Source organism: Microbacterium sp. cx-59, from assembly GCF_020805625.1.
Classification (GTDB): domain Bacteria; phylum Actinomycetota; class Actinomycetes; order Actinomycetales; family Microbacteriaceae; genus Microbacterium.
Map to the genome: position 1 here is coordinate 112,944 of NZ_JAJHGO010000009.1, position 55,918 is coordinate 168,861.

Sequence of the window (55,918 nt, forward strand, 5' to 3'; positions counted from 1 at the left end):
TCCCGTTCACCCGCCTTCTCATCGGCACGAGCATCGGTCCGCAGGCCGCAATCGTGCCGCTGACCCTGGTCGCCTCCGTCGCCATCGCCCGCATCGCGGAGTCGAACCTCGTCGCGGTCGACCCGGGAGCGATCGAGGCGGGCGCGGCCATGGGCGCGCGACCGGCGCGCGTGCTGTTCACGATCGTCGTGCCGGAGTCGCTCGGGCCGCTGACCCTCGGCCTGACCTACATCCTCGTGGCGCTCGTCGATGCGACGGCGGTGGCCGGCGTGCTCGGTGGCGGCGGCCTCGGCGACCTCGCCATGAAGTACGGCTATCAGCGCTTCGACTGGCTCGTCATCGGGATCATCGTGCTGATCCTCATCGTGCTGGTGCAGTTCGCGCAGCTTCTCGGCAACTGGGTATCTCGGAAGGTGATGCACTGATGACTCTCGACGACGACTGGACGACGCTGCTGACGACCTGGCGCGCGGGCGCCTCCGAACGCGAACGCGAACGCGAGCTGCTCTTCACCCCCGTCGAACAGCTCCGGAAGCTCCGCTTCGGCGCGTTCCGCCTGCCGACGGCGCTCGGCGGGGCCGGGGCGAGTCTTCCCGCGCTGTTCGCGCGCGTCATCGCCCTCGCCGAGACGGATTCGAACCTCGCGCACATCTGGCGCGGGCACATCGCGTTCGTCGAGGGCCTGCACTGGGACGGACTGGAGACGGATGCGGCCGCGCGCTGGCTGCCCCGCCTCGCGGCCGGCGACATCGTCGGCAACGCCTTCTCCGAGCAGCGCGAGACGGCGGCGCTCACCACGCGGCTGCACCGGACGGACTCCGGGCTGACGGTGAGCGGCACCAAGCACTACACGACCGGTTCGATCTACGCGGACTGGATCCACGTCGCTGCGCTCGACGACGAGGATCGCCGCCTCTCCCTGACGGTCCCCGCGCGGGCCCCGGGCGTGCGGATCGTCGACGACTGGGACGGCTTCGGGCAGCTTCTCACCGGGTCCGGCACGACGATCTTCCAAGACGTCGCCGTCGCGCCCGACGATGTCGCCGGAGACGGCGACCCCGGAATCGACCGTCACCGCTACATCGGGTCGATCTATCAGCTGAGCCTCCTGGCCGTCATCGCCGGCATCGCCCAGCGGGCCGTCTCGGACACGGCCGACTTCGTTCGGCCGCGCCGGCGCACCTTCGGCTTCGCGGGCGAGACGCGCCCCGCGGAAGACCCGCTCGTGCAGCTGACGCTGGGCGAGGTGAGCGCCGCCGCATCCGCCGCCCGCCGCCTGGTGCTGAGCCTCGCCGCCGACCTCGAGCCCGCCGCGCAGGCGGCCCGCGCGGGCGACGGCGCCGACCTCGCCCGCCTCGAGCTCGAGGTCTACCGCGCGCAGCACACGATCCCCGAGCTCGTGCTCGCCGCGACCACACAGCTGTTCGAGGTGGGCGGCGCCAGCGCGACCGCCCGTCAACTCGGACTCGACCGGCACTGGCGGAACGTGCGCACGATCGCCTCGCACAACCCCGTCGCCCAGCGCGTGCGCGCGGTCGGGCGGTTCGAGCTCGACGGCACGGCACCCGAGTGGGCACCCCCGGCGGCGCCGGTCGCCGTCGGGACGACGGCGTGACCGGCACGCGCACCGCGGCGCTGGTCGCCCGCTACGCCCCGGTGTTCGATGAGGTCGGCGCGGATGCGGTCGCGCGCGAACGCGAGCGACGGCTGCCGTTCGCGGAGGTGGAGGCCCTGCGGGGCGCGGGCTTCACCCGGGTGACGCTGCCGACGGAACTCGGCGGCGAGGGGGCCACCGCATCCGACCTGTTCGAACTGCTCGCGGAACTCGGCCGGCGCGACCCGAATCTCGCCCAGCTCCTGCGTTCGCACTTCTCGTTCATCGACCGCGCCCTGCTCGCCCCGCCCGATCCGCGCCGCGACCGGCACCTCGCCCTCGCGGCCGAGGGGCTGATCCACGGCAACGCGACCTTCGAACGCGGCCCGGCGGCGGTCGGTCACGTCGCCACGACCCTCACCCGCGATGAGCACGGCCTGCGCCTGGACGGACGCAAGTTCTACAGCACGGGCACGCTCTTCGCCGACGTCGTCTCGGTGCTCGCCGAGCACGACGGCGGTCAGGTGGGAGTGCTCGTGCGCACGGATGCGGACGGACTCGAGCGCATCGACGACTGGGCCGGGTTCGGGCAGCGGATGACGGGCAGCGGCAGCACGGTGTTCCAGAACGTCCGCGTCGCAGGCGACGACGTCACCCCGCGCGGCGGCGACACCCTGAGCCACGCGGGCGCGTTCGTGCAGCTCGTGCTGCTCGCGGCGGCCACCGGCATCGGGCGCGCCGTGGCCGATGACGCAGCCGCGTTCGTGCGGAGCCGCACCCGCGGTTTCAGTCACGGCTCGGCGGCGCTGCCGCGCGAGGACCCGCTCGTGCAAGAGGTGATCGGCGACCTCGCAGCGGCGTCGTTCGCCGCCGACTCCGCGCTCGCGGCGGCCGCGAACGCGATCGACGCCTCCCACGCGGCACTGCGGGGCGAGGATCCGGATGCGGCGCGCTCCGCGGTCGCCGCGGCCGACCGGGCCGCCACCTCGGCGCAGCTCGTGATCCTGCCGGCAGTGCTGGACGCCGCGAGCCGCCTGTTCGAGGTCGGCGGGGCGAGCGCACTGGATGTGGACCGCGCCCTCGACCGGCACTGGCGGAACGCCCGGACGCTCGCCTCCCACAACCCGGCCCGGTACAAGGCGCGCGCCCTCGGCGAACACCTGATCGGCGGCGCACCGCTGCCATCGTGGTGGAGTGTGGGCGAAGCATGAACGAAGGAGACCGATGACCGAGCCCAAGAAGCTCATCCTGAACCTGTTCGAGATGAACACGGTCAGTCACATCACGCACGGCCTGTGGACGCTGCCCGGCAACAACCGGCACCGCTACGGCGAGCTCTCGTACTGGACCGAGCTCGCGGAGATCCTCGAGGACGGCGGTTTCGACGGCGTCTTCCTCGCCGACGTGGTCGGCGCCTACGACACGTTCCGCGGCGGTCCGGAGACGGCCGTCCGCGAGGGCCTGCAGATCCCCTCCAACGATCCGATGCTCGTCGTGCCCGCGATGGCGGCCGTGACCCGACGCCTCGGGTTCGGGATGACGTTCTCGACGAGCTACGAGCCCCCGTTCGCCTTCGCGCGCCGCATGTCGACGCTCGACCAGCTCACCGACGGCCGCATCGGGTGGAACGTCGTCACGTCGTACCTGCCGAACGCCGCCCGGAACTTCGGCCTCGCCGACCAGATCCCGCACGACCGTCGCTACGAGATCGCGGACGAGTTCCTCGACGTGGTCTACAAGCTGTGGGAGGGCTCGTGGGATGACGACGCCGTCCGGGTCGACCGTGAGGGCGCCATCTACGCGGACCCCGCAAAGGTGCGCTACATCAACCACGTCGGCGAGAACTTCCGGGTCGCCGGACCGCACCTGTGCGCGCCGAGCCCGCAGCGCACACCCGTGCTGTTCCAGGCCACGGGCTCGCCCGCCGGAACGGCGTTCGCCGGTCGGCACGCCGAGGTCGTCTTCACGGGCGGACGAACGGCCGAGGACTTCCGTCGGAACGCCGACCGGATGCGGAACGCCGCGACCGAGAACGGGCGCTCCCCCGACGACATCCGCTTCATCGTGCAGGCCGGCGTGGTCGTCGGGCGTACCGAGGCGGAGGCCGCCGAGAAGTGGCGGGTGTTCCGCGAACGCACGAGCCTCGACGGCATCCTCGCCCACGCGAGCGTGCCCCTCGACCTGCCCGCGTTCCCGGGCGAGATCACGGTCCGCGAGGCCGCGATCCGCGCCGGGCTCGATCCGGAGAAGGTCGGCCTGCCGCTGGATGCGACGGTCGCCGAAACCCTCGAGGGATTCCGGGCGAGCCGGGAGGATCGGTACTTCGTCGCGGGAACACCGACGGTCGTGGCGGATGAGATCTGCCGCTGGCTGGATGAGGACGGCATCGACGGCATCAACCTGCGCCAGTACCACTCGTTCGACACGGCCCGGGATTTCGCGGAGCTCGTCGTTCCGGAGCTGCGGCGGCGCGGCCGCATCCTGGATCCGGAACCGGCGACGCTGCGCGAGCGACTGTTCGGTCGCGGACCGACTCTGCCGGAGACCCACGTCGCCCGGCGCTACCACGACGGCGCGAACCTCGACCGCCCGCTGCCGCCGCTCCGCTTCACCGCCCCGGTCTGAGGCCGGCGCGGGCGCGCGGTGCCGCGGGCGCGGGGTGCCGGCGCCCGGCCGCGCGGGCGGCCGGCTGCGGGCTCCGCGCGGACTCAGCGGGCGAAGACCTCGCCCCAGGGCGTGGGGCCCACCGCGACCGGGCGCCCGCGCGAGCGCGACCAGCGGCTCCACGACCCGGGGAAGAGTCGGGCGTCGATGCGGGCCGACGCCAGGGCCAGCGTCGTGTGCGCCGCCGCGATGCCGGAGCTGCAGTAGACGACGACCTGCGCGTCGGGGTCGGCACCCGCATCCGTCAGCGTCCGCCGCACCTCATCCGGCGGACGCAGCCGGCCATCGGCCGCGACGTACGCGAGGGTCGGCACGTTGATCGCCCCGGGGATGTGCCCGGCGCTCGGATCGGGGGTCGGGGCGGCGCCGCGGTAATGCAGCGGAGCACGCGCGTCGATCAGCACGCCCTCCTGCGGCGCGCGCGCCGTCTGCTCGATCGTCGCGGTGCCGGGGTCATCGTCGGCCAGCACGACGTCACCCGCGGGCGGACGCACGTCACCGCCCTCGAGCAGCTGGCCGTCTTCGATCCAGGCGCGCAGCCCGCCGTCGAGGACCCGGATGTCGACACCGCGGCGCCGGAGCAGCCACCACGCGCGGGCGGCCGCGACCCCGTCGTTGTCGTCGTAGGCGACGACCACGTCGCCGCCCCGCACACCCCAGCGCCGCGCCGCCTCCTGCAGATCCGCCACGTGCGGAAGCGGATGGCGCCCCTCCTCGGGGTGCCCGGGGCGCGTGAGCTCCTGTTCGAGATCGACGTAGACCGCGCCAGGGAGGTGACCGGCGAGGTACGCGGGCCGCCCCTCGGGACGATCGAGGCGCCAGCGCACGTCGAGGATGCGGACGGGCTGCTGCTCTCGCACCCGGGCGAGATCGGCGACGCCGATCAGCGGCGTCGGGGGGAACGCGAAGGCCATGATGCGAGCCTGCCCGGGGGGCGGCATCCTCGGGAGGGCACCGTGTCACACGCCGTCACCGGCCGTCATCCTCCGACACACACAGATCTGTTGTGCACAATTGAATTGCGTGCAATGCTTCTGGCATGACCTTCGCCACGGATCATCCGGATGCGGCATCCCGCGCCCTGATCCTCGACGAGATGGTCTGCTTCTCCCTCTACAGCGCAAGCCGCGCGACGACCCAGGCGTATCGACGACTCCTGGAGCCGTGGGGCATCACCTACCCGCAGTACCTCGTGCTGGGGCAGCTGTGGACGCGGGGGCCACTGTCGGTCCGTACGCTCGGCGACGACCTCGGGCTCGACTCGGGAACCCTTTCGCCGCTGATCACCCGCCTCGAGAACGCCGGAATCGTCACGCGCTCCCGCACCGAGACCGACCGGCGCATCGTCACCGTCGCCCTCACCGACCGCGGGCAGGCGCTCCGCGGCGAGATGGCAGAGGTGCCCGCCCAGCTGATCACGTGCATGGGCCTCTCGCTCGATTCCGCCCGCATCCTCATCAATTCCCTGCACGCGCTCACCGAGAGCGTGCAGGCCACCCCCGCCGGATGAACTCGGCGCCCCCGAAGAAAGGTGAACAACACCATGGAAGCTCTCTACACCGCTGAAGCCCTCGCCACGGGCGGCGGCCGCAACGGCCACGTCGCGACCTCCGACGGGATCCTCGACCTCGACGTGCGCGTGCCGAAGGAGATGGGTGGCGCGGGCGGCGCCGCCAACCCCGAGCTGCTGTTCGCCGCGGGCTACGCCGCGTGCTTCCACAGTGCATTCCAGTCCGTCGCTCGCGCGCAGAAGGTCGAGATCCACGACACGAGCGTCGGCGCCCGCGTGCAGATCGGCCCGAACGGCGAAGGCGGATTCCAGCTGGCCGTCGAGCTCGAGGTCGTCGTCCCCGACCTCCCGCACGAGCAGGCCCAGGCCCTCGCCGACGCCGCACACCAGGTGTGCCCGTACTCGAACGCGACCCGCGGCAACATCGAGGTCACGGTGCGCGTCGTCGAGGACTGACCTCCCCGCAGGAAGCGCCCCCGGAGCCGAGCTACGGGGGCGCTTCTTCGGTTTCCGGCGTGCGCTTCAGGCGTCGGGCTCAGGCGTCGGTGACGAGCCGGTACCCCATCCCCTGTTCGGTCAACAGGTGCACAGGATGCGCCGGATCGGCCTCGAGCTTCTTCCGCAACTGCGACATGTACAGCCGCAGATAACCCGAATCCGACACCTGCTCGCTCGCCCAGATCTCCTTCAGCAGCGACTGGCGCGTGACGAGGGCGCCGGGGTGCCGCGCGAGGAACTCCAGCATCCGCCACTCCGTCGGGGTGAGGTGCACGGGAGCACCGGCGCGGGTGACGGTCTTCGCCGCCAGGTCGAGTTCCACCTCGCCGAAGCGCACCACCGCCTCCCCGGCCGCGGCGGGCACGCGCCGCCCGAGGGCGCGCAGACGGGCGAGCAGCTCGTCGATCTGGAACGGCTTGGTCACGTAGTCGTCGGCGCCCGCGTCGAGCGCGTCGACCTTGTCGGCCGAGCCGGTGCGACCCGAGACGACGATGATCGGGGCACTCGTCCACCCGCGCAGGGCCTCGATCACCTGCACGCCGTCGAGGCGGGGCATGCCGAGGTCGAGCAGCACGATGTCCGGATGCGTCTGCGCCGCGGTCGTGATCGCGCTCGGTCCGTCGACGGCCGCGACCACCTCGTAACCGTGCGCGGCGAGGGTGATGCGCAGGGCGCGGACGAGCTGCGGGTCGTCGTCGGCCACGAGGATCTTCATCCGCCCATCCTCGCGGGTGCCGGCACGGTGTCGTCGACCGGCAACGAGATCACCATCGTGAGTCCGCCGCCGGGGGTGTCCTCGGGGGTGAGCGTGCCGCCCATCCCCTCGACGAACCCGCGCGAGAGGGCGAGGCCGAGACCGAGCCCGGTCGTGTTGTCGGTGTCGCCCGTGCGCTGGAACGGGGCGAACATGTCGTCGCGCCGCTCGATCGGCACCCCCACCCCGTGATCGACGACGCGGAGTTCGGCGACGGCGCCGAGCCGGCTCGTGGCGACGCGCACCCGCTCGCCCGCCGGCGCGTACCGGTGCGCGTTGGCGAGCACGTTGACGAGTACGCGCTGCAGGAGCACGGCGTCAGCCCTCACCGCCGGAAGATCGGGGTCCAGGGCCAGCTCCACATCCGCCGGCCCCAGACGCAGCTCGTCGAGCGCCGCCAGCACGCTGTCCGCCGCGTCCACGGGGGCGAGCGACACCGCCAGCACACCCGCCTGCACGCGACTCACGTCGAGCAGGTCGGTCACGAGCGTCGTGAGGGTGCTGAGGCTCTCGTCCGCGGTGGCGAGCAGCTCGGCGCGGTCCTCGTCGCTGAGCTGCACCCCCGTCGCGCGGAGCCCGCCGACCGCGGCGACCGCCGCCGCCAGGGGGCGGCGCAGATCGTGACTCACAGCCGACAGCAGCGCGCTCCGCACCTGATCGGTCTCGGCGAGCGCCCCCGCCTCGCGGGCGGTCTCGCTCAGGTCGGTGTGCTCGATCGCCGCGGCGAGCTGCGCGACGATCACGTCGAGCAGACGCCGCGCCGCCGCATCCCGCAGCGCACCGTGCAATTCGAGCGTCGCGCGCGGCTCGGCATCCGTCCCGCCAACCGGGAGCGCCGAGAAGGCATCGCCCCGCACCGGCTCGCCGTCGGTCGCCAGCACGGCCCCGTCGTCGGCGACGAGTCGCACCCCGGCGAGTCCGAACGCCTCGCGCGTGCGGCTCACCAACGCGGGCACGGCGCTCTCGCCGCGAAGAACGGAGCCGGCGACCGTCGCGAGAAGCTCCGACTCGGCGGCCGCACGCTCCGCCCGTCGCGTGCGGCGTGCGGCCTGATCGACGATGTAGCTCACGAGGATCGCGATCACTACGTACAGCGCGAGCGCGAGGGCGTGCAGCGGATGCTGAATCGAGATCGTGAACTGCGGCGCCACGAAGAGGAAGTCGAGCGTGAAGCCCGATAAGACGGCGGCGAAGAGAGCCGGCCAGATGCCGCCGACGAGCGCCACCACCACCACGAGCAGCTGGTACGACAGCACGTCCGCGGTGATCGATTCGTCGCTGCGGAACGTGAACAGCAGCACCGACAACAGCGGGCCGAAGATGAGAGCCACCGCGAAGCCCAGGATGCGGCGCTTGACGCTCAGCGCGCCCCGCTGCATCCGGGGCAGCCGCAGCCGCCCGCCGGCGGCCGAGTGCGTGACGATGTGCACGTCGATGTCGCCCGACTCGCGGATCACGGTCGCCCCGATGCCCGGGCCGGTGAGCGCCGCGCTGAGGCGGCTGCGCCGACTGACGCCGATGACGAGCTGGCTGGCGTTCACCGAGCGCGCGAACTCGACGAGCGCCCCCGGCACGTCGTCGCCGACGACCTGGTGGTAGCTGCCGCCGAGGGTCTCCACGAGCGTCCGCTGCCCGGCGAGCGCCGCCGGGTCGGCGCGGCGGAGGCCGTCCTGACTCGACACGTGCACGGCGAGCAGTTCGCCGCCGGCCGAGCGGGCGGCGATCCGTGCACCGCGACGCAGCAGAGTCTCCCCCTCGGCGCCGCCCGTCAGCGCCACCACGACGCGCTCCCGCGCCTGCCAGCTGCCGCGGATGCCGTGCTCGGCGCGGTAGCTCTGCAGCGCACTGTCGACCTCGTCGGCCAGCCACAGCAGCGCGACCTCGCGGAGGGCCGTGAGGTTTCCGAGGCGGAAGTAGTTCGACAGCGCCGCATCCACGCGCTCCGCCGGGTAGACCTGTCCGGCCGAGAGCCGGTCGCGCAGCGACTGCGGCGCGAGGTCGACGACCTCGATCCGGTCGGCCCGGCGCACGACGGCATCCGGAACCGTCTCGCGCTGCAGGGCGCCCGTGATGCGTTCGACGACGTCGCCGAGCGACTCGATGTGCTGCACGTTCACGGTCGTGATGACGTCGATGCCGGCGTCCAGCAGCTCTTCGACGTCGGCCCATCGCTTCTCATTGCGCGATCCCGGGGCGTTCGTGTGGGCGAGCTCGTCGACGAGCGCGACGTCGGGATGCCGGGCGAGCACCGCCGCCAGATCCATCTCGGAGAGCTCGACTCCCCGGTGCTGCACCATCCGGCGGGGCACCTGCTCGAGCCCCTCGATCTGCGCCGCCGTGGCCTCGCGACCGTGCGTCTCGACGATCGCGATGACGACATCGCGGCCGTCCTGGGCGAGCCGACGGCCCTCCTGCAGCATCTCGAACGTCTTGCCGACGCCGGGGGCCGCACCCAGCAGCACCCGCAGCTTGCCGCGCTTCATCCGCGCATCCCTCGCCACACCCTCCGAGTATCCTCCGCCGCGCGCTCCGCCCGCCCCGCCTCGCGCTCCGCCCGCCCCGCGCGACCCGCCCGCTCCGCCCGGCTCGCCTCGCGCTCCTCCCCCACACGCTCACGTGGCGCAATCCGCCGCATCCGCCGACCGATCGCGACACGTGAGCCGCTTACCGTCACCCCGCGCCCCGCCGCGCACCCCTCGCGCTTCTGTTCCGCACGCCCCGCGCCGCGCTCCGCGCGCCCCGCCCCCACACGCTCACGTGGCGCAATCCGCCGCATCCGCCGACCGATCGCGACACGTGAACCCCTCGCGGTTGCGCTCACGTGGCGCAATCCGACGGGTCGGGCGACAGATCGCGACACGTGAGCCATTCGGTCGCTCAGCGCAGCGCGTCGAGCGCGAGGTTCAGCTCGAGCACGTTGACGCGCGGTTCGCCCAGGAAACCGAGGTCGCGAGACGTCGTGTGCGCGGCGACGAGAGCCTGCACGTCGGCGGCATCGAGATCGCGGGCCGCGGCGACGCGGGCGACCTGCAGGTCGGCGTACGCGACGCTGATATGCGGATCGAGCCCGGATGCGGACGTCGTTACCGCGTCGGCCGGCACGGACGCCGGGTCGACTCCCTCGAGTTCGGCGACCGCGGCACGTCGTTCGGTGATGGCCGCGATCAGGTCCTCGTTCTCGGGCCCGAGGTTTGAGCCGGACGACGCGCCCGCGTCGTAGCCGTCGCCGGCAGCCGACGGCCGCGACTGGAAGTATTCGGGGAGCGCCTGGCCGTCCGCATCCGTGAAGGACTGTCCGATCAAGGCGCTGCCGACGACCGTGCCGGCGGCATCCGTGACGGGCGAACCGTTGGCCTGCGCGGGCAGGAGGACCTGCCCGACGCCGGTGATGACGGCGGTGTAGCCGACGCCGAGCACGAGGGTGGCGACGAGCATCGCGCGAACGGCGACACCCGCCTGGCGGAGGGTGGTGCGAGTGGATGACATGGTGTTCTCTCCTGAGACCGGGTCAGAAACCCGGGATGAGGCTCACGACGAGGTCGATGAGTTTGATGCCGACGAAGGGGACCACGACGCCGCCGACGCCGTAGATCAGCAGGTTGCGACCGAGGATCTGCGCGGCCGACGCGGGCCGGTACCGGACCCCGCGGAGGGCGAGCGGGATGAGGGCCACGATGACGATCGCGTTGAAGATGATCGCGCTCGTGACGGCGGATGCGGGCGAGTGCAACTGCATGATGTTGAGCGCCGCGAGGCCCGGGAAGATCCCCATGAACATCGCCGGGATGATGGCGAAGTACTTGGCGATGTCGTTGGCGAGCGAGAAGGTCGTGAGCGCCCCGCGGGTGATGAGCAGCTGCTTACCGATCCGCACGATGTCGATCAGCTTCGTCGGGTCCGAATCGAGGTCGACCATGTTGCCGGCCTCCTTCGCCGCCGACGTGCCGGTATTCATCGCGACGCCGACGTCGGCCTGCGCGAGCGCCGGGGCGTCGTTGGTGCCGTCGCCGGTCATGGCCACGAGGTTGCCGCCCTCTTGTTCGCGACGGATGAGGGCGAGCTTGTCTTCCGGGGTGGCCTCGGCGAGGTAGTCGTCGACGCCGGCCTCCGCCGCGATGGCCTTCGCGGTGAGCGGGTTGTCGCCCGTGATCATGACAGTGCGGATGCCCATCGCGCGCAGCTCGTCGAACCGTTCGCGCAGCCCCTCCTTGACAATGTCCTTCAGGTGGATCACGCCGAGCACACGACCCGCGCCCGCCGCGTCGATCGTCGCCACGACGAGAGGGGTGCCACCGGCCTGCGCGATCGCATCGGTTTCGCCCGTGAGGGAGGCGCGGATCGAGGCGCCGACCGGGGAGCCTTCCTCCTCGAGCCAGGCCGCCACGGCCGAGCCGGCTCCCTTCCGGATGCGGCCGCCATCGGCGAGGTCGAGTCCGCTCATGCGGGTCTGCGCGGTGAACGGCACGACGACGGCGCCCGCGGGCTCTTCGACGTGGATGCCGCGGGTCGACGCGAGCTCGACGACCGAGGTGCCCTCCGGGGTCGGGTCGGCGAGGGAGGACAACGCCGCAGCGCGGGCGAGCTCGTCGTCTCCGACGCCCGCCAGCCGCACGAAGTTCGCGGCGCGACGGTTGCCGTAGGTGATCGTGCCGGTCTTGTCGAGCAGCAGGGTCGTCACGTCACCGGCGGCCTCGACCGCGCGGCCCGACATGGCGAGCACGTTCCGCTGCACGAGCCGGTCCATCCCGGCGATGCCGATGGCCGACAGCAGCGCGCCGATCGTGGTCGGGATGAGGCAGACGAGAAGCGCGACGAGCACGGGGATGCTGACCGGCGCCGCCGCGTACGAGGCGATCGGGTTGAGGGTCAGCACCACCACGACGAACACGACCGACAGGCTCGCGAGCAGGATGCCGAGGGCGATCTCGTTCGGAGTCTTCTGCCGACTGGCACCCTCGACGAGAGCGATCATCCGGTCGACGAAGGTCTCACCGGGCTTCGACGTGATGCGCACGACGACCCGGTCGCTCAGCACCCGGGTGCCACCGGTGACCGCGCTGCGGTCGCCGCCGGACTCGCGGACGACGGGAGCGGACTCGCCCGTGATCGCCGACTCGTCGACCGTGGCGATACCGTGCACGATGTCGCCGTCACCCGGGATGAGTTCTCCCGCCGACACGACGACGACGTCCCCGAGCGTCAGATCGCTCGACGCGACCTCTTCGGTCTGCGCGTGGGCGGCCGCCGCATCCGCCGCGGAGTCGTATCCGCGCACGCGACGGGCCATCGTGCTGGTGCGGGTCTGGCGAAGCGTCGCCGCCTCCGCCTTTCCGCGGCCCTCCGCCACGGATTCGGCGAGGTTCGCGAACAGCACGGTCAGCCACAGCCAGACCGCGATGCCCCAGGTGAATCCCGCGGGAACAGCCGCCCCGCCGGAGTCCTCCGCACCCCCGAGGAAGGGCTCGGCGATCGCGATGACCGTCGTGAGAGCCGCGCCCACCCACACGAGGAACATGACGGGGTTGCGCCACAGCTCCCGCGGGTCGAGCTTGCGGAGCGCTCCGGGGAGCGCCTGAGCGAGTGCCGCCGCGCTGAAGGCGCGGGAGCCCGCGCGCCCGGTCGGCGCCGCCGGCTCGGTCGCGAGTGAGGTATCGGTCGAGGTGGACATATCAGGCAAGCCCTTCCGCCAGGGGACCCAGCGCGAGAACGGGGAAGTAGGTGAGTGCGGTGATCACGACGGAAACGACCACGAGAAGTCCGACGAACTGCGGACGGTGCGTGGGCAACGTGCCCGTCGTGTTCGGCAGCCGCTGCTGGCTTGCGAGCGAACCGGCGAGCGCCAGCACGAGCGCGATCGGCACGAAGCGTCCGAGCAGCATCGCGACGCCGAGCGCCGTGTTGAGCCAGGGCGTGTTCGCGGTGAGACCGGCGAAGGCGGAGCCGTTGTTGTTCGCGGCGGAGGTGAAGGCGTACAGCACTTCGGTGAGGCCGTGGATGCCGGGGTTCCAGATCGACGTCGCCTCGATGTCGTCACGGACGGCCGGAACGGCGAAGCTCAGCGCGGTGCCCGCCAGCACGAGGGTCGGAGTGACGAGGATGTAGAGGCTCGCGAGGGTGATCTCGCGCGGCCGCATCTTCTTTCCGAGGTACTCCGGGGTGCGCCCGACCAGCAGACCGCCCACGAACACGGCGATGACGGCGAGCACGAGCAGTCCGTAGAGACCCGACCCGACGCCGCCGGGCGCGATCTCGCCGAGCATCATGTTGAGCAGCGGCATCATGCCGCCGAGCGCGGTGTACGAGTCGTGCATCGAGTTGACGGCACCGGTCGAGGTGAGCGTGGATGCGGCGCCGAACAGCGTCGATCCGAAGAGGCCGAACCGGTCCTCCTTGCCTTCCATCGCGGCGCCCGCGAGCTGCGGCGCGCTACCCAGGCCGAGCGACTCGATCCAGGTGAGCGCGGTCAGGGACGCGAGGAACAGCGTGCTCATGACCGCGAGGATCGCATAGCCCTGGCGGTTGTCGCCGACGATGCGGCCGAAGGCCCGGGGCATGGCGAACGGGATGGCGAGCATCAACACGATCTGCAGGACGCTCGTCCACGGGGTCGGGTTCTCGAACGGATGCGCGGAGTTGGCGTTGAAGAAGCCGCCGCCGTTGGTGCCGAGCTGCTTGATCGCCTCCTGCGAAGCGACCGGGCCACCGGGGATGGACTGGGCGCCGCCGACGAGGGTCGTCGTGTCGGTGAAGCCCGCGAAGTTCTGAACGACGCCGCCGACGATGAGCGCGACCGCCGCGATCGCGGCCAGCGGCAACAGCAGCCGCACGACGCCGCGGACGAGATCGACCCAGAAGTTGCCGATCGTGCCGGATCCGCGCCGCGCGAAGCCGCGGACAAGCGCGATCGCGACCGCGATGCCGACCGCCGCGGACACGAAGTTCTGCACCGCGAGACCGGCGAGCTGCACGGTGTAGCCCATGGTCAGCTCGGGCGAGTAGGACTGCCAGTTCGTGTTGGTGACGAACGAGACCGCCGTATTGAAAGCGAGCCCCTCCGGAACGGCCGGCAGGCCGAGCGAGTACGGCAGGAACTCCTGCGTGCGCTGCAGGAGGTAGACGAGGAACACGCCCACCACCGAGAACATCAGCACACCGCGCAGGTACGCCTGCCAGGTCTGCTCGGAGGCCGGATCGACGCCGATGACGCGGTAGATCCCGCGCTCGATCCGCCAGTCCCGCACCGAGGTGTAGACGTACGCGATGGCGTCGCCGAGCGGACGGTAGAGGAGCCCGAGGATCACCAGCACGGTGGCGATCTGCAGGATGCCGAACCAGATCGTGGCCGCATCCATCAGAACTTCTCCGGCTTCACGAGGGCCACCACGAGGTAGGCGATAGCGGAGACGCCGAGGACGACGGCGATCACGGACAGAACCGTCATAGCTTCTCGACCCCCTTGGCGACGAGGGCGACGAGCGCGAAGAGCGCGAGGGTCGCTGCGACGTAGATCACATCGAGCACGGAGGACTCCCGGATGCAGGGCACGTGCGCGGGCACGTGAGCGCCCGAGGTGGGCGCCGACATTGATCGAACCGCGCCGCCGGCCCGTGCCCGCGGATCCTCACGGAATCCCTACGGGTCGCGCGACGTTCCTCACAGTCCTCCTACGCCGCATCCGTCGTCACGGCGCGCGCCGCACGTCGATGTGCACTATCTGCCAAGGAGTGCAATACTGCACTTCGTGCAACAGAGTGCAGATTCACTTCGCGAGCGGCGACGAGCGGAAACCGGGCACGCGCTCATCCGCGATGCTCGGCGGCGCACCGCCGAGATGGGCCTCCATGGCTTCACCGTGGAAGAGGTCTGCGAGGCCGCGGGCGTGTCTCGCCGCACCTTCTTCAACTACTTCGCCTCGAAAGAAGACGCCGTCCTCGGGGTCACGCTGCTGCGCAACGACGAGGCGGCGGTCGCCGCATTCCTCGCCGGCGGCGACCCGGAGAGCCCCGACCTGAGCGCGACGCTCCTCGATGACCTCGCGACCCTCTCGATCGAACGCTGGTCCGTGATGGATCTCGCCCCCGACACGTTCGCCGAACTCCTCGCCGCGGTCGACCGCGAGCCGCGCCTCCTCCCCCGCCTGCTCGACCACGGCGCCGCGATCGAGCGTGCGGATGCCTCGCTCATCGAACAGCGGGAGGGGCTCCCCGAGGGCGACCTCCGCGCATCGATCGCGGCGCAGGTCGTGGGCACGATCGGCCGGTCGACCGTGCACGCGTTCCTCAACGGCGGTCACGATCGCCCCTTCGCCGACCTCTACCGCACCCACCTCGACGCCGCACGACAGCTGCTGCGTTCTCAGAATCTCCTTCCGGAAGGCCCCGCATGACCACCGCCCCCACGCGCACCGCCCCCGCGGCGAACGCGCCGATGCTGCTGACGCAACGCCGCATCTGGATCATCTTCTCCGCGCTGATCGCGGGGATGCTGCTCTCGAGCCTCGATCAGACGATCGTCTCCACCGCGATGCCGACGATCGTCGGCCAGCTGGGCGGCGTCGAGCACCAGGTCTGGATCACGACCGCCTACATCCTGGCCACGACCATCGTGATGCCGATCTACGGCAAGTTCGGTGACGTGCTCGGCCGGCGCCGGCTCTTCCTGGTCGCGATCGCGATCTTCACCCTCGCCTCCATCGGTTGCGCGTTCGCCACCGACTTCTGGATGTTCGTCGTCTTCCGCGCGATCCAGGGACTCGGCGGCGGCGGGCTGATGATCCTGTCGCAGGCCATCATCGCCGACATCGTGCCGGCCTCGGAGCGCGGCAAGTACCTCGGCCCGCTCGGCGGCGTCTTCGGCCTGTCGGCCGTCGCCGGACCGCTCCTCGGCGGATTCTTCGTCGACCACCTGACGTGGCAGTGGGCGTTCTACATCAATATCCCGGTCGGAATCGCCGCGTTCATCATCGCGCTGGTGGCCCTCAAACTGCCGAACAAACGAGCGGTGAAACGCATTGACTGGCTTGGCGTCGTGCTGCTGTCGGTCGCGACGACCTGCCTGATCATGTTCACGGACTTCGGCGGCGACAGCGAGATCGGCTGGACCTCCATGACCACCTGGACGTGGGGCCTCGGGATGGCGGTCGCCGTCGCGCTGTTCATCTTCGTGGAGTCGCGCGCCGACGACCCGATCATGCCGTTGCACCTCTTCCGAAACCCCATCTTCGTCAACGCCACGGCAATCGGTCTCGTGCTCGGAATCGGAATGTTCGCCGCCATCGGCTTCATCCCGACGTTCCTGCAGATGTCCTCGGGCACCTCGGCCGCCGAGTCCGGACTCCTCATGCTGCCGATGATGGTCGGCCTCATGGGCACGTCGATCGCCTCCGGAATAGCGATCAGCCGCACCGGCAAGTACAAGATGTTCCCGATCGTCGGCACCCTGCTGACGGGCGCCGCCATGGTCGCGATGACGTCGCTGGCCGCATCCACGCCCATCTGGCTGATCTGCGTGTACCTGTTCTTCTTCGGTGCCGGGCTCGGCCTGATCATGCAGGTCGTCGTGCTCGTCGTTCAGAACGCCGTTCCCGCCGCCGACCTCGGCACGGCGACCAGCTCGAACAACTACTTCCGCGAGGTGGGTGCGGCGCTGGGCACGGCCGTGTTCGGCGCGCTGTTCACGAGCCGCCTGACCCAGAACCTGCAGGGCGTCTTCACGGGGGCGGGGGCGTCCGCATCCGACGCCGCAGACGCCACCGCGACGATCGACCCCGCGACGCTGAGCCAGTTGCCGGACTCGGTGCGGGAGGGCGTGGTCTCGGCCTACGCCGATGCGCTGGCCCCGGTGTTCTGGTACCTGGTTCCGTTCATCGCGGTGGCGTTCCTGCTCGCCCTGTTCCTCAAGCAGATCCCGCTGTCGGACGTCGCGGGCCTGGTCGCCCGGGGCGAAGCCGTCGGCGGCGAAGAGGCCGAACGCCTCGAGGCCGCTCAGCGCGGAACCCCGCCGCGGAAGGGCGCGGGTTCTGCGGATGCGGGTTCTGCGGATGCGGGCGCGGGTTCTGCGGATGCGGGCGACAGTCGGGCGACCGACGGAGCCAGCGGGAGCAGCGCCGACGGGAGCGACGCGGCGCGGCCCTAACGCCCGCGCTCAGACGGCGGGCGCGAGATTTCCGCGAGCGGATGCGGAGCGCCGGGCACGGCTCGTGCGGGCGATCGCGACGTCGTCGGGGCGGGAGCGCGCCGGGGTGCACTCCTCGAGAGCGCCCTTGGCCGCGCCGAGCGTGACGAAGGTGCCGCGCGGGCGTCCGGCTCCGTCCATCGTGGCGAAGCCGGCGCCCGTGTCGGTCACCGTTCCGACGAAGGTGAACGATGTGTTCGCCACGTGAAGGCCCGGTTCGACCTCGACCCACACGGCGCGGGCGCGTCGAACGGCCGCGTCGTCGATGAGAGGAAGCGTGATGGGTTCGGTCGGCGGCAGCGAGTCGACATCGGGACGATTCACGATCGCGTGCATCAGGGGGTGCTCCATTCGGCGGGTCATTCGAGTCCGGGAATCAGTGTCCCCTCGACACCATCCGCCCACCCCGGACTGGCGGCGCACCGCCGGATCTGCTAAAGCTCATCCACTTCTCGCAGGGCATGCAATTTCACGGCCAACTGATTAACCCGGTTAAGCACCGATAGTTAAGGCAGCCCGGGAGTTAGGCTGCATCCGTGGGACAGTTGCTTTACGACGCCGGTGCGCAGTCGTTCGATATTGAAGACCGTGCGCTCGCGCATCTGCGAGTGATCCTGATGAACAAGTTGCGGCGTGGGGAGCCGTTCTTGCTGCACCTTCCGGATCCCCAGAACATGGGTATCCGGAGCGTGTGGATCCACCCCGCGATCTCGCTGGTGCTGTCGTTCTACGGCAGCCGGAGTCCATCGCTCAATCGGGAGTGGCTCGACGAGCTCATGACCGATGCGAACGGGCCGCACGGGCTGACGCTCGGCACGGAGCCGGCGGCCTGACGAAGCTTCTCGGGCCCTCTGGCCTCAGCGACCTCAGCGTCTCAGCGACCTCGGCGTCTCAGCGGCTTCGGCGCCTCAGCGGCACTCGAGGTCGACCGAGTCGACGATCTGCTCGAGGAACTCGGCGACAGCGGTGGCGACCTTCGGGTCGAGGTCGCTCGCCATCTCCCGCACGCGGGCGGTGAGCGGGTCGAGGTCGTCCGCATCCACCGACCGGTCGAAGGGCACGACGAGCTTGCTCCGGCGGTCTTCGGGGTTCTGCGCGAAGGAGATCATGCCGCCCGCGTGGAGCTTGTCGAGGATGCCGGTGACGGCGGCGGGCGACACCCCGAGGTGAGCGGAGATGGCGCGCGGAGTCACGCTCTCGCCCGCATCCGCTCGCTCGAGGATGAGTCGCATGGCGGCGCGCGCGTTCTCGCTCGGACCGCACTGGGTCTGTCGACGCCGAGACAGGCTGGCCTCGGCCAGCCGTAGTCGCTCCATCGCCTGGGATGCGCGCGTCCTCGCGTCGATTTCCGCCATCGTTACGTCCCTTCACCACCGCATCCCTACGGGCGTCGGGAGCGCAGTGCCATAAACGTTAGCCGGTGCACGGAGGCGATGTCTTTATGCGGCCGCCGTGGGTTTCTGCTGAGTGCCGGCGGGGTTCTGCTCGGCGGCCGCAGCCTCGTGCTCGAGCGTGAGGCTCATGCCCCCGGACGAGTTGGCCGACGCCGCAAGCGTGGTCAACAGCTCGGAGTCGAGGGACTCGGCTTCTGCGGAATCGAACACGAATCGAAGGGGGATGGAGGGCTGGATCCAGATGGTGCTGCGACCGGAGTTTCCGGATGCGTGCCGCCAGGAGAGCGTGAAGCTCTCGTTGCGGCGGAGCTTCGTCGCCACCACGACCTTCACGTGCGCGAGCAGGCGATCCTCGATCTCGATCGGATCGCGGTCGTCGCCGTAATACAAGCTCCCCATCGCACCTCCGTCTGCGCTGAAATGGTGAGTAGTTAGCTGAGCGATATATTCATAGCCCACCCCGCCCGGCCGCGCAACGCGCGCCGGAACATGCCGCCTCACGCACCGCAACCCCTCGCCGAGGAAAAATTCCGTTCGGCTATATTCGCGGCATGTACGTGCTCGATGGTGGCCCTCGCGCGGGCCAACTCGTCGACGATCTTCCCCGCGGGTACGCCCTGGATGGCTCGTCGCGACCGTCTTTCGCGCGCGTTCTCATCGCCGACATCCCTGCGGTCACCGCGGTGTGGACCGCGCCGCCGCAACTCCACGGCGCGCACCTCCATCGCGTCGAGTGACCGCGTAGCGGGGCGGGCGGGGTGACTCGCCCGCCGGCCTCGCGGCGCGGGGTCACTCGCCCGGCGTGCTCGCGGCGCGGGGTCACTCGCCCGGCGCACTCACGGCGTGGCGATCACGCGGCACCACCTCCTCAGACAACCCACGGGAATGCACGGCCTCCCCGCGGTGCTGGGTCTGGGGTGGACATTTTCGAACCCCTGACCCTCGGCCGAACCCGACTCGCGAATCGCGTTGCCATGGCTCCCCTCACGCGCCTGCGCGCCGGTGAGGACGGCGTGCCCGGCGACCTTCTCGTCGAGCACTATCAGCAGCGCGCCGGCCTTGGCCTCATCATCACCGAAGGCACCTACCCCGTGCGCGAAGGCCGCACCTGGATCGGCCAGCCCGGCATCGAAACGGACGCGCAGGTCGCGGGCTGGAAGCGCGTGACCGACGCCGTGCACGCCGCCGGCGGACGGATCGCCCTGCAGATCATGCACGGCGGACGCATCTCCCACCCCGAGATCACCGGCACCGGACGCGTCGTCTCAGCCAGCGCGCTCGCTGCGCCGGGCGAAGTCCGCATCCCGTCGGGCAAGGCCGACCACCCCGTCGCGCACGCTCTCGAGATCGACGAGATCCCCGACGTCGTGCGCGGATTCGCGGATGCCGCACGCCGCGCGATCGAGGCGGGGTTCGACGCCGTCGAGGTGCACGGTGCGAACGGGTACCTGATCCAGCAGTTCCTCGCGCCGAGCTCGAACCAGCGCGACGACGCCTACGGCCGCACTCCGGAGGGTCGCGCGCGGCTCGCGATCGAGGTCGTCACCGCGGTTGCCGAGGCCGTCGGCGCCGACCGCACCGGCATCCGCCTCTCCCCCGAGCACAACATCCAGGGCGTCGTGGACAGCGACCCCGCCGAAACGGCGGCGACGTACGCGGCGCTCGCGGCCGGAATCGCGCCGCTGGGCATCGCATTCGTCGACATCCTGCACGCCGACCTGCGCGGCGAGCTCGTGCAGGCGATCCGTCGCGATTCCGGCACTCCCGTGATCGGCAACTCGGGCTTCAGCTCGCAGACCACCCGCGACGAGGCATCCGCGCTGATCACCGAGGGCGTCGTGGATGCGGTGGCGGTCGGCCGCGCCGCGATCGCGAACCCCGACCTCATTGAGCGCTGGCGCCACGATGCCGAGGAGAACACGCCGAACCCCGGCACGTTCTACGGCCCGACCGGCGAGGGGTACATCGACTACCCGACGCTCGCGCGGGTCTGACCCCCACCCGCACCGCGAGACGGGATCTTCGCGCCGAGACGTGGGGGTTACCCCTCGGTTTCGGCGCGCAGATCCCGTTTCGCTACCTCGGCAGCACGCCCGTCGCCGCGAGCTCGCGGAACCAGAGCCCGCTGTCCTTCACCGTGCGCTCCTGCGAATCGAAGTCGACCCGCACGATTCCGAACCGCTTGGCATAGCCGTAGCCCCATTCGAAATTGTCGAGCAGCGACCACACGAAGTACCCCCGCAGATCGACACCCGCCACGAGCGCGCGGTGCGCGGCCGTCAGGTGGCGACGCAAGAAGTCGGTGCGCTCCTCGTCGCGGATGCGGCCGTCGTCCGTCACCGCGTCATCGAACGCCGCACCGTTCTCGGTGACCATCAACGGCAGCCCCGGGAACTGCTCCGCGAGCGAACCGAGCAGCTGCTCGAGCGCCTCGGGCGCGATGTTCCACCCCATCGCCGTGTGCGGACCGGGCTGCTCGAGGAACTCGACCACGTCGCTGCTACCCGGCCACGCGGTACCCTCCGGCGCACCCTTGTGCCCGTCGTGCGTTTCCCGGGGCGAGATGCCGTCCCACATCCGCACCGTGACGGTCGAGTAGTAGTTCACGCCGAGCACGTCGATCGGCTGCGCGATCGCGGTCAGGTCGCCCTCGCGGACGAAGGACCAGTCGGTCACCGCCGCCGTGTCGGCGATGAGGTCGTCCGGGTAGGCGCCCTTCAGCATCGGGCCCGTGAACGCACGGTTCGCCAGCGCGTCGACGCGGCGGACGGCCTCGGCCGCATCCGGCCCCTCGCCCCGCGGCACGTGGAAGTTGAGCGTCACCGAGTACTCCGGCGAGCCCGTGGAAGTCGCCCGCAGCGCCTGCACCGCGCGACCGTGCGCGAGGTTCAGATGGTGCACGGCGGCGAGCGCCGCGGCCGGCTCGTGCCGCCCGGGCGCATGCCCACCCTGCCCGTAGCCGAGGTAGGCGGAGCACCACGGCTCGTTCAGGGTCGTCCAGGTGTGGATGCGGTCCCCCAGCGCGGACCCGACGATCTCCGCGTAGCGCTCGAAGGCGTCGGCGGTCGCCCGCACGGGCCAGCCGCCGGCATCCTCGAGGGGCTGCGGAAGGTCCCAGTGGTAGAGCGTCGCCACGGGGCGGATGCCGCGCTCGCGCAGCCCGTCGACGAGCCGCGAGTAGAAGTCGAGTCCGGCCTGGTTCACCTCGCCGGTGCCGGTCGGCACGATGCGCGGCCAGGCGATCGAGAACCGGTAGGCGTCCAGCCCGAGCTCGGCCATGAGGTCGAGATCCGATTCCCACCGGTGGTAGTGGTCGCACGCGACATCACCCGTGTCGCCGTTCCAGACCTTGCCCGGCGTTCTGCTGAACGTGTCCCAGATCGAGGGAAGCCGACCGTCCTCGGCGGCCGCACCTTCGACCTGGTACGACGCGGTCGCCGATCCGAAGGTGAAGCCCTTCGGGAAGACGAGTCCGCTGTCGCGGTAGTCCGGGTTTCCTGCGCTCATGCCGTTCGCTCCGCTTCGCTGCTCGATCACGCGGGGAGGTCGGAGGATCGACCGTTCCGCGCCGTCATCCCACCGTAACGGATTGCCGTGGGAGCGCTTCCATCACCCTCTCGAACGGCGTCGGACCGTCACGAGACCGCATCCGCCGCCGGAGAATGGGACCATGCCGATCCTCAACAAAGACATGACCCTGTGCATCTCGCTGGCCGCACGGCCGTCGAACATCGGCACCCGTTTCCACAACTATCTGTACGACGAGCTCGGGCTGAACTTCATCTACAAGGCGTTCACCACCGACGACATCGCCGGAGCGATCGCGGGCGTACGGGCACTCGGCATCCGAGGCTGCTCGGTGTCGATGCCGTTCAAAGAAGACCTGCTCGCCCTCGTCGACGAGATCGAGCCGTCGGCCTCCGCCATCCAATCGGTCAACACGATCGTGAACGAGAACGGTCGCCTGACGGCATCCAACACCGACTACGAAGCCGTCGCCCAGCTCCTCGCCGAGCACGCCGTCGACCCCGGCGCCTCCGTCCTGGTGCGAGGTTCGGGCGGAATGGCGAAGGCGGTCGTCGCGGCCTTCGCGGGCGCCGGCTTCCGCGATCTGACCGTGCTCGCCCGCAACACTGCGGCCGGCGCCCGCCTCGCCGACCAGTATGGGTTCCGCGCCGTCACCGAGATTCCCGCGCCCGGTGCCGACGTGATCGTCAATGTCACGCCGCTCGGGATGAGCGGGGCGGATGCGGACGCCCTCGCCTTTCCCCCCTCGCACATCGCCGCTGCGCACACGGTCTTCGACGTCGTCGCGTTCCCGTCCGAGACTCCGCTCATCCGGGCAGCACGCGCGCACGGCGTCGCAGTCATCACGGGCGCCGAAGTGATCGCCCTGCAAGCGGCCCGGCAGTTCAGCCGCTACACGGGAGTGACGCCGACCCCCGAGCAGATCGCCGCCGCATCCGCCTTCTCCCGCGCGTGACGGGTGCGGCGTCGCACGCGATGCGCCTCAGGTGATGCCCCTCAGGTGATGCCCGCGGCGATGGTCGCCGCGACCGGCCGCCACCGCGGACACCAACAGCGCACCGCTGACCGGTACCGCCGGAAGTCGTCGCCGAACCGTTCCTCGAGGTCGCGTTCCTCGAGCGGGCGGATGGCGTAGTTCCACACCAGCGAGCCACACACGGCGTAGACCACCACGAGCCATGACGACAGCATGAGACCCACCCCGGTTCCCTGGACGATGCCGGCCAGAGCCATCGGGTTGCGGACGAATCGGTATGGACCACGCACGACGAGATCGCTCGCCATCGCCGCGGGCAGCGGGGTCCCCCGCCCGAGAGTCGACATGACCACCGCCGACCAGATCCCGAGCGCGCTTGCGGCGACGAAGATCCCGGCTCCGGCGATCACCACCACGGCCGGGACTGGCACGTCGACTTGCCACCTCACCTCGAACCACCGGATGATCGCCGGCAACACTCCGAGCGTCAGCCCCCAGAAGACGAGAATCTGCAGGCCTGTTGCCGCCACGTGGCGGGAAACAGGTGCCGCGCGATCCGCAGCCCGGAAGCGGAACGGACCGATGAGCAGCCAATGCGTCGGGACTCTCCCCCACAGCACCAGCCCGAGCGCGAGTGCCGATGCGACCGCCGCCGCGATCATGAGCACGGCGCCCCATCCGGCCGTTCCGGTCATCGTCGCGTAGCCGACCAGGAGCACGGCGACCATGGCAGTCCACAGCGTCGCGATGACAGCTGCGGCACTGACGCCGCATGCCGCCAGCACCGAGCCGGCGACGAAAAGCGGAACGTCGAAGGCGGCCACGAGCAGCGGGTCGAGGCCGCCGAGGGTCGCGCGTCGCACCGCCGGGACGAGGAACACCGCAAGCCACCACCCGGCGCCGGCTACCGCCTGCACCGCGAAGTATGCGCGCCCCCACACCATGTCGGCACAGTAACACCGCCCGCCCAGGCCCCGAGTGGCTCCGCAGTCGTCGGACGCGTGGGGCTGATGACCACGGATGAGGCGAATGAGGCGCATCCCGCGCGTTGAATCCGACAACTGCGGAGGCAACAGCCCGGGGAGCGTACCCGGCCGGGCGTCTGCGGGCACGCGCGAGCCCCCGGCAGGCACCCCGCCAACGCCCGGCAGATGCCCGCCGAGAGCCCGGCTACTCCGCAGTCGTCGGACCGCTGGGGCTGATGATTACGGATGAGGCGAATGAGGCGCATCCCGCGCGTTGAATCCGACAACTGCGGAGCCATCACACCGGGGAGGCGGCCCGGCAGGGCGCCTGCGGGCGGCGCGAGCTCGTACAGCGGGCTCGGGCCGGCGGGCGCGCGGGCTGGCGGACTCGGGCCCGCGGGCCGCACTCAGCGGGTGCGCGGGCGGGAGCGGGCGGGCGGCAGCGCGGGAGCCGGAACGGCGGCGCCGACGCGGTTGACGAGCCGCCCGATGCCCTCGATCGTCATCGCGACCTCGTCGCCCTCCCGGAGCGGCGGCGGCGTCAAGCCGCCGTTTCGGCCCCACAGCTCGCCGAGGCAACCGCCGTTGCCGACGGTGCCCGACCCGAGCACATCCCCCGGCACGACCCGCGAGTTACGTGACGCGTAGGCGACGAGCTCCGCGAACGGCCAGCCCATGTTCGAGATCAGGTCCTCCCCGATCAATTCACCGTTCACGCGCACCTCCGCGCGAATGCCCAGAAACCCGTCCGCATCGAGAAATTCATCGAACTCGTCGGCCGTCACGATCCACGGACCCAGCACGGTGCCGAAGTCCTTGCCCTTCGCGGGCCCCAGCCGCACCTTCATCTCCCGTGCCTGCAGATCGCGAGCCGACCAGTCGTTCATGATCGTGTAGCCGAAGATGGCGGATGCCGCCTCCGCCGCCGTGAGGTTCGCCTCGCCCGCTCCACCGCCGATCACCGCGGCGAGCTCGAGTTCGAAATCCAACCGCTCGGTGACCGGGGGACGGAGATCCTCGCCGTCGGCGAGCACCGTATGCGGGTTAGTGAAGTAGAACGTCGGAGCCTGATACCACTCGTCGGGCACGTCGCTCTTGCCCTCGACGCCGGCCGACACCCCTTCGACGTGCTCCTCGAAGGCGACGAAGTCGCGGATGGATGCGGGAACGAGCGGCGGAAGCAACGTCACCTCCGCGAGCGCTACCCCGTCATCAGGGCGCCCGTTATCGCCGCCCCTCTTATCGCCGCCCCTCTTATCGCCGCCCCTCTTATCGCCGCCCGCGTCATCACCACCCGCGTCATCACCGCCCACACCAAAGCCCCCCGCGTCATTGGCCCGCCCGTCGCGCACGCGAGCGTACGTCTCGTGCGCCGCGCCGAGCCCGGCCGCCAGCAGAGCGGCGACGGTCCCACCGTCCGGGAAGGGGACGACTCGATCGTCGATGACGAAGCCTTCGGCGGTGACTCCGTGGTGCGTCCAGCGCGCGATTCTCATGGGAGGGATCCAATCATTCGGGGGCGATTTACGATGCGTGGCCGGGCCAACGGCCGGAGCCGGAGAGCCAGCGGCAGGGCCGGAGTGCCAACTCCGGAGCCGGAGAGCCAGCGGCAGGACCGGAGAGCCAGCGGCAGGACCCGAGAGCCAGCGGCAGAACCCGAGAGCCAGCGGCAGGGCCGGAGTGCCAACGCCGGAGACGGAGAGCCAGCGGCAGGACCGGAGAGCCAGCGGCGAGGCCGGAAAGCCGGGGACGCCCGCAGGCCGGCATCACAGCCCGCGCCGGCGGGCCAGCCAGCCCCGCGCCGCGGGCCGGCGGCAACACGCCGCCAAAGCCCACCCGGCGCGTCAACCATCAGGCGTGGCAGTCGAGCGGCTGCGACCCGTTGTATTCGTACATGTCCTGCCACGCGGCGGGAACGTCGGGCTCGGTGCCGTCGAGCTCGGCGAGCGCGCGGTGCAGGTTGCCGACGATCCGCTCGCGCTCGGCGAGCGCGCCGAACGACCCGAAGTCCAGTCCGCGCGCGGCCTCCGCCGCCGAGAGCCCGGCACGGTGCGCCGACTCCGCGGCGTCGAGCAGAAAGCGGAGGTAGTCGGACACCGGGGCGAGAAGCTCCGGGCCCCCGACCGGACCGTGTCCGGGCACGACCGTTTCGGGCTCGAGCGCCGCGAGCTGTTCGAGCGCCCGGAGCCACCCCGCGGGCGAACCCGACAGCGCGAACGGCGTTCCACCGTGGAAGACGAGGTCGCCGGTGAACAGCACGCCGTCCTCGGGAAGCCAGACGTAGGCATCGCCGGTCGTGTGCGCGGGTCCGCCCGGATGCCGCACCTCGAGCCGGTGCCCGCCCTCGTCGATCGTGAGGGCGTCGCCGAAGAGGATCGTCGGCAGCCGCGGGCTGACCGCGCCCTGGTCGAAGGGCGAGAAGATGTGCGGCGCCAGCGCATGCGAACGCCGGAGGTCGTCGGCGACCGAGCGATGCGCGACGATCTCCGCATCCGGCAGCAGCGATGCCCCGTTGCAGTGATCGGGATGCGAGTGGGTCAGCACGATCCGGCGCACCGGCGCGTCCGTGGCACCTTCGACGGCCCGCAGGTAGGCCCGCATCCGCTTCTCGGTCGATGTCGCGTCGATACTCGTGGCGCCGTAGGGCCCTGCGACGAGGCCCGTGTTGTTGATCATCCAGCCGCCGTCGGGCTGGATGTAGGCCCACACGCCGCTCGCGAGCTGCTGCAGCTCGGGGGCGGAGGTCATCGGACGTCCGCCCGCGAGAAGCGCGGCAGGGTCAAGAGGATGACGGCGGCGATGCCCATCATGACCGCGGCGAGGATGAGCGGGATGGTGTAACTGCCCGTGCCGTCGAAGGCGAAGCCGGCGAACACCGGCCCGAAGGCGCTGCCGATCATGAACACGCTGTAGACGAGGCTGTACAGCGCACCGAAGGCCCGGGGCCCGAAGTAGCGCGAGCTGAGGTACGACATGAGGTCGATCTCGGCGCCGAACCCGATTCCGATCAGGAGCGCGGTCAGCGGTGCCGCGCCGGGGCCGGCCCAGAGCAGCAGCAGACAGCCGAGCGCGGCGGCGAGGAAGAGCGGCACGGCGACGTAGGTCGCGTAGAAGCGATCGAACAGCCAGCCGATCACGGGGCGCGCGATCACGGTGCCGGCACCCACGAGCGATGAGAGGAAGGCCGCCTGCACGGGGTCGACGCCCGAGTCGATGAGCAGCGGCACGAAGTGCGGGATCATCGTCAGCAGCGCCCAGCCGAGCAGGAAGAACACGACGCACAGGCTCCAGAACTCACGGCGCCGGATGGCGAGGCGAAGCGTGAGACCGGGGAGCGTGGAGCGGTCGACCGCGGCGACGGCCGACGGCGGCGTCAGCCGGGCGAAGAACACCAGCACGAAGGGCAGCGCGGCCAGGAGCGCCATGACGAGATACGCCGCGCGCCATCCGCTGTCGGCGATGACGACGCCCATGAGCGGTGGCAGCACGAGTCCGGCCGCCCCCAACCCGCCGGCGACGATCCCGAGGGCGATGCCGCGCCGCCTGTCGAACTCCTCCACCACGGCCTTCGAGTAGGTCACCGCGGAGGTGCCGGCGCCGAGGATTCCGGCGACCGCGTAGAAGGAGAGGAAGGTCGCGAGGCTCGAGGTGAGCGTGCTGAGCAGGATCATCGCGATGACGAAGAGCGGAACCGACACCATCACGACGCGCTTCACCCCGAAGCGGTCGAGGAAGCGACCGACGAAGGGCAGGGCCGCGGCAAGTCCGAGGGAGCTCACGAGCGAGGCGAGGTTGATCTCGCCTCTTCCCCATCCGAATTCCGTCTGGAGCGGCACGACCAGCGTGCCGAGGATGTAGCCGAGCGCGCTCAGGCCGACGCCCGCGCCGATCGTGCTGAAGATCAGGGTGGGCCAGCTGCGGCGGAACTCGCCGGAGGACGGTGCAGCCTTCTGGACGTCGGAGGTCACGGCGTGGGTCATCGGCATATCTCTTTCGACAGAGCGCTTTCGGCGGTGAAAGCGCGGCGCGCATCGGTGGGCGTACGGTCCACACTGCCCCCGCTGTACTATCCACACAAACTCGTATTTGCCATGCGGCGTATCCATACCGTGAATACATGGAGAGAGAGGATGCTGTGCCGGAGTTCGACCTGAACCTGTTGCGCCCGTTGCTCGTTCTGCTCGAAGAGCGCAGCGTCACTCGCGCCGCGGTTCGGCTGCACTTGAGCCAGCCCGCCACCTCCGCCGCTCTCGCCCGGCTTCGACGCCAGTACGACGACGACCTGCTCGTGCGCACGGGACGCACGATGCAGCTGACGCCCTTCGCGCGCGATCTGCTGCCCGCGGTCGCCCACGCCGTGGCGGAGCTGCGTCCCGTGATCGATCGCAAACAGTCGTTCGACCCGGCCCACACCGAGCGCCGCTTCGTCATCGGCGCAACGGACTACATGACCGCCATCCTCGCCGGCCCGCTGCTGCGCACGTTCGCGGCAGAAGCGCCGCGGGCGTCGCTCGACTTCGCGCCGCAACCCCTGCGCGATGGCACTCTCGCGCCGTTCAGCCAGCTCGATCTCATCGTCGGGCCCGTGGGGTTCCAGCTCCCCGGGCGGAGCCAGGAGCTCTTCACCGACGAGTTCGTGCTGATCGCCGACCCCGACAACTCCGTTCTCGGGGTGCCGGATCCGACGATCGAGATGCTCTCCGCCGTGCCGCACGCGACCGCGTACCTGAACGACCCCGATCACGACGAGCTGCAGGATCTGCTTCGGCGCGCGGGGATCGACTACATCGTGGGCGCGCGTCTCTTCGGTCTCGCCGCGCTCCCGCTCCTCGTCTCGGGCACCGACATGGTCGCACTCGTGCCCCGGATGCTGGCGGCCAAAGCCTCGCGCACCCTGCACCTCGCGGTGCTCGAGCTACCCGAGCAAGTCCGTATGCCGATGATGGAATGCATGTACTGGCACCCGCGCGACGAAGACGATCCGGCAATCTTGTGGCTTCGAAACGCGCTGTCGCGGACCGTCCCGTCCCTCTCCCGAGAGCCGAGCGGGCCCGCGCCCCGACGCCTCCGCGCCGCGACCTCCGACTAGCCGCGCTGCGCGGAGCGGACGCGGAACCAGAGGCTCAGTTCGCGGATGGCCCGAAGTGTGGCCGTCGGGTCGGCGTCCTCGTCGAGGTCGTCGAACGTGTTGCGGAACCCGTCAGGGAGCTGCTCGGTCGACACGGTCATCGGCTGGAAACCCATCGTCCAGTCCCGGAACCGACGTTCGGTGATCGGCTCCTCCATCATCACGCGCACCCCGGAGTGGCGGGGGTCGTTCCGGATGACATCGAAGATGTCGCGCACGACACCCTCGGGACCCTCCAGCACCTGAACGAACCGGCCGCCTCGGTACAGCAGCATCCCGGTCAGCCCCTTCTCGGCGTTCGACGCGCGACTCTGCTCCAGCAGCGCCGAGAGGTCCGCGTCGTCGAACGACTGGTTCGCAGCACTGATGTACACGATCGAGAGGAGGGGGTCGGGCCCGGTCATCGTCATCTTCCTGGTCGTCGCGGAGTCGGTCATGCCGTACGGCTCGGCGAGCTGGACGACACCGCGCGCATCGCCGAGGTGAGGTCGACGAAGCCGCCGATGATGCGGGAATGCAGGTCGAAAGCGACGAAACGCCCGTCGGGCTGCCGGTCGATGTATCCGAGGAATTCGCCGTGCCTGCTGCCGACGTGGAAGCCGTCTTCGACGCGCGCCCAGGTCGTGCCGGCGCCTTCCCCGTCGTGGTGGAACATTGGGTTCACGAGACTCTCCTCACCGCGGCATCGCTCCGGACCGCGGCGCCCGACACGTCGATGTGTGCGGGCAACGGGGAGAAGATCGCCAGGGTTACACCCTTTCACGGCCTCCGGACACCCAGGGCGGATTGCCAAAACCCTGCCCGGTACGCCACGATGCGGCGTCAATACCGGATGGCGTCGATCACCTTCACGCGCACGGCGACGATCGCCGGCAGCAGCCCCGCGAGCGCTCCGACGGCGGATGCGGCGATCAGGCCGAGGATCGCGGCATCCACGGGGAACGGCGGAAAGTCGGTGATCATGCCCTGGCCGATCAGATCGCGCATCCACGAACTCTGCACGATCAGGATGGCGGCGGCGACGCCGAGCGCACCCGCGGCGACCGTCGCGACGACGCTCTCCATCATCACGGCGAAGAACACGCGCCCCGCGGTCGCCCCGAAACTGCGGCGGATGCCGATCTCGCGCACGCGCTGACGCACGGTCACGAGCGCGATGTTCACGAGCCCGAGCGCGCCCAGCAGCAGCACGAGGACGGCGATCCCGCCGACCACGAGCTTGGTCACGAGGAACGGATCGTCGTCGTACTGGGCGTAGTCCTGGCGAGACACGTCGACGGCGGTGCCCTCGCCGAGCGCCGCCTGCATGTCGGCCTTCACGCGTTCACCGAGTTCCTGCGAGACCTCGGGCGGCACCCACATCTCGTACTGCGTCTGCGCGCCGCCGTACGGATCCATCGAGGGGTCGGGCGCTCCCTGCGTCTGCGCGACGGTCTGCTGCACCGCCTGCAACTGGTCGGCGAGCATGAACATCGTCGGCTCGGTCTCCCACTCGTTGACGGGGGTGACGCCGACGACGACCGCGAGGATGCCGCTCGTCGCCCCGGTCGCGCTGCCGGGAACGCTGTCGCCGCCGAGCGCGACGGTGGGGTGCGTCGCCAGATCCGGACGCCCCATCCGGTCGTAGAAGACGTCGTTCACGATGAGGCGCGGGGCATACTGCTCGGCATCGCTGGGCGTGAACCATTCGCCCTGCGACATCCGCACGCGGTGCATCTCGCCGTACGGCTGGTCGACGGCTTGAACTCCGACGGTCGCGCTGCCCGTCGCGAAGGGCACGGTCTGGGTGGCCTGCATGACCCGGCTCGCGTAGGTGATGTCGTAGCGCGCGAGCATTTCATCCCACGCCGCGGCCATCTTGGCGGAATCGACGGTGCCGCTGTCGGTGCGATAGGCCGCCAGATACAGGGTGGCGGGGCGCCCGCTGGAGCGTTCGTTCATCTCTGCGGTCGCCTGCTGCACGATGCCACCGAGCGCGACGACCGTCGTCAGCGAACAGACCGCGACGGCCACGCCGACGAGCGACAGCAGCACGCGGGTGCGGTGAACGCGGAGCTCCTGCCAGGCTTCGAGGACCGCGCCCACGAATCCGGTGAGCAGGCGCTTCATGCTTCGACCGCCGTCACCCGGGTATCGGCAGCGTCAGCGTCTGCCGCATCCGCGACCGGGTGATCCGGGTCGACCGGATCCTGGGCACGGGATGCGGCGCGCTGTTCGCGGCGGCTCGGAGGGTCGGCCGCGGGGTCGTCGGCTTTCGTCAGGACGCCGCGATCGAGGCGGAAGTGGTCGCGCGCCCGCTGTGCCACGGTCGGGTCGTGGGTGATCGTGATCATCGCCGCGCCCGTGCGGGTGGCCACGTCGTCGATCAGGTCCATGACCTGCGCCCCCGTGTCGATGTCGAGTGCGCCGGTCGGTTCGTCGGCGAGGATGAGGCTCGGTCCGCGCACGAGGGAGCGCGCGATCGCGACCCGCTGCTGCTCCCCTCCCGACAGCCGATCGGGCATGCTGTCGAGGCGGTGGCCGAGACCGACCTGCTCGAGCATCTCGGCGGCGATCGTCCGGCGCCGCCAGAAGTCGCGCCCGGTCGCGTAGAGGAGCGGCATCGCGACGTTCTCGAGGGCGGTGCGTCCGGGGAGCAGGTTGAACTGCTGGAAGACGAAGCCGATCCGGGCGCCGCGCACCCGGTCGCGTTGCGCGCTCGAGTAGCTGCGCACGGCACGATCGGCGAACTCCACCGTGCCGCTCGTGGGTAGATCGAGGAGCCCGAGGATGTTGAGGAGCGTCGACTTGCCGGATCCCGATCGCCCCACAATCGAGATGCGGTCGCCGGGCTCGACGGTCAGGTCGATGCCGTTAAGGATCGTCAGCGCGGGTTGATCGGTGGGGATGACCGTACGGGTGACGTTCTCGAGGCGCAGCAGGCTCACGGCATCTGCACCGGGTCGCCGCAGATCGTGCTTCCGTCGGGCATCGCCGTGCACCCGCCGTCCGCGGGGACGGCGAGCGCGCCGGGCGCGAACTGGAGGATCTCTTCGCCCTCTTCGAGCCCGCTCGTGATCTCCACCTGGCTCCCGTCGCTGAGGCCGAGCCCGACGGCGCGTTCCTCGGTGCCGCCGTCGACGGTCGAGACCCACACGGTGCCGGTCTGCGCGGCGCCGCGAACAGCGGTGGTGGGAACGACGACCACGTCTTCGGCCCGCCCTCCGGCGAGGGTCATCTCCGCCGCGAGGCCGGAGAACACCGTCACCTCGGCGGGTACGGCGCAGCTGACGGTGGCACCGGAACCGCCGGATCCGGCGCCGGGCGCCGCACCGGTCTCGCCCGTCGATCCACCGTCGCCACCCGTGCTGCCGGCGAGCGGGGTGGAGATGCGCAGCCCCGTGCAGACGAACGGAGCGGGTCCGCCGGTGATCGCGACGGTCGCTTCGGTGGGCTGGTTCAGGAGCCGGTACTGCTGCTCGGGCTGCAGTGCGCCCGAGACCGAGAAGGTGGGCGGCGCGACCTGACCGGCGACCATGCCGATCGTGACGTCCTGGCCCTGGATCACGGCGAGCGAGCTCAGCACACCCGCGGCGGGCGCGGTCACCCGCTCGTACCGGAAGATCGCGGGCAGCGGGTTGCCTTCGGCATCGACGCTCTTGGCCGGATCGCGTTCGATCGGAACCTTCACCTCGAACACGGGGTCACCCGCGGCGACGGTCGCGCCCTGTTGCACGAACAATTTGCTCACGGTTCCCGCCGCGGTCGACTTCACCGCGACGGCGGGATCTGCCGACACCGTCGCCGTGATCACGACGTCGTTCGTGACGGTTCCGCGCGCGACCGGGACGCGGGGTTCCACCACCGCGCCGGTCGGCACCGCCGGGCTCGTCTCCTCGGCCGTGTCGGGAACGAACGCGAGCTTGCCGAGGGCGACCGCGATCACCGCGATGAGCACGATCCGGATGATCGGAAATATCCACTTGCGAGTGATGCCCATGGCGCTCCCCGTGCGAGACGTCAGGACACCGGCAGCGCGTGGCAGCCGGTGCATACGGTCGTTTGGTCAGAGCGTATCGGCAAGCCGGGGCCGCGCACCGACCACGACAAGCCTCAGCCCTGGCCGCTGATGCTCTTCGCCGTGATCGTCAGGATGATGCGCTGCTGGTCGCGCCCGCCGTACCAGGGGTACGGCCGCCCGGTGTACTTCTGTGAGAGGGACTCGATGCTCGCGGCGCCGCCATCCGTGGTCATCGCGGTCACCTCTCCGCGCACCTGGATGTAGCGGAAGGGGTTCTCCGGGTCTTGGATCGCCACCGCCACGCGGGGGTCGCGCTCGACGTTTCGCACCTTCACGTAGCCGACCACCGTGTTGATGATGATGTGCTCGCCGTCGGTGTCGACCCAGGTCTCGGTGACCTGGGGCGAACCGTCGGGCATCAGCGTGGAGAGGAAGCAGGGGCTGGGTTTGCGCAGCAGATCGAGCAGGCTTTCGGGCAGGGTCATGGGGTCTCCTCAGGGGTGGAACCTCAGTCTCTCCCCGAACCGACGTGAACGGATGCGGTGCGCGACCTCGTGCAGACTTGCCCCACGACGATCCCGAAAGGCCCGTGATGGAGTACTCCGCGAACATCGAGATGCAGTTCACCGAGGCCGGGCCACTCCCGGAGCGCATGCGGGCCGCGGCCGAGGCAGGATTCGACGCCGTGGAGTTCTGGCGCTGGGAAGACACCGACGTGCCCGCACTGGCCGCCGCTGCCCGCGAGCTCGACGTGCAGATCGCCCTGTTCGCGACGGACTGGAGCATCGCGGTCGCCGACCCGGCGGAGCGGGCACGGTTCACCGCATCCGTCGACGGCGCCATCCGGGCCGCCGGCCTTCTCGGCGCGCGACAGATCGTGGTCTCCCTCGGCCCCGACCTGGGTCTCCCGCGGGAGAGCCTCGTCGACGAGCTGTCGGCGGCGCTCCGCGTCGTCGCACCCCGCGCGCACGACGCGGGGGTGACACTGCTGCTCGAACCGGTGAACACCCGCGTCGACCACCCGGGCTCCGCGCTGTCGTCGACCGCCGACGCACGCGAGATCCTCGCACGCGTCGATCACCCCGCGCTTCGGCTGCTCTTCGACGTGTACCACAGCGCGGCGCAGGGCGAGGATGTCGCGCAGGAGCTGCGCCGCTCACGCGATCTGATCGACTACGTCCAGCTCGCAGACAGCCCCGGCCGTCACGAACCCGGCACGGGCGAGATCGATTGGATGCAGGTCGCCACGGTCGTCCGCGAGATCGGGTACACGGGGCGGATCGGGCTCGAGTTCTCGCCCCTCGCCGACAGCGCGACCGCCCTCGCGCAGGCACGGACGGTGTGGGAGAAGGCCTGGGCCGGCTCGATACGATGAGAGTCGGCGGACGACGAGGGGACCTGCATGCCGGCGATCGACCAGTCCGGGATGCGGCGCCTCAACACGGCGGCGACTCTTCGAGTTATCACTGACGCGACCGGAACGCTCACCTCGGCCGACCTCGTCGCCCAGACGCGGTTGTCTCGCCGCACGATCGAACTGATCGTCGGCGACCTGATCGCCCAGGGCTGGGTCGACGAGGCCGACTCCCCCGCCCCGACGACCGCCGGGCGCCCGAAGAAGTACTACCGACTCGTCGCCGACCGCGCGACGGTGCTGTCGGTCGGCATCAACCCCCCGCTCGTGCGTGCCGTCGTCGCCGACCTCCGGGGCCGGGAGATCGCCCGGGCCGAGGGCCCTAGCGGCACGGTCGCCGACACGCTGGACAGCGCGCTGCGCCTGGCATCGCAGGCCCTCGCCCAGGCGAACGTCGACCCCGATCATCTGCACGCGCTCGTCGTCGGTCTCGGCGGCACCTTCTCCCCGGATGGCGTCGTGCTCACCTCGCCCGTCGACCCGGAGTGGGTCGGCGTCGATGTGCGCGAGCCGTTTGCGCGCCGCTTCGACGTGCCCGTCGTCGTGGAGAACGACACGAACCTGTCGGCTCTCGCCGCCCGTGCCGAAGGCCCGGCCCGCGGCGAGCAGACGTTCGCCCTACTCATGCCGGGCATCCGCGTGAGCGCCGGCGTGGTGATCAACGGCGAACTCCACCGCGGGTTCCAGGGGGCCGCGGGCGAACTCGTTCGACTCCCCGAGCTGAGGGACGCGAACCACCGCGGCCTCCTCGCCCAGATCAGCTCACCCGATGAGCGCGAGCGGGTCGACGCGCGAGCGCATCTCCGGCGCGCGATCGACGGAGACCCGGCGGTTCGCGAGGACGCCCGCGCGTTCTTCGACGCCGTCGCGCGCGTCGTTGCCGTGCTCGGCTGGGTGATCGCTCCGCCGGTGATCGTGCTGGTGGGCGGCTTCGAGGGCCTCGAAGACGGCACGCTCGGGCTTCTGCGAGACGCTCTGTCGACGATGGATGCGCCCGACATCGACATCCGCGTCGCCGCGCTCACCCCGGACTTCCCCGTTCGAGGCGGCATTCAGCTGGCGCTCGATATCGCCGGCGCCACCATCTTCGATCCTCGCCGCTGAGCCACTTCTCCCCGCTCGACCGGCCCGCCTCACGTGCCTGCGCGGCACGCCGTGATTATTCACGGCCGTTTCGGCTGCGTAACAAGTCGGTTTCCGGCTAGGCCATCACTGCTACTTTCGCGCATTATTACTCGGAACACCTCGAGAGCCCCGTTCGCGGTGACGACGACCCGCCCCCTTCACCTGGAGTTCCGCCATGTCCCGAGCTATGCCGCGTACCCCACGCATCCTCACCTTCACCGCGCTCGGCCTCGCCGGCGCCCTCGCCTTCGCCGGCTGCGCGTCGGCCGACCAGTCGTCCTCCGGCGACGAAACCGCCAGTACCGGCAGCACCCTCCCCCAGGAGCTGGTGGATGCGGCCGTCGCCGCGGCGACCACCGCCGCGGACGGCCAGGACCTGTCGGGCACCCTCGAAATGGTCGGTGTGTCCACCGGAGCCGACGCCGACCCGTTCATCGGCGCCATCTCCGCATTCGAAGAGGCCACCGGGGTGACGGTGAACTACACCGGCGCCCCCGACCAGGCCACCGTGGTGCCGGCCGCCGTCGAGGCGGGCAACGCCCCCGACATCGTCGACGGCCAGGGCCTCGGCCTCATGCAACAGTTCGCTGCGAGCGGCGACGCCGTCTCGCTCAGCGACGTGATCGGCGACGACGTGCTCGCCGACAACTTCAACCCCGGCCTGCTGCAGTCCGCCACGGTCGACGGCCAGGTCTACGGCATCTGGAACGAAGCCGACACCTTCCAGATCTTCTACAACCCCGCGACCTACGACGGCCCGACCGAGGGAAGCTGGCAGGACCTGTCGGCATGGTCCGAGGCCCTCGCCGCATCCGGCACCGGCGTCGCGCCGTGGTGCATGGGTCTCGAGGCCGGCGCCGGATCGGGCTTCCCCGCCCAGGGGTTCATCGAGAACCTCTTCGTGAAGCAGTTCGGCAGCGACGCGCTCGCGGCGTGGGCCAGCGGCGAACTGCCCTGGACGAGCGACGAGGTGCGCTGGGCGTTCGAGGAGTTCGGCCGCATCGCGACCTCCGAGACGATGGTCGCCGGTGGGCCGCAGGCCGCCGTGTCGACCTCGGCCTTCTCGTTCATGGACGGCATGTACACCGACCCGCAGGCCTGCCAGCTGACCCTGTGGGGCAACTACGCGGCCGGCATCGTGCAGGGCTCGAACCCGGAGGCCACCGTTCCGGACGGCCTGAACTTCTTCGACATTCCGGCCAGCGACCCCGCCTACGCCGGCGCGCTCGACGTCGCCGGGCACGTCACGTTCGCCCTGAACGACGACCCGGCCACCGCCGCGTTCATGAAGTACTGGGCGACCCCCGAGGCGCAGTCCCTTATCGCCGCGAGCGGGCGGTACACGGTCGCGAACGTGAACGTGCCGCTCGACGTCTACCCGAACGAGAACATGCGCGGCTCGGCCGAACTGCTGCTCGCCGCAGAGACCGTCACGCCCGGGCCGGCAAGCGCCATCCCGACCGCGGTCAACACGGCCTACCTGCAGGGCATCCTGTCGTACATCCAGGACCCCGCGTCCCTCGACTCGATCCTCGCCGGTATCGAGGCAGCGAAGAGCTGACCGCATGACCGTCCTGTCCATCCTCATCGGGACGGTGCTCGTCCCGGCCGCCGTGATCATCCTCACGGCGGCCGGTGAGCGCCTGCTCGCACGTGCCCGCCCCGTGGTGGCACGCCGCATCCGCCCCTGGTTCTGGCTCGCGCCGGTCATCATCGGCGTCGGCGTCGTGCTCGTCTATCCCGCGATCGCGACGCTCGTGCTCAGCTTCCGATCGGCCGACTCCTCGGCCTGGACCGGGCTCGACAACTACCTCTGGGCGCTCGGCAGCGACGTGCTCCCCCTGTTCGTGAACAACGCGATCTGGATCATCGCTCTGCCGCTCGGCATCGTGATCGTCGCCACGATCATGGCCGTCATGATCGATCGGGTGCGGTACGAACTCGTCGCTCGCACACTACTCGTGCTGCCCACCGCGATCTCGCTCACCGCGGCCGGCATCAGCTGGCGCCTGCTGTACACCTGGGCGCCCGAGGGTCGCACGCAACTCGGCGCGTTCAACGCCGCGCTGCAGGCGATCGGCCTCTCGCCCGTGCCGTGGACCTCGAGGCCCCCGACGGATGCGCCCTGGCTGAACACGCTCGCCCTCGTGGTCGTCGGTGTGTGGGCAGGGCTCGGCGTTGCGGTGCTCATCCTTTCGGCCGCGGTGAAGGCCGTGCCGGCGGAGTACCTCGAGGCCGCCCGCCTCGACGGCGCGGGCGAGTTCCGCGTCTTCTTCCTGATCGTGCTCCCGGTGATCTGGCCGAGCATGCTCACCGTCATCACGACGCAGGTGATCGCGGCCATCAAGGTCTTCGACATCGTCTACGTCATGACCAACGGCAACGCGGGAACCGACGTCGTGGCCAACGAGATGTTCGGGCAGCTCTTCCACTTCCCGAATGACATCGGCCACGCCAGCTCGCTCGCCGTGCTGCTGCTCGTACTGGCGCTGCCGGTCGTGTGGTTCAACGTGCGCGCCGCCCGACGGGAGATGAACGCATGACCGCCGCCTTCGGTGCCCCCGCCCCGCTCGCTGCTCATTCCGCATCCGGCGGCCGACGTCGTCGCGGCGCACGGGTGCGGGTCGCGCGCATCCTGCTGCACGTGGTGATCCTCGCCATCACGGTCACCTGGTTCACGCCGGTGCTGCAGATGATCGCGATGTCGCTGCGCACGACCCCCGATTCGGCATCGAGCGGATGGTGGACGATCTTCGCGCAGCCGCTGATCACGCTCGACAACTTCGCCGTCGCCGCGAAGGCGCTGCGCCTGGACACGACCCTGCTCGCGACCCTCACCTTCGCCCTTCCGGCCGCGGTGATCACGGTGCTGCTGTCGGCCTACGGCGGCTACGCCCTGTCGCGCTGGCGATTCCGCGGCAACCTGTTCGTCTACGGCACGCTCGTCGCTCTGCTGGCCATCCCGCCGCAGCTCGCGTTCAGCCCGCTGATCCAACTGTTCTCCGCGGTGGGACTCAGCGGCACGCCCGCCGCCGTCTGGATCTTCCAGGTCGCCTACACGCTGCCGTTCGGAGTCTTCCTCGTGCGCGGCTACATGTACACGATCCCCATCGAGCTGTTCGAGGCGGCCGCCGTCGACGGCGCCAGCGAGCTGCGCATCTTCCTGCGCATCGTGCTGCCGCTGTCGGCGCCCATCCTCGTCTCCCTCGCGATCTTGCAGTTCATGTGGTCGTGGAACGATCTGCTCACCCCGCTGATCTTCGTCGGGGTGAGCAGCGACAGCACCCCGATCACCGTTCAGCTCTCGGGACTTGCCGCGCAGATCTCGTCCAACGGCACGAACACGACAGCCGCCGGTGCACTGATCTCCGTGCTGCCCCCGCTCGTGATCCTGCTCGCCCTGCAGCGCTACTTCGTCGCCGGCATCACCGGCGGAGCCATCAAGTGACCCGCACGACCACCGCGCTGTCGGCAGCGCGCGAAGGAGTTTTCCCCCTATGACCCTCGACATCGAAACCGACGTTCTCATCGTCGGCGGCGGCATCATGGGATCGGCCGTCGCCGCCCTGCTGCGCGAAGCCGACCCCGACCTGGACATCGTCATGGTGGACGCCGGCGAACCGATCGGCGACACCGTCGGGCGGCACCTGCACGAGAGCGACGACCCCGAGATCTGGGAGCGCTACAACCATCGTGTCGCGAGCGGAATCCAAGGCTTGTACGCCGGCGACGAGACGTTCCGGCCGGTCGCGCGCAGTCGCGACGAGCTCGAACTGGGGATGCACCGGCTGGCGACCCTCGGGGAGGACGCCGAGGAGTTCTCGGGCGCGGCGCTCGCGTGGAACGCCGGCGGGATGGGCGTGCACTGGACAGCGGCGACACCGAGCCCGGGCGCGCAGGAACGATGGGGCGAAGAGGACCGCTGGGCCCGGGACCTCGAGACCGCCGCGCGCCTCCTCCGCATCACGGAGGCACCGCTCGGTCCGACGGTCGCCGGCGAGCCCATCGTCACCGCCCTGCGCGAACGCTTCACCGACGTGCCCGCCGATCGCACCCCGCGGGCCATGCCGATGGCCGTCACGGTCGACGGCGACCGCCGCATCCGCACGGGTCCGGCGACGATCTTCCCGCCGATCGCGGTCGGCGGCGACCCCGCCTTCCGGCTGTTCACGGGCACGATCGCCACGGCGATCGACCACGACATCGACGCCGTGATCGGGGCGCGGGCGCACCGGTACGCGGATGGCGCGAGCGGCAGCATCCGCGCGCTCATCACGATCGTCTGCGCCGACGCGCTCCGCACTCCGCAACTGCTCTTCGCGTCCGGCATCCGCCCCGCGGCCCTCGGCCGGTACCTCAACGAGCACGCGTTCATCAGCAATCGTGTGCTGCTCGATCTCGACCGCTTCGGGCTCACGCTCGCCGACCTGCCCGCCATCCCCGAGGGCGAGACCGTGTCGGATTCGCTGTGGCTGCCCGCCAGCGCCGAGCAGCCGCTGCAGGCGCAGATCATGGCGCGTCCGTACATCGACGACGAGGGCTCGCCGCTCGCCTTCGGCGTGGGGGTGTCGATCTACGTCCCGCTCGACAGCCGACCCGAGAACCGGATCGAGTTCGGCGACGAGTCCGATCTCGCCGGTATGCCCCGGATGCGGATGCACTTCTCTTACTCGGATGCCGACCGCACCGCGATCGCGAAGGCGACCGATGTGATGGCGGAGATCGCCGCGGACCTCGGCGAGTGGGATCGCGCGAGCGACTCCGTGCTGCTGGCGCCGGGCAGCTCGCTGCATATGACCGGCACCGTGCGGTCGGGGAACATCGACGACGGCACGTCGGTGTGCGATCCGGGCGGACGAGTGTGGGGTTTTCGCAACCTGTTCGTCGCCGGCAACGGAGTGATCCCGACGCCGATGGCCGGCAATGTCACCCTCACGGGTGTGGTGACCGCGATCCGCGCCGCGGAGAGCGTGACGAGTCTTCTTGCCCGACGAACGGAGGTGTCGGCATGACCTTGCCGCCACGCGAACGCATCGCCATCAACCCTCTCCAGTGGGCGACGCCCCGTCTGGATCCGGCCGACCCGCTCAGCGAGCGTGCCTGGCTCTTCCCCGACCCGGGATTCGTGCCGACCTACGCCGCGGCGCTGCACGAGGTGAAGGGCGCCGGTTTCGACGCCGTGTCACTCGAGGTGCTGCCCACTCAGACGACCGCGGAGTACGCGCGCATCGTGGCGGATGCGGGCCTCGCGCTCGCCCCCGGATACGCCGCGATCGACCTCCCTGACGAACTGCCCGCTCCGGGGAGCAGCGCGCGGTCCGCGCTGTTCGACGACATGCGTCGGAAGGCCGAGGAGTCGGTGCACTTCGGTCTCAACACGATCTTCCTCGCCCCGGCGATGACCTTCCGGGAGGGTTCGGTGCGCACACAGGAGGCGGCCGCAATCGGAGCAGGGTTCGATGCTGACCGCCTCGACCGCATGACCGAGGTCATCGGGGAAGCGGCCGACGTCTTCGCCGCCGCGGGCGTGCGCGCCGGGCTGCACAACCACATCGGCACGTGGGTCGAGACCGTGGCGGAGATCGATCACGTGCTCGCCGCGATCGATCCGAGCAGGCTCGGTGCGTCGTTCGACATCGGCCATCTCGCGTGGCTCGGCGTCGATCCGGCGGACGTCCTGCGCCGCCATTCAGACCGGCTGATCGACCTGCACATCAAGGATCTCGATCTGGGGATCGCCGCGGCGAGCCGTGACGGCGCGCACCCCTACAGCTGGGGCCCGAGCCGCGGCCTGTTCCGCGAGCCCGGCCTCGGCGATATGGATCTCGACGCGATCCTCGCCGCGCTCCCGGAGGGGTTCGGCGGATGGATCGTCGTCGAGGTCGACAGCACCGACCTCGACCCCACCGAGAGCGTGCGCCTGTGCGCACGGTGGGCCGACGCCACGTTCGCCTGACCCGACGGGGGCGGCGGGTGGCGCATTCGCCGCACCTCCGAGCGGGAGCGGTCTGCGCCTCTCCTCGGCGGCAGGCTCAGCCGTCGGTCTCGGCCGATCCACCCGTGCGCCGCGACCGGGGCAGCCCACGCGCCGCACCCCACAGCGCCGCGAATCCCGCGTAAGCGCCGAAGATGACGACGAACCCCAGAATCCCGATGAACACTCCGGGCCCGTTCTGGTAGAACCAGCTGAGATAGATCAGGAACACGGTACTTCCCACCGCACCCCCCATGCCGGCGCCGACGCTCCTTGCTGCGTTGTTGACCGCGGGCCCGGGCGCATCCGCCGACATTCGAGCGCCGACGTACGCACCGAAAGCCGCCGCCAGTCCGGACAGAATCCCGGTGATGACCGTCGGTATCAGGATCAGGAGAATCGTCCAGGACACCCCGGCACGGGCATCCGGCAGGTTTCCGACGTAGATCGCCGCCTGAATCAGCAGCATTCCCCCGGTCATGCTCAGTACGCCGAACAGGGTGAGCGCGAGCGTAAGGCGGCGCATGTCAGTGACCCCCGTGCTCGGCGACGACATCCTTGAAGTGATCCGACTGAACATTCCACGTCTGCTCCGCCGCCCACTCGGCGCCGAACGCGGCCCCAGAATTGGCGTTGACGGCACTGGCCGTCTTCCGCAGGACCCACTCGCCATCCGTCTCGACGATGGAGAATTCGATGGTGGATCCGGGCCCGTCGAAGTACTGGTCGGATATGACCGTGAATTTCACGCTCGTGTCTGTCGTCGTGACGACGACATCGCCCGTTTCGTAGGGCTCGTCGAGGTCATCAGTGACGATCGTGTCGGAGAGAGTGAACACCGCACCATCCGTGAATGTACTCGAGGACCCGGATACCTCAAAGGGGAAGATATCGGTCGGGTACTTCTTGAAGAGGTCCATGAGTTCTTCCGCGGTGTAGTCCTTGGTGGAGAATCCCAGGTTGTCATCGATGACGTAGTCGTATCCCGCGCGGTCGTACCATTCCCGACTGGATGGGTACTCCTCCGGGGCTAGCTCCCACGTCGTCGCTACGGCCGCGCGAACGTCGGCGAGGATGGCATCGTCGCTGCTTTTTCGGGGGGCGGCGAGCTTGCTGAGCGCGGCCGATGCTTCCTTGAGAGGCTGGTTGGCCGACCCCGATCACTCGGGACCGAATGCGCCGGGGTCGTGGATCAACTCATCCTGAAGCGCCTCCTGCGCGTCCGTTCTTATTTCGATCTGAACGGCCGTGAGCTGTTTGATCTCTTGAATCTCAGTTGCGTACTGGTCCAGCGCCTTCTTCACATCCGCGACTGCCGCCTGATAGTCCCGCACGGGAATCTTCGCGGGATCCGCGACTCTCGCCGTCGAAGGACGAAGGATCCGACAGAACTCTATTGCGGTAGAAAAGGGTAGGCTTACCTAAGTGCTCTCGTCGTGAGCTCCAGAAGCCTAAGGAAATCTAATACGCATGCCGTCAGTCTTCCTGTCAACAAAGATCCGTAGCGGTGCAATACTCGCAACAACCCTTGCGGTAGCTGTCGCGCTCGCAGGCTGTTCAGTCCCTGCTGGCGAATCGAGGGCCGACTCCTCCGGTGCATCGAGCAATGCTGCATTCCCCGTGACCATCGAGAGCGCTCTGGGCTCGGTGACTATCGAGGAAGAGCCCACCCGCGTTGCTACCTGGGGATGGTCCACACAGGATGCCGTTCTGTCCCTCGGCATAGTTCCCGTCGCGATGCCTCTCAACGCTTACGGCGGCAACGCCGAAGGAGTCCTGCCGTGGTCCGCGGAAAAGATCGAGGAACTCGGAGGCGAAACGCCTCAGCTGCTGAGCGGCGGCGACACCGGCGAGGTCCCCTTCGAAGAGTTCGTTGAGGCGGCTCCGGATGTCATCCTCGCCCCATACTCCGGCCTCACCCAGGAGGATTACGACACGCTGAGCAAGATTGCTCCCGTAGTCGCCTACCCCGATCAGGCTTGGTCTCTGCCGTGGCAAGACCAGCTGAGCATCGTCGCAACTGCTCTCGGTAAGACCGACGAGGCCGAGGACCTACTGGCTGACGTCGATTCTCAGATCGCAGACCTCGCCTCCGCTAACCCTGTGCTGGACGGGACCAACTTCGTCTACATCTCGGCGCTCGAAGCTGACAAGATCAACATTTTCCGCGCCAGCGATCCCCGCGTGGACCTGTTGACCCAATTGGGCATGGTCGTCAGTCCCAATGTGGCCGAGCTCGACGCGGACCCGAGCGCTGGGAGCTATTTCTACCAGTTGAGCTACGAGAACCTGGGCAAGATTGATACTGACCTCATCGTGGGCTACTTCGACAACCAGGACTCTGTTGACACCTTCCTTGCCGACCCCCTCGTCGCCGCCATGCCCGCGATCATGGAAGGCCGCTTCGCCCCCGTAGTCGGCGAATCATTCGTCATGGCCAGCAGTGCCCCGACGGTTCTGTCCATCCCGTGGATGCTCGACCAGTATGTTCCGCAGCTCGCCGGAGCAGCGGAGAACGTTGGCTAATTGAGCATCGTCACCACCTCGACGAACCAGGACTCGACCCGGGCAACCCGGTCGAGTTCTGGCCGTCGTGGCACCCTGCTGTGGGTCATGGTCGCGATTGGCGCGCTTTTTGTCGTGTCAATCCTGAGCCTCGTGGTGGGGGCATCGAGCATTGACCCGGCGACGGTTGTCAGAGCGATCGTCTCGTACGATCCCACAAACACCGATCACCTCATCGTGATTGAAAAGCGGCTCCCTCGCACCCTCATCGGACTCGCCGTGGGAGCGGCCCTCGGGCTCGCGGGAACCGTTGCACAGGGTCTCACCCGGAACCCGATCGCGGACCCCGGAATCCTCGGGGTCAATTTCGGCGCATCGCTCTTGGTGGTGCTCGGGATCTCGATTGCCGGCGTCACCACCCTGAGTGGATATGTCTGGTTCGCCTTCGCCGGTGCAGCGCTCGCATCCATCCTCGTCTACTCGCTCTCAGCACTCGGCAGAGACGGAGCGACACCTGTGAAACTCGCTCTGGTGGGATCGGCTGTCTCGGCGGCGTGCGCCTCGCTAATAACCGCAGTCATGCTGACGAACACCCAGGTGCTCAACTCAGTAAGGTTCTGGCAGGTGGGGGCGATCGCGGGCCGCGGCTACGACGTGTTCTGGCAGATGCTTCCCGCCTGCATCGCAGGAGTGGCAATTGCTCTCGCGCTCGGGCGCCAGATCAACGGGCTCGCGCTCGGCGACGACGTCGCGCGCGGCCTTGGACAGAGAGTTGGCCTCACGCGAGTTCTTGGCGCCCTTGCGATCGTCCTGCTGTGTGGATCGGCGACATCGGCAGCCGGTCCGATCGCGTTTGTTGGCCTCGCTGTGCCTCACATCGCGAGGATGTTCACGGGCTCGGACTACCGGCGGATACTCCCTTTCTCGATCGTTCTGGGAGCCATCATGCTGCTGGCCTGCGACGTCCTCGGTCGGGTCGTGGCCCCTCCAGGTGAACTTGAAGTCGGCATTGTTGCTGCCTTCGTCGGCGCACCCTTTTTCCTCGCTCTTGTGCGGCGACGAAAGCTACCCACGCTGTGATCCTGTCCCCCTCTGTCGCGCAGATCAGACACGCAAGACGTCGTCGATCAATCGTGACTACTTCTATGCTCCTGCTGGTGATTGTGGCGCTCGGTGTGGGTTCGCTTCTCCTGGGTAAGGCTTCAGCGACCCCCGCCGAGGTAGTGAGCGCTCTGCTGGGGCAAGGAACGAAAATCACAGGATTCGTTATCGGGGAACTTCGATTGCCTCGCACTGTTACGGCGATAGTTGTGGGAGTCTGTCTCGGAGTATCCGGTGCGCTCCTCCAGACCACTCTGCGCAATCCCCTTGCCAGTCCAGACATCATCGGTGTCACGGCGAGCGCGAGCGTCGCGGGGATCGTGGGCATGATCTCGTTCGATTTGAGTGGTTTCACGCTCGCACTCGCGGTGATTGCGGGTTCCCTCCTTGCGGCGGCCCTCATGTATCTGCTCGCCTGGCGCGAGGGACTCAGTGCCTACCGCCTCGTGCTGGTCGGCATCGGCATCGCCGCGGTCTGTGCCGGAGTCGTGTCGTTCGTGCTCAGCAGGAGCGACATCCGCGACGCCCAGATAGCCCTCGTCTGGGTGACCGGTAGCTTGAATAACTCGACGTGGCAAGCCGTCCTCCCCGTCGCCGCCTGTGGTGCCGTGCTGCTGGCATTGACCACGATCCTCCTGCGCACCATTCGCACGCTCGAGCTCGGAGACGACACCGCCGGCGGCCTCGGAGTGCCCGTTGAACGAAGTCGACTGGGCATCATTGCGTGCGCGGTCGCACTCACCGCCGTAGCCGTTTCGGTTGCGGGACCCCTCGGTTTTGTTGCCCTCGCATCGGGGCAGATCGCTCGCCGACTCGTTGGAGCTGGCGGATCTGGAATCCTCATGGCCGGACTCGTGGGGCCAACGGTCCTGCTCGCGGCCGACCTGACTGCACAGTTTTCGTGGCCAGGCGTCTCGTTTCCCACAGGCGTCGTCACGGGCCTTGTCGGCGCTCCTCTTCTCATCTGGCTGCTCGTGCGAGCCAGCCGAACAGGCACGGGAAGCTGATCATGACCGCTGACTCCCCCGACCCGACAGCGCCCGAGGGTGTGTCGGCGCACACCCTCTCGGCGCAGGACGTACATCTGGGCTATCGCGACCGCTCCATCATTGAGGCGCTCGATGTTGAAGTTCCGCGCTCTCGCATTACTGCGATTGTCGGCCCAAACGCCTGCGGCAAGTCGACACTGCTCCGCGGCCTGTCTCGTCTGCTGGTTCCGAGTGCCGGACACATCATGCTGGACGGACGGGACATCCACTCGATGCCAACACGTGACGTAGCCACGATTTTGAGTCTGCTCCCACAGACTCCGCAGGCACCCGAGGGCATCACCGTAGCGGATCTGGTCGGCCGAGGACGCTACCCGCATCAGGGCTGGTTTCGCAAATGGACCGACGCTGACGATGCGATCGTGGAGGCGGCAATGGCGGCCACCGGTATTCGCGACCTTGCGAGTCGAAGCATTGACGAGCTCTCCGGTGGCCAGCGTCAGCGGGTCTGGATCGCTATGGCTCTCGCGCAGGGAACAGACATGTTGCTGCTCGATGAGCCGACAACCTACCTCGATATCACTCACCAGATCGAAGTTCTTGACCTGCTGGTGGACGTGAACGCCGCAGGAACGACCGTGATCATGGTGCTTCACGACCTGAATCTGGCCTCGCGGTATGCGGACCACATCATCGCGATGAAGGAGGGGCGAATTGTGGCCGAGGGGACGCCGCGGGAGGTCATTACGTCGCGCCTTGTTCGAGAGGTCTTCGACCTGGAATCCCTGGTGACATCTGACCCCGTCAGCGGCTCGCCTACGGTGGCGCCGATCGGTCGACACCACAGGCCCGAGGCTCCGCAGCAAGGGAACGCTAGTTAAGTCCGCCTCAGTCATCAGCTGAGAGCCCCCAACAGTTGCGGCGTGAGTACGCGCACGGAAGTGTGACCCGAACGGTGGTCGAGGACATTGCACGCGAGGGCGTGTTTGTCGTAGCGGGTGGCGAGGCCTCGCCATTGCTTGAGGTGGCGGTACTGGCGTTCGATGACGTTTCAGTTCTTATGGTCCGCGGTATCGAGCCCGCCCCGCGCGCCGCGCCAGCGCCGGTGGCCCTTCTGGTCGTCGTGCTCGGGGATGACGGCCTTGCTCCCGCGGGAGCGGAGATGTCCGTGGATCGCGCGGGACGAGTAGGCCCCGTCGGCACGGACCGCGCAATCGTCGAATCCACCGACAGTGACCAGTCGACCAGCCCGCCCGCGTCCGCCGCGGTGGTGATCCTCGCGAGCACTCGATCCCACGTGCCCTCGGTAGCCATCCGATGATGCCACGTCCACACCGTCTGCCAAGGCCCGAACACCTCGGGGAGATCCCGCCACGCGATCCCGGTCCGATGACGGTAGATGATCGCCTCGACCATCGTCCTGGCATCGGAGAGCTTCCGCCCAGGCCGACCGGTCGGACGTGGGAGCATCCCCTCGATCAACGACCACTGCGCATCCGAAAGCATCTGAAACCGCGACATGAACCCAGACTCCCAGCCCAACCCAACCTTTGTCAGACACGCTCTAGATGCTCACGCTGCCCGAGGTGAAGTCACCAGTTCCGAAGACCCGCCGACCCATCAGGAGCCTCGCTACCGGCGCTACGCATCGGACGGGACCCCGGCCGGAGCCTGTTCCGCGAGCCCCATCTCGGCGATATGAACTTCGACCCCACCGAGAGCGCGCCTGTGCGCACGCCGGGCCGACGCCACGTTCGCCTGACGGACCCGGGGCGGCCGGGCCGTCTGGCTGCTGTCTCAGCGCACCCGAGTAATCGGTTTGAGAACGAAGGCCGATACCACCGCCAGGACCGCCGCAATCACGAAGACCGGCTGGAATCCGACGGTCGCGACAAGTGCACCGGCGACGACCGGGGCGAGCACCTGCGGAAGCGTGTTCGCAATGTTGAGGATTCCTAGATCCTTCGCTCGGTCATCGGCGCTCGGGAGCACTTCGGCGAGGAGCGCTTGGTCGACGGCGATGTAGATACCGTACGCAAATCCGCCGATCGCGAGGAACGCGTAGAAGGCCCACACTTCTGGGAAGAAGGCGAGAGGCAGAGCTGCGAGCGCGAAGATGACGGATGCGGCCATGACGATCGGCTTGCGACGGCCGATCCGATCGGACAACGGACCGGACACGATGGTTGCGATACCCGACGACACGGCCATGACGATTCCACCGACGGCGATGACACCTCCCGCTTCCGCCAGACTCAGGCCGAGGTAGTCGGTGAGGAGGTACAGCTGGTAGAGCAGGATCATCATGAAAGACAGCAGCAGCAGGAACCGGCCCGACAGGGCGAGGAGGAAATCCTTGTCCTTGGGCGGGACGAAGGAGCGGAGCAGCGCACGGACGGAGAGCGGGTCGCGCGGTTCGGCCCGATTGTCGCGCTCCGGTGACAGAAGAACGAACACGACCATGACGACGGCAATGAGCCAGGGCAGCCAGCGAAGACCCTCCCGAGGAATCGTGATGAGCGATCCCGCGATGATCCCGGCGAGGCTCTGTGCGATCAGTTGCCCTGCACCGATGAGGGCCGACGCCTTTCCGAGATTCTGAGTAGCGACCCGGTCCGGCAGAACGGCAAACAACGGGGCCAGCACGACCGCGAGGCCGATCTGGAAGATCATCCAGAGAACGACCAAGAGTGCGAAGTCGTTCGTGAACGACATCGCCGTGCTGGCCGCGGCGAGCACGAAGGCTCCGGTGGCGATCCACGGGTTCCGTCGGCCGAATCGCGATCGCGTGCGATCCGACAGGGTCCCGAAGACGATGGTGGCGACCATGCTCGCGAGGGACCCGGCGGCTGCCAGGGTCGCGTACAACGCAACCTTCTGTGCGGGATCGATCTCGGTCATGAGCGCCTGGATGAGAGTGCCCGCTGCAGCAAACGGCAGCATCCAGCCGGCATGGGCCATGAACAGCAGCGGGCCGAGCCGTCCAAGTCTTGGCGGGAGCGCGGGTGGCTCGGTCGCGATGGTCGTGGGGGTGTGGGGTTGCGTGCTCACCGGTGCTCCTTTGCATCGACCGGAATGGTGACGAAATGCAGCATAGGCCCAAATCCGTACACATGCTACATTTTGGTTCTACGCAATCGGAAGGTGCAACGATGCCCAATGACCTTCAAGACCGAATCGTCTCCGTCGAGCCATCTCCGGGCGCATCGATGGACCGCACGCCGCGCGTGACCCGCCGACGCGGGATGGCCGAGCTCGAGGTCGGTGGCCAACGCCTACTCATCCGCGGAGCGGAAGTACACAACTCGTCTGCGTCGACCGCTTCGGCGGCCCGCGCATCATTTGCGAGCGTGGCGTCCATCGGGGCGAACACCGTCCTCGCCCCCGTGGCCTGGGAGGACTTCGAACCCTCTGAAGGGGAATTCGATACTTCCGCCGTCGACCGCCTTGTGGTCGCCGCGCGCGAAGCAGAACTCCGCCTGATCATTCTGTGGTTCGGAGCGTACAAGAACGGCGCGTCGTCGTACGCTCCCGGCTGGGTCAAGTCAGACGGGCAGAGATTCCCTCTCTGCCTCGACGACGCGGGGCGCACAACCCGCACCCTCTCTCCCTTCGCCGACACCACCCGCAGCGCCGATGCCCGGGCATTCGCGCAGATGACACGTCGCGTGGAGGAGATCGATTCCCTTGATCGAACGGTGGTGATGATTCAGGTCGAGAACGAGATCGGGCTTCTCGGCCACTCGCGGGACCACGGACCGGGAGCCAATGCATTATTCGCCGCTCGCCCGCCGGCGGAAGTCCTCGAGCTGACGGGTCGGTCACGCGACAGTGAGAACTGGACGGACGCGTTCGACTCGTCAATTGAGGCGGACGAGCATTTCATGGCCTGGGGCTTCGCCATCTATGTCGACGCATTAGCTCTCGCGGCACGGGAGCACACTGCCCTGCCGTTCTTCACCAATGCGTGGCTCAACAGCGACATCGATCTTCCCGGTTTCGCCCTGGCGGGCGGACAGAAAGCTGGCGACTATCCGAGCGGCGGGCCGGTCGCACCCATGCTTCCCCTGTGGCGCGCCCTCGCCCCGAACGTCGACCTCATCACTCCAGACATCTACTTCGGCGACTTCTCTGCCATCTGCGCTGAATACGGGCGCGCGTCCTCGGGCCTCTTCATCCCCGAGATGCGGCGAGACGCGACGGGCGCGGGCGATGTATTCGTCGCCGTCGGCGAACATCATGCGCTCGGAGTCGCACCCTTCGGCGTCGATTCTTTCCGGGGCGATGAGGCGGAACCGCTCAGGGACGCGTACACGCTCCTCGCCGCCATCGACGTCGACCTGGCCTCCGGACCGCGTCACGGTTTCCACATCCCCGCGTCGGCGACTACGGACGAACACGTCGTCGTCGACTTCGGTGACGTGCACCTCCGCGTCCGGCGGCTCGTACCTTTCGGCGAGCAGAGTCCCGTCGACCAAGGGGCTTACGGAATCATCGTGCGAACCAGCGAGACGACCTTTCTCGCGGCGGGCCGAGGTTTCACCGCGACGTTCGAAGACGCGCGCGGGGCCCGATCGATTGGGCTGCTCCGCGTGCTCGAGTACTCGACCACGCCGCCCGCTGTGCGACACGACCGTCGGGTTCTCCGCGCCCTGAACGGTGACGAGACGGCAGGAGGCACGGCGTGGCTGCACCCCGCCCGAGCACAACGACAGTCCGCGATCTTCCCCATTCCGATGTCGCTCGACCACAGCGGGCTGTCCTCAGCGAGCATCTACTTCGTCGACGGCGGCCGTGAGAGCCCAGCACGAGATGATTAGTCTTGATCGATGACACGGACGACGCCCACCCCGAAGCCACGGGGACCGTACGCCAAGACAGCGCGTCGTCAGCAGGACATCATCGATGCCGCAACGAACGTCTTCGCGACGAGCGGATACCACGGTGGATCACTCCGGGATATCGCGCGAACACTCGGGATGAGCCTCACGAGCGTCGTTCATCATTTCTCCACGAAAAGCGATCTCTTGATCGCGGTTCTCGAGAATGCGGATCACACGGGCGCTGACTGGCTCGAGGACCGGATGCGCGAAGTCGGAGTCCGGGTCGCCCTTCCCGAACTCGTCGAGTCGAACTTCCGTCGCCCGGAGCTGTTGCGACTGTTCACCATCCTGTCGTCCGAGGCGTCCGCCCCCGACCACCCGGCGCACGGCTGGTTCGCACGGCGTTACTCGCGCGTCACGAGCCAGATTGCGGAATCGATCGCTGAAGACCAGGCGATCGGAAGAGTTGCCGGCTCCGTGGATGCGCCGGAGGCGGCCAAGCTGATCATCGCCGCGTGGGATGGGCTTCAGTTGCAATGGCTCCTCACTCCGGACGAGCAAATGGGCGCGAGCTTCGAACGCATTCTGGCTCTGATCCTCACGGACGCCCAACGGTAGCCCTGCTTCCGAGGCGGACGGCAGCGACATTCCCGCCTTGATGCGGGATTCAGGTCAGGCGAGTTTCTCCGGCGCGATCAGCGCCAAGCGGAGGAAGGCGTTCCGCAGACCGTCGTCTTCGACGGCGTCGGTGACGAAATCGGCCGCCGCCTTCGCCGCATCGGTGCCGTTGCCCATCGCCACGCCCACACCGCAGGCGCGCAGCATCTCGATGTCGTTTCCGCTGTCGCCCACCGCGACGGTGTCGGCCATCGTCCGCCCCAACCGCTCGGCGAGCACCTCGATCGCGGCGGCCTTGTGCACGCCGCGCGGCGAGATCTCACCGCTCGCGGTGCCGAGTCCCGGCAGGGTGCCCCCGACCACGACGTACTCCTCGCCCAGCCGCGCCGTCACGAGGTCGTACGCCGAGGGGGCGTCGCCGTCGAACACGATCTTCGCGGCATGGTCGTAGCGGATCTCGCCCGGATCGAGCACGTGCAGCCGCACTCCGGAGTTCTCCATGTCGGCGCGCGTGTAGCCGAAGCTCGCCAGCACTCGCTGCATCCGGGCTCTGTGACCGGCGGTCGGATACACCCCGCGCCGGCCCTGGAGGCTGTAATCGAGCCCCAGCTCGTCGAGGATGCCCGCGACGCGCCGCGTCTGCTCTTCCGTGAGCTCGTTCTCGACGATCCAGTCGCCCTCGAACAGCACGTACGCCCCCGCGCCGGCGACGAGTCCGTCGAATCCGAGCGCGTCCACGCGCGGATCGATCTCGAGGGGGCTCCGGCCGGTCGCGAGGAAGACCAGGTGCCCGCGTGACCGTGCCTCCGCGATGGCGGCTGCGGCGGATGCCGGGATATCGCCGCGCTCGTTCGTGAGTGTTCCGTCGATGTCGATGTCGAGGAAGACGAGACGGGGCGCGGCGGGCGGGCGGCTCATGTGCACGACGACACCGTATCACCAAAACCAAGCGTCGTTTGGTTTATAGATTGCGCGAGGCGGCCGGGCACACTCAGTCCGCCTCCGCGTCAAGAATCAGATCGGCGATCGGTCCCTCCGGGAGCGCGATCCACCCTTCCCGCGCGGCGAGCGCCGAGACGTCCGCAGGAGGAGCGGAGGACGTCCCGCGCGCAGCGCTGCGCGCAGCGAGCGCGGCGATCACGGCGTCGAACGCATCCGCGGACGAGATCATCGCCGGCTCGAAATCGCCGACGTCCAGCCACGGCGCCGCATCCTGGATCGTGCGGAGCAGCCGGCGTCGATCCTCCGGATCGGTGCGATACCCGGCCGTCGCGAATCCCCACAACCGGAGCGACGCTCCCGGGTAGATCTCGACGACTCTCCCGCTTCCGGCCCGGTCGACCGGGATCCCCGCCTCGGCGATCCGGGCGAGCAATCCGGCGCAGCGCATCGCCGTCAGCCCCAAACGATCCGTCGATACGCTGAGCGGCCAGCGGCCCGTCCGTCGCCGGACGTCGCGGTCGGTCTCGCGGAACGCGAGCGTTCGCCGCCACTCAATCCCGCCATCGACAGTGCGAGAATCAGCGGCATCGTTCGCATGCGCGTGAACGAAGCGCACGAACTCATCGGGCCAGCCGAAAGCGCAGTCGATGCCGACCTTGCCGACGCGTCGAGCAGCGTCGACGACCCGAGCGTCGTCGACGTCGAGCCGCAGGTCCACCACGGTGGCCGACGATTGCCAGTCGATGATCGCCAGGGCTGTTCCTTTGCTCTGGGCGGCCAGGTCGACGCCCGCCGTCAACACTCTCGACCTGCATTCTCGGAGGAAGTCACCACGCCATCCTCCCCCGGAGGAGAGTGCGTTCGGCGGATGCCCGGATGCAGACGGCCCGCTGCGAGAATGGGGCGAGGACAGCAGGGATCGCCTCGCGGAGTGCGCATTCTCACGAGGAGGAGACGTCGATGGTGGGGCCGATTCTGCACGTCGACGCAGATTCCTTCTTCGCGTCCGTCGCGATGCGCCGACGTCCCGATCTGTACGAAGTGCCGTTCGCGGTCGTCGCCCACGTCTACATCGCGAGCGCGAACTACCCCGCCCGCGCCCGCGGCGTGACCTCCGGCCAGCTCGTCCACGAGGCCGTCGCGGCGTGCCCGGATCTCGTCTTGCAAGACGTCGATCGAGACGAAGTGGAGTCGGCGAGCGACCACCTCTTCGACATCTTCGGCCGCCACGCCGTCAGCGTCGAACCCGGCTCGCTCGAGGAGGCGTTCCTCGACGTCGGGGCACGAGACGGGACGGCCGCGATCGCCGCGGCTCGGGCCATCCGCGCCGAGACGAGCACCACCCTCGGCATTCCGGTCAGTGTGGGCGTCGCCCGGACGCGGCTGATGGCCAAGCTCGCGTCCCGCCGCGCCAAGCCCGACGGGATCTACACGATCGGGCCGCCCGAAGAGCGACACCTGCGCGCCACGCTCCCACTCTCCGAGGTGTGGGGCATCGGCGCCAAGACCATCGAACGCCTCCGATTGTCGGGGTACGGCACCCTCGGCGAACTCTCGACCGCATCCGACGAGGAACTCCGTCGGGTCTGCGGCGTGACCATGTCGCGACGACTCATCGCCATTCGCGCGGGGACCGACGAGTCGGCCGTTCGAGGACTCGACCGTCGCACGTTACTGTCGTCCGAGGGCGCGATCTCGGGTTTCGGCCGCGCCGATCTCCTCCCCGCCGACCTCGTGCAGCAGTGCGTTCGGCGCGTCTGTCACCGTGCGACGAGAGCCGGACTCCTCGCCTCGACGCTGTCGCTGTCGCTGCGCCTCACGTCATCCCGGAGCCTCGCGCCACTCAAGGCCGGTGCGCCCGTGCCGACCGACGATGCTGCGACCTGGACAATCATCGCCCGCACCCTCCTGACCCGCGGCCCGGCGGCCGGAGTGACCGGCGTACGCGTCACGCTGAGCGGCCTGATCGCCGCGGAGGACGTGACCCCGCCGCTCTTCTGACCGACCTCGACCCGCGAGCCGGGCGAGTACGATCAAGAGTGAGCGGTCTCACTTTCGGCTGACGCCGGGGACGCGCTGCCCTGCGCCACACCGGCGCCACTCGCCGTCCTCCCGAAAGTTGCTCGTGCACGCCGCTGCCCCCTCACCCCTGGACGGAACCGACGCAGCACTCGCGGCCCGCTCGCAAGGCAGCACTCTTCCGGCACGGGTGGCTCGTTACGTGTCGATGACGAAACCCCGCGTGCTCGCCGGGAACGTCCTCACCACCGCTGCGGGCTTCGCGCTCTCCAGCGCCGGCGCGTTCCGTCTCGATGACTTCCTGACCGTCACCATCGGGACGACGCTGATCATCGCGTCCGCCTGTGTGGTCAACAACGTCCTCGACCGCGACATCGACCAGTCCATGGCCCGCACGAAACAGCGCGCGACGGTCACCGGAGCGGTCTCCGCCCGCGCGGCCAGCATCTTCGCCGCGGTCCTGGGACTTACCGGTCTCGCGATACTGCTGTGGATGTCGGGCTTGCTGGTGGCCGCGATCGGCGTCATCGGGTTCATCGTCTACGTGTTCCTGTACGGAATGTGGTCGAAGCGCATGTCCCGCCACGGCACACTCGTCGGCAGCGTGTCGGGGGCGATCCCCGTGCTCGCGGGGTGCGTGGCAGCATCCGGGACAATCGACGCGACCGCACTCGTCGCTTTTCTGATGATGTTCTTCTGGCAGGAACCCGAGTTCTACTCGATCGCGATCTATCGGCGTGACGAGTACGCGGCCGCGGGCGTTCCCGTCGTGTCCGTCACGCGCGGAATCCCCCATACGAAGCGGCTGATCGTCCTCTACACGGCCCTCTTCAGCGTGAGCACACTCGCGCTTCCGCTCGTCGCATCCGTCGGGATCGTCTACACGGTCGTCATGGGCGCCGTCTGCGTCGCCTGGATGGGGATCGCCCTCGCCGGTCTTCGCACACGCGACGACGAGCGTTGGGCGCGGGGAAATTTCCGCTTCTCACTCTGGGTCGTCATGATCATGTGCGCGGCGTTCGTGGTGGGCCCGCTTCTGCCCTGACTCCTTCCCGCTGCGCAGGAATGTCGGTGATCCTCGTCGTGCAACGGCTCCCCACGCAGACGGAATCCCGACCGACGCATGCCCGCGAGGGCAGACCATCGGTGACAGTTCATGCGGCGAGAACGACAGATTGTGCGGCAGAGCGGGCGACCAGCGCACGCCACGATGGAATGACTGCT

General features: G+C 69.1%; 56 protein-coding genes and 1 pseudogene (1 of these 57 running past the window's edge). 28 read left to right on the plus strand and 29 right to left on the minus strand.

Annotation, left to right across the window (positions count from 1 at the left end; all coding sequences use genetic code 11):
• The 4 genes in view from LMI96_RS12785 to LMI96_RS12800 are tightly spaced (at most 13 nt apart) and all read left to right on the plus strand, a layout consistent with a single transcriptional unit that may run on beyond the window.
• On the plus strand, window positions 1-425 hold the 3' portion of the coding sequence (locus LMI96_RS12785; protein ID WP_223722627.1) for a methionine ABC transporter permease. The gene continues 235 nt to the left of window position 1, outside the view; the window shows 425 of its 660 coding nt (coding positions 236-660); its start codon lies off the left edge, out of view; the stop codon is at window positions 423-425.
• Window positions 425-1,615 (plus strand): acyl-CoA dehydrogenase family protein, encoded by a 1,191-nt coding sequence (locus tag LMI96_RS12790; protein ID WP_228361746.1) that lies wholly within the window; start codon window positions 425-427, stop codon window positions 1,613-1,615. Before LMI96_RS12785 ends, LMI96_RS12790 begins: the two co-directional genes overlap by 1 nt.
• The gene (locus tag LMI96_RS12795) at window positions 1,612-2,805 is read left to right on the plus strand and encodes a hypothetical protein (protein ID WP_228361747.1); all 1,194 of its coding nucleotides are present in this window, start codon (window positions 1,612-1,614) and stop codon (window positions 2,803-2,805) included. The genes LMI96_RS12790 and LMI96_RS12795 overlap by 4 nt, the downstream gene beginning before the upstream one ends.
• A 13-nt stretch (window positions 2,806-2,818) precedes the next feature.
• On the plus strand, window positions 2,819-4,219 hold the full coding sequence (locus LMI96_RS12800) for an NtaA/DmoA family FMN-dependent monooxygenase (RefSeq protein WP_228361748.1): 1,401 nt from the start codon (window positions 2,819-2,821) through the stop codon (window positions 4,217-4,219).
• Window positions 4,220-4,302: 83 nt separating this feature from the next.
• On the opposite strand, the gene LMI96_RS12805 is transcribed toward LMI96_RS12800, so the two are convergent.
• Window positions 4,303-5,172: a sulfurtransferase gene (locus LMI96_RS12805; protein ID WP_228361749.1), complete on the minus strand. Its 870-nt coding sequence runs from the start codon at window positions 5,170-5,172 to the stop codon at window positions 4,303-4,305.
• A 125-nt stretch (window positions 5,173-5,297) separates the two neighbouring features.
• On the opposite strand from LMI96_RS12805, the gene LMI96_RS12810 reads away from it, so the two are divergent.
• The gene (locus LMI96_RS12810; RefSeq protein WP_228361750.1) at window positions 5,298-5,768 is read left to right on the plus strand and encodes a MarR family winged helix-turn-helix transcriptional regulator; all 471 of its coding nucleotides are present in this window, start codon (window positions 5,298-5,300) and stop codon (window positions 5,766-5,768) included.
• Window positions 5,769-5,801: 33 nt separating this feature from the next.
• On the plus strand, window positions 5,802-6,224 hold the full coding sequence (locus LMI96_RS12815; protein ID WP_223722621.1) for an organic hydroperoxide resistance protein: 423 nt from the start codon (window positions 5,802-5,804) through the stop codon (window positions 6,222-6,224).
• A 79-nt stretch (window positions 6,225-6,303) separates the two neighbouring features.
• On the opposite strand, the gene LMI96_RS12820 is transcribed toward LMI96_RS12815, so the two are convergent.
• The 7 genes from LMI96_RS12820 to LMI96_RS12850 form a co-directional block, all read right to left on the minus strand.
• The gene (locus LMI96_RS12820; RefSeq protein WP_223722620.1) at window positions 6,304-6,981 is read right to left on the minus strand and encodes a response regulator; all 678 of its coding nucleotides are present in this window, start codon (window positions 6,979-6,981) and stop codon (window positions 6,304-6,306) included.
• Window positions 6,978-9,503 carry an ATP-binding protein gene (locus LMI96_RS12825; RefSeq protein WP_228361751.1) on the minus strand — a complete coding sequence of 842 codons (2,526 nt, stop codon included), beginning with the start codon at window positions 9,501-9,503 and terminating at the stop codon, window positions 6,978-6,980. Before LMI96_RS12825 ends, LMI96_RS12820 begins: the two co-directional genes overlap by 4 nt.
• A gap of 394 nt (window positions 9,504-9,897) precedes the next feature.
• Complete coding sequence (gene kdpC / locus LMI96_RS12830) at window positions 9,898-10,506, minus strand: potassium-transporting ATPase subunit KdpC (RefSeq protein ID WP_228361752.1); 609 nt, start codon at window positions 10,504-10,506, stop codon at window positions 9,898-9,900.
• Window positions 10,507-10,528: 22 nt separating this feature from the next.
• The gene (gene kdpB / locus LMI96_RS12835) at window positions 10,529-12,688 is read right to left on the minus strand and encodes a potassium-transporting ATPase subunit KdpB (RefSeq protein ID WP_228361753.1); all 2,160 of its coding nucleotides are present in this window, start codon (window positions 12,686-12,688) and stop codon (window positions 10,529-10,531) included.
• Window position 12,689: 1 nt separating this feature from the next.
• On the minus strand, window positions 12,690-14,372 hold the full coding sequence (gene kdpA / locus LMI96_RS12840) for a potassium-transporting ATPase subunit KdpA (protein ID WP_228361754.1): 1,683 nt from the start codon (window positions 14,370-14,372) through the stop codon (window positions 12,690-12,692).
• On the minus strand, window positions 14,372-14,461 hold the full coding sequence (locus LMI96_RS12845; protein ID WP_223722615.1) for a potassium-transporting ATPase subunit F: 90 nt from the start codon (window positions 14,459-14,461) through the stop codon (window positions 14,372-14,374). Before LMI96_RS12845 ends, kdpA begins: the two co-directional genes overlap by 1 nt.
• Window positions 14,458-14,604: a hypothetical protein gene (locus LMI96_RS12850; protein WP_228361755.1), complete on the minus strand. Its 147-nt coding sequence runs from the start codon at window positions 14,602-14,604 to the stop codon at window positions 14,458-14,460. Before LMI96_RS12850 ends, LMI96_RS12845 begins: the two co-directional genes overlap by 4 nt.
• 157 nt (window positions 14,605-14,761) lie before the next feature.
• Between LMI96_RS12850 and LMI96_RS12855 the strand changes: the two genes are divergently transcribed.
• Window positions 14,762-15,406, plus strand: coding sequence for a TetR/AcrR family transcriptional regulator (locus LMI96_RS12855; RefSeq protein WP_223722613.1), 645 nt, complete (start codon window positions 14,762-14,764; stop codon window positions 15,404-15,406).
• A complete protein-coding gene (locus LMI96_RS12860) occupies window positions 15,403-17,154 on the plus strand; it encodes an MDR family MFS transporter (protein WP_228361756.1) in 1,752 nt (583 codons plus the stop codon). Before LMI96_RS12855 ends, LMI96_RS12860 begins: the two co-directional genes overlap by 4 nt.
• Window positions 17,155-17,163: 9 nt before the next feature.
• Here LMI96_RS12860 and LMI96_RS12865 read toward each other — a convergent pair whose 3' ends face one another.
• Window positions 17,164-17,544 carry a hypothetical protein gene (locus LMI96_RS12865; RefSeq protein ID WP_228361757.1) on the minus strand — a complete coding sequence of 127 codons (381 nt, stop codon included), beginning with the start codon at window positions 17,542-17,544 and terminating at the stop codon, window positions 17,164-17,166.
• 185 nt (window positions 17,545-17,729) lie between these two features.
• Between LMI96_RS12865 and LMI96_RS12870 the strand changes: the two genes are divergently transcribed.
• Window positions 17,730-18,026, plus strand: coding sequence for an ATP-dependent DNA ligase (locus LMI96_RS12870; protein WP_223722610.1), 297 nt, complete (start codon window positions 17,730-17,732; stop codon window positions 18,024-18,026).
• A 75-nt stretch (window positions 18,027-18,101) separates the two neighbouring features.
• Here LMI96_RS12870 and LMI96_RS12875 read toward each other — a convergent pair whose 3' ends face one another.
• Both LMI96_RS12875 and LMI96_RS12880 read right to left on the minus strand, forming a co-directional pair.
• A complete protein-coding gene (locus LMI96_RS12875) occupies window positions 18,102-18,548 on the minus strand; it encodes a MarR family winged helix-turn-helix transcriptional regulator (RefSeq protein WP_223722609.1) in 447 nt (148 codons plus the stop codon).
• 84 nt (window positions 18,549-18,632) lie between these two features.
• Window positions 18,633-18,986 carry a hypothetical protein gene (locus LMI96_RS12880; RefSeq protein ID WP_223722608.1) on the minus strand — a complete coding sequence of 118 codons (354 nt, stop codon included), beginning with the start codon at window positions 18,984-18,986 and terminating at the stop codon, window positions 18,633-18,635.
• Between the two features lie 152 nt (window positions 18,987-19,138).
• Here LMI96_RS12880 and LMI96_RS12885 point away from each other — a divergent pair, with 152 nt between their 5' ends.
• Window positions 19,139-19,324, plus strand: coding sequence for a hypothetical protein (locus LMI96_RS12885; RefSeq protein ID WP_228361758.1), 186 nt, complete (start codon window positions 19,139-19,141; stop codon window positions 19,322-19,324).
• A gap of 180 nt (window positions 19,325-19,504) precedes the next feature.
• Window positions 19,505-20,581 (plus strand): alkene reductase, encoded by a 1,077-nt coding sequence (locus LMI96_RS12890; protein ID WP_228361759.1) that lies wholly within the window; start codon window positions 19,505-19,507, stop codon window positions 20,579-20,581.
• A gap of 82 nt (window positions 20,582-20,663) precedes the next feature.
• Here LMI96_RS12890 and LMI96_RS12895 read toward each other — a convergent pair whose 3' ends face one another.
• Window positions 20,664-22,094 (minus strand): GH1 family beta-glucosidase, encoded by a 1,431-nt coding sequence (locus LMI96_RS12895; protein WP_228361763.1) that lies wholly within the window; start codon window positions 22,092-22,094, stop codon window positions 20,664-20,666.
• 163 nt (window positions 22,095-22,257) lie between these two features.
• Here LMI96_RS12895 and LMI96_RS12900 point away from each other — a divergent pair, with 163 nt between their 5' ends.
• On the plus strand, window positions 22,258-23,070 hold the full coding sequence (locus LMI96_RS12900; protein ID WP_228361764.1) for a shikimate 5-dehydrogenase: 813 nt from the start codon (window positions 22,258-22,260) through the stop codon (window positions 23,068-23,070).
• Between the two features lie 41 nt (window positions 23,071-23,111).
• Here LMI96_RS12900 and LMI96_RS12905 read toward each other — a convergent pair whose 3' ends face one another.
• From LMI96_RS12905 to LMI96_RS12920, 4 genes are all read right to left on the minus strand, one after another.
• Window positions 23,112-24,035, minus strand: a complete 924-nt coding sequence (locus LMI96_RS12905; RefSeq protein WP_228361765.1) for an isoprenylcysteine carboxylmethyltransferase family protein — start codon at window positions 24,033-24,035, stop codon at window positions 23,112-23,114.
• Between the two features lie 428 nt (window positions 24,036-24,463).
• The gene (locus tag LMI96_RS12910; RefSeq protein ID WP_228361767.1) at window positions 24,464-25,552 is read right to left on the minus strand and encodes a fumarylacetoacetate hydrolase family protein; all 1,089 of its coding nucleotides are present in this window, start codon (window positions 25,550-25,552) and stop codon (window positions 24,464-24,466) included.
• Between the two features lie 355 nt (window positions 25,553-25,907).
• On the minus strand, window positions 25,908-26,804 hold the full coding sequence (locus LMI96_RS12915; RefSeq protein ID WP_228361769.1) for an MBL fold metallo-hydrolase: 897 nt from the start codon (window positions 26,802-26,804) through the stop codon (window positions 25,908-25,910).
• Window positions 26,801-28,036 (minus strand): MFS transporter, encoded by a 1,236-nt coding sequence (locus LMI96_RS12920; RefSeq protein WP_228361770.1) that lies wholly within the window; start codon window positions 28,034-28,036, stop codon window positions 26,801-26,803. Before LMI96_RS12920 ends, LMI96_RS12915 begins: the two co-directional genes overlap by 4 nt.
• 137 nt (window positions 28,037-28,173) lie before the next feature.
• Between LMI96_RS12920 and LMI96_RS12925 the strand changes: the two genes are divergently transcribed.
• Window positions 28,174-29,145 carry a LysR family transcriptional regulator gene (locus LMI96_RS12925; RefSeq protein ID WP_228361772.1) on the plus strand — a complete coding sequence of 324 codons (972 nt, stop codon included), beginning with the start codon at window positions 28,174-28,176 and terminating at the stop codon, window positions 29,143-29,145.
• On the opposite strand, the gene LMI96_RS12930 is transcribed toward LMI96_RS12925, so the two are convergent.
• The 6 genes from LMI96_RS12930 to LMI96_RS12955 all read right to left on the minus strand — a co-directional run bounded on the left by LMI96_RS12930 (window position 29,142) and on the right by LMI96_RS12955 (window position 33,669).
• Window positions 29,142-29,621, minus strand: coding sequence for a BLUF domain-containing protein (locus LMI96_RS12930; protein ID WP_223722598.1), 480 nt, complete (start codon window positions 29,619-29,621; stop codon window positions 29,142-29,144). The two genes, LMI96_RS12925 and LMI96_RS12930, sit on opposite strands and share 4 nt — an antisense overlap.
• Complete coding sequence (locus LMI96_RS12935) at window positions 29,618-29,839, minus strand: hypothetical protein (protein WP_228362021.1); 222 nt, start codon at window positions 29,837-29,839, stop codon at window positions 29,618-29,620. Before LMI96_RS12935 ends, LMI96_RS12930 begins: the two co-directional genes overlap by 4 nt.
• Window positions 29,840-30,006: 167 nt before the next feature.
• Entirely contained in the window at window positions 30,007-31,293 is a 1,287-nt protein-coding gene (locus LMI96_RS12940; protein ID WP_228361780.1) for an ABC transporter permease, read from the minus strand.
• A complete protein-coding gene (locus tag LMI96_RS12945) occupies window positions 31,290-32,111 on the minus strand; it encodes an ABC transporter ATP-binding protein (protein WP_228361781.1) in 822 nt (273 codons plus the stop codon). The genes LMI96_RS12940 and LMI96_RS12945 overlap by 4 nt, the downstream gene beginning before the upstream one ends.
• Window positions 32,108-33,163, minus strand: coding sequence for an efflux RND transporter periplasmic adaptor subunit (locus LMI96_RS12950; protein WP_228361782.1), 1,056 nt, complete (start codon window positions 33,161-33,163; stop codon window positions 32,108-32,110). The genes LMI96_RS12945 and LMI96_RS12950 overlap by 4 nt, the downstream gene beginning before the upstream one ends.
• 113 nt (window positions 33,164-33,276) lie before the next feature.
• The gene (locus tag LMI96_RS12955) at window positions 33,277-33,669 is read right to left on the minus strand and encodes a PPOX class F420-dependent oxidoreductase (RefSeq protein WP_228361783.1); all 393 of its coding nucleotides are present in this window, start codon (window positions 33,667-33,669) and stop codon (window positions 33,277-33,279) included.
• 107 nt (window positions 33,670-33,776) lie between these two features.
• On the opposite strand from LMI96_RS12955, the gene LMI96_RS12960 reads away from it, so the two are divergent.
• From LMI96_RS12960 to LMI96_RS12990, 7 genes are all read left to right on the plus strand, one after another.
• On the plus strand, window positions 33,777-34,559 hold the full coding sequence (locus LMI96_RS12960) for a hydroxypyruvate isomerase family protein (protein ID WP_228361784.1): 783 nt from the start codon (window positions 33,777-33,779) through the stop codon (window positions 34,557-34,559).
• Window positions 34,560-34,586: 27 nt separating this feature from the next.
• Complete coding sequence (locus LMI96_RS12965; RefSeq protein ID WP_228361785.1) at window positions 34,587-35,702, plus strand: ROK family protein; 1,116 nt, start codon at window positions 34,587-34,589, stop codon at window positions 35,700-35,702.
• A 196-nt stretch (window positions 35,703-35,898) separates the two neighbouring features.
• A complete protein-coding gene (locus LMI96_RS12970; protein ID WP_228361786.1) occupies window positions 35,899-37,284 on the plus strand; it encodes an ABC transporter substrate-binding protein in 1,386 nt (461 codons plus the stop codon).
• Between the two features lie 4 nt (window positions 37,285-37,288).
• Entirely contained in the window at window positions 37,289-38,266 is a 978-nt protein-coding gene (locus tag LMI96_RS12975; protein WP_228361787.1) for a carbohydrate ABC transporter permease, read from the plus strand.
• On the plus strand, window positions 38,263-39,171 hold the full coding sequence (locus tag LMI96_RS12980; RefSeq protein WP_228361788.1) for a carbohydrate ABC transporter permease: 909 nt from the start codon (window positions 38,263-38,265) through the stop codon (window positions 39,169-39,171). Before LMI96_RS12975 ends, LMI96_RS12980 begins: the two co-directional genes overlap by 4 nt.
• Before the next feature lie 49 nt (window positions 39,172-39,220).
• On the plus strand, window positions 39,221-40,735 hold the full coding sequence (locus tag LMI96_RS12985; protein ID WP_228361789.1) for a GMC oxidoreductase: 1,515 nt from the start codon (window positions 39,221-39,223) through the stop codon (window positions 40,733-40,735).
• A complete protein-coding gene (locus LMI96_RS12990; RefSeq protein ID WP_228361790.1) occupies window positions 40,732-41,679 on the plus strand; it encodes a sugar phosphate isomerase/epimerase in 948 nt (315 codons plus the stop codon). Before LMI96_RS12985 ends, LMI96_RS12990 begins: the two co-directional genes overlap by 4 nt.
• Window positions 41,680-41,755: 76 nt before the next feature.
• On the opposite strand, the gene LMI96_RS12995 is transcribed toward LMI96_RS12990, so the two are convergent.
• The 3 genes from LMI96_RS12995 to LMI96_RS13005 form a co-directional block, all read right to left on the minus strand.
• Entirely contained in the window at window positions 41,756-42,223 is a 468-nt protein-coding gene (locus tag LMI96_RS12995; protein WP_228361791.1) for a hypothetical protein, read from the minus strand.
• Between the two features lies 1 nt (window position 42,224).
• Complete coding sequence (locus LMI96_RS13000; RefSeq protein ID WP_228361792.1) at window positions 42,225-42,617, minus strand: hypothetical protein; 393 nt, start codon at window positions 42,615-42,617, stop codon at window positions 42,225-42,227.
• A gap of 240 nt (window positions 42,618-42,857) precedes the next feature.
• Window positions 42,858-43,031 carry a hypothetical protein gene (locus tag LMI96_RS13005; protein ID WP_228361793.1) on the minus strand — a complete coding sequence of 58 codons (174 nt, stop codon included), beginning with the start codon at window positions 43,029-43,031 and terminating at the stop codon, window positions 42,858-42,860.
• A gap of 286 nt (window positions 43,032-43,317) precedes the next feature.
• On the opposite strand from LMI96_RS13005, the gene LMI96_RS13010 reads away from it, so the two are divergent.
• The 4 genes from LMI96_RS13010 to LMI96_RS13025 all read left to right on the plus strand — a co-directional run bounded on the left by LMI96_RS13010 (window position 43,318) and on the right by LMI96_RS13025 (window position 47,173).
• Complete coding sequence (locus LMI96_RS13010) at window positions 43,318-44,223, plus strand: iron-siderophore ABC transporter substrate-binding protein (RefSeq protein WP_228361794.1); 906 nt, start codon at window positions 43,318-43,320, stop codon at window positions 44,221-44,223.
• A complete protein-coding gene (locus tag LMI96_RS13015) occupies window positions 44,224-45,282 on the plus strand; it encodes an iron ABC transporter permease (RefSeq protein ID WP_228361795.1) in 1,059 nt (352 codons plus the stop codon).
• Between the two features lie 65 nt (window positions 45,283-45,347).
• A complete protein-coding gene (locus LMI96_RS13020; RefSeq protein ID WP_228361796.1) occupies window positions 45,348-46,310 on the plus strand; it encodes an iron chelate uptake ABC transporter family permease subunit in 963 nt (320 codons plus the stop codon).
• Window positions 46,311-46,312: 2 nt separating this feature from the next.
• Window positions 46,313-47,173 carry an ABC transporter ATP-binding protein gene (locus LMI96_RS13025; protein WP_228361797.1) on the plus strand — a complete coding sequence of 287 codons (861 nt, stop codon included), beginning with the start codon at window positions 46,313-46,315 and terminating at the stop codon, window positions 47,171-47,173.
• Between the two features lie 14 nt (window positions 47,174-47,187).
• On the opposite strand, the pseudogene LMI96_RS13030 reads toward LMI96_RS13025, so the two are convergent.
• A pseudogene (locus tag LMI96_RS13030) lies at window positions 47,188-47,813 on the minus strand (transposase).
• Window positions 47,814-48,089: 276 nt separating this feature from the next.
• Complete coding sequence (locus LMI96_RS13035) at window positions 48,090-49,343, minus strand: MFS transporter (RefSeq protein WP_228361798.1); 1,254 nt, start codon at window positions 49,341-49,343, stop codon at window positions 48,090-48,092.
• 101 nt (window positions 49,344-49,444) lie between these two features.
• Here LMI96_RS13035 and LMI96_RS13040 point away from each other — a divergent pair, with 101 nt between their 5' ends.
• Together LMI96_RS13040 and LMI96_RS13045 are read left to right on the plus strand one after the other, a co-directional pair.
• On the plus strand, window positions 49,445-51,112 hold the full coding sequence (locus tag LMI96_RS13040) for a DUF5597 domain-containing protein (RefSeq protein WP_228361799.1): 1,668 nt from the start codon (window positions 49,445-49,447) through the stop codon (window positions 51,110-51,112).
• Window positions 51,113-51,121: 9 nt separating this feature from the next.
• The gene (locus LMI96_RS13045; RefSeq protein WP_228361800.1) at window positions 51,122-51,733 is read left to right on the plus strand and encodes a TetR/AcrR family transcriptional regulator; all 612 of its coding nucleotides are present in this window, start codon (window positions 51,122-51,124) and stop codon (window positions 51,731-51,733) included.
• A gap of 54 nt (window positions 51,734-51,787) precedes the next feature.
• On the opposite strand, the gene LMI96_RS13050 is transcribed toward LMI96_RS13045, so the two are convergent.
• Together LMI96_RS13050 and LMI96_RS13055 are read right to left on the minus strand one after the other, a co-directional pair.
• Window positions 51,788-52,651 (minus strand): HAD family hydrolase, encoded by an 864-nt coding sequence (locus LMI96_RS13050; RefSeq protein ID WP_228361801.1) that lies wholly within the window; start codon window positions 52,649-52,651, stop codon window positions 51,788-51,790.
• Window positions 52,652-52,724: 73 nt separating this feature from the next.
• Window positions 52,725-53,477 (minus strand): DUF429 domain-containing protein, encoded by a 753-nt coding sequence (locus LMI96_RS13055; RefSeq protein WP_228361802.1) that lies wholly within the window; start codon window positions 53,475-53,477, stop codon window positions 52,725-52,727.
• Between the two features lie 158 nt (window positions 53,478-53,635).
• Here LMI96_RS13055 and LMI96_RS13060 point away from each other — a divergent pair, with 158 nt between their 5' ends.
• Both LMI96_RS13060 and cyoE read left to right on the plus strand, forming a co-directional pair.
• Window positions 53,636-54,676 (plus strand): hypothetical protein, encoded by a 1,041-nt coding sequence (locus LMI96_RS13060; protein WP_228361803.1) that lies wholly within the window; start codon window positions 53,636-53,638, stop codon window positions 54,674-54,676.
• Between the two features lie 220 nt (window positions 54,677-54,896).
• Entirely contained in the window at window positions 54,897-55,739 is an 843-nt protein-coding gene (gene cyoE, locus LMI96_RS13065; RefSeq protein ID WP_308015771.1) for a heme o synthase, read from the plus strand.
• Window positions 55,740-55,918: the final 179 nt, after the last annotated feature.

Coding starts and splice junctions, on each gene's coding strand:
- LMI96_RS12800 (WP_228361748.1), top strand. CDS start 2,819: ATGACCGAGCCCAAGAAGCTCATCCTGAACCTGTTCGAGATGAACACG.
- LMI96_RS12850 (WP_228361755.1), bottom strand. CDS start 14,604: ATGTCGGCGCCCACCTCGGGCGCTCACGTGCCCGCGCACGTGCCCTGC.
- LMI96_RS12935 (WP_228362021.1), bottom strand. CDS start 29,839: ATGTTCCACCACGACGGGGAAGGCGCCGGCACGACCTGGGCGCGCGTC.
- LMI96_RS12980 (WP_228361788.1), top strand. CDS start 38,263: ATGACCGCCGCCTTCGGTGCCCCCGCCCCGCTCGCTGCTCATTCCGCA.
- LMI96_RS12930 (WP_223722598.1), bottom strand. CDS start 29,621: ATGACCGACTCCGCGACGACCAGGAAGATGACGATGACCGGGCCCGAC.
- LMI96_RS12885 (WP_228361758.1), top strand. CDS start 19,139: ATGTACGTGCTCGATGGTGGCCCTCGCGCGGGCCAACTCGTCGACGAT.
- LMI96_RS12805 (WP_228361749.1), bottom strand. CDS start 5,172: ATGGCCTTCGCGTTCCCCCCGACGCCGCTGATCGGCGTCGCCGATCTC.
- LMI96_RS12880 (WP_223722608.1), bottom strand. CDS start 18,986: ATGGGGAGCTTGTATTACGGCGACGACCGCGATCCGATCGAGATCGAG.
- LMI96_RS12950 (WP_228361782.1), bottom strand. CDS start 33,163: ATGGGCATCACTCGCAAGTGGATATTTCCGATCATCCGGATCGTGCTC.
- LMI96_RS13060 (WP_228361803.1), top strand. CDS start 53,636: ATGGTGGGGCCGATTCTGCACGTCGACGCAGATTCCTTCTTCGCGTCC.
- LMI96_RS12915 (WP_228361769.1), bottom strand. CDS start 26,804: ATGACCTCCGCCCCCGAGCTGCAGCAGCTCGCGAGCGGCGTGTGGGCC.
- LMI96_RS12955 (WP_228361783.1), bottom strand. CDS start 33,669: ATGACCCTGCCCGAAAGCCTGCTCGATCTGCTGCGCAAACCCAGCCCC.
- LMI96_RS12970 (WP_228361786.1), top strand. CDS start 35,899: ATGTCCCGAGCTATGCCGCGTACCCCACGCATCCTCACCTTCACCGCG.
- LMI96_RS12965 (WP_228361785.1), top strand. CDS start 34,587: ATGCCGGCGATCGACCAGTCCGGGATGCGGCGCCTCAACACGGCGGCG.
- LMI96_RS12920 (WP_228361770.1), bottom strand. CDS start 28,036: ATGACCCACGCCGTGACCTCCGACGTCCAGAAGGCTGCACCGTCCTCC.
- LMI96_RS12985 (WP_228361789.1), top strand. CDS start 39,221: ATGACCCTCGACATCGAAACCGACGTTCTCATCGTCGGCGGCGGCATC.
- LMI96_RS13025 (WP_228361797.1), top strand. CDS start 46,313: ATGACCGCTGACTCCCCCGACCCGACAGCGCCCGAGGGTGTGTCGGCG.
- LMI96_RS12845 (WP_223722615.1), bottom strand. CDS start 14,461: ATGACGGTTCTGTCCGTGATCGCCGTCGTCCTCGGCGTCTCCGCTATC.
- LMI96_RS12825 (WP_228361751.1), bottom strand. CDS start 9,503: ATGAAGCGCGGCAAGCTGCGGGTGCTGCTGGGTGCGGCCCCCGGCGTC.
- LMI96_RS12925 (WP_228361772.1), top strand. CDS start 28,174: ATGGAGAGAGAGGATGCTGTGCCGGAGTTCGACCTGAACCTGTTGCGC.
- LMI96_RS12910 (WP_228361767.1), bottom strand. CDS start 25,552: ATGAGAATCGCGCGCTGGACGCACCACGGAGTCACCGCCGAAGGCTTC.
- LMI96_RS12820 (WP_223722620.1), bottom strand. CDS start 6,981: ATGAAGATCCTCGTGGCCGACGACGACCCGCAGCTCGTCCGCGCCCTG.
- kdpB (WP_228361753.1), bottom strand. CDS start 12,688: ATGTCCACCTCGACCGATACCTCACTCGCGACCGAGCCGGCGGCGCCG.
- LMI96_RS12905 (WP_228361765.1), bottom strand. CDS start 24,035: ATGGTGTGGGGGCGCGCATACTTCGCGGTGCAGGCGGTAGCCGGCGCC.
- LMI96_RS12995 (WP_228361791.1), bottom strand. CDS start 42,223: ATGCGCCGCCTTACGCTCGCGCTCACCCTGTTCGGCGTACTGAGCATG.
- LMI96_RS12900 (WP_228361764.1), top strand. CDS start 22,258: ATGCCGATCCTCAACAAAGACATGACCCTGTGCATCTCGCTGGCCGCA.
- LMI96_RS12940 (WP_228361780.1), bottom strand. CDS start 31,293: ATGAAGCGCCTGCTCACCGGATTCGTGGGCGCGGTCCTCGAAGCCTGG.
- LMI96_RS12990 (WP_228361790.1), top strand. CDS start 40,732: ATGACCTTGCCGCCACGCGAACGCATCGCCATCAACCCTCTCCAGTGG.
- LMI96_RS12975 (WP_228361787.1), top strand. CDS start 37,289: ATGACCGTCCTGTCCATCCTCATCGGGACGGTGCTCGTCCCGGCCGCC.
- LMI96_RS12860 (WP_228361756.1), top strand. CDS start 15,403: ATGACCACCGCCCCCACGCGCACCGCCCCCGCGGCGAACGCGCCGATG.
- LMI96_RS13040 (WP_228361799.1), top strand. CDS start 49,445: ATGCCCAATGACCTTCAAGACCGAATCGTCTCCGTCGAGCCATCTCCG.
- LMI96_RS12865 (WP_228361757.1), bottom strand. CDS start 17,544: ATGGAGCACCCCCTGATGCACGCGATCGTGAATCGTCCCGATGTCGAC.
- LMI96_RS12810 (WP_228361750.1), top strand. CDS start 5,298: ATGACCTTCGCCACGGATCATCCGGATGCGGCATCCCGCGCCCTGATC.
- LMI96_RS12815 (WP_223722621.1), top strand. CDS start 5,802: ATGGAAGCTCTCTACACCGCTGAAGCCCTCGCCACGGGCGGCGGCCGC.
- LMI96_RS12875 (WP_223722609.1), bottom strand. CDS start 18,548: ATGGCGGAAATCGACGCGAGGACGCGCGCATCCCAGGCGATGGAGCGA.
- LMI96_RS12895 (WP_228361763.1), bottom strand. CDS start 22,094: ATGAGCGCAGGAAACCCGGACTACCGCGACAGCGGACTCGTCTTCCCG.
- LMI96_RS12960 (WP_228361784.1), top strand. CDS start 33,777: ATGGAGTACTCCGCGAACATCGAGATGCAGTTCACCGAGGCCGGGCCA.
- LMI96_RS13000 (WP_228361792.1), bottom strand. CDS start 42,617: ATGGACCTCTTCAAGAAGTACCCGACCGATATCTTCCCCTTTGAGGTA.
- kdpC (WP_228361752.1), bottom strand. CDS start 10,506: ATGTCATCCACTCGCACCACCCTCCGCCAGGCGGGTGTCGCCGTTCGC.
- LMI96_RS13050 (WP_228361801.1), bottom strand. CDS start 52,651: ATGAGCCGCCCGCCCGCCGCGCCCCGTCTCGTCTTCCTCGACATCGAC.
- LMI96_RS12790 (WP_228361746.1), top strand. CDS start 425: ATGACTCTCGACGACGACTGGACGACGCTGCTGACGACCTGGCGCGCG.
- kdpA (WP_228361754.1), bottom strand. CDS start 14,372: ATGGATGCGGCCACGATCTGGTTCGGCATCCTGCAGATCGCCACCGTG.
- LMI96_RS13045 (WP_228361800.1), top strand. CDS start 51,122: ATGACACGGACGACGCCCACCCCGAAGCCACGGGGACCGTACGCCAAG.
- LMI96_RS13020 (WP_228361796.1), top strand. CDS start 45,348: ATGCTCCTGCTGGTGATTGTGGCGCTCGGTGTGGGTTCGCTTCTCCTG.